The organism is Bacteroidetes bacterium GWF2_43_63 (assembly GCA_001769275.1).
In the GTDB taxonomy this organism is placed as follows: domain Bacteria; phylum Bacteroidota; class Bacteroidia; order Bacteroidales; family DTU049; genus GWF2-43-63.
Genome location: MEOQ01000012.1, coordinates 57672 through 115342, shown reverse-complemented (window position 1 = coordinate 115342; position 57671 = coordinate 57672). Strand labels below are relative to the sequence as shown.

Genomic DNA, 57671 nt, shown 5'->3' with positions numbered 1-57671 from the left:
AAAGATAAATCGATTCAGGTAATCCGCAAAACACCGGAAGCCTTTGCTGCTGCTGGTTGGAATGTGGTTTACATTGTCGCCCGCGATTACAGCAAAGCCGGAAATTACTATTATGAGAAGGAAATAAATCCGGAAGGAATCGAAGTGATTCGTTTTCCGATGCCACTATCGTGGTTCCGGAATAATATCCGCTGGCATTTTTTACAGACGCTGTTTTCGCAACTGGCGGGCTGGCTAACTATTTTCAGACTCGCCCGCAGAGCGCGTAAATACATGAAAAATGCGAATGCGAAATTCGATGTTATTTATGGCTACGAAGTCCATGGTGTGTGTGCTGTGGCCTGGCTGGGTTTCTGGGGACGGCTTGGAAATATTAAAGTCATTTCGCGCTTTCAGGGCACATGGATGGCGAAGTACATTCGTGAAAAAAACTGGTTGAAGCGATTACTGAATATCGATGATGTGATTGCGCTAAAAAGCAGAGCCGATCTGTGCATTATGACCAACGACGGCACTGAAGGCGATTTTGCAATGAAGAAACTTCGCAGCAGAGCGCTTCACAATCTTAAATTCTGGATCAACGGAGTCGATGAGCAGAAGTTGTCTGCAGAGCATTTTGCCGACCTGAAAAACAAGTACAATCCCGATGGCAGCAAAAGGGTTGTACTGTCGGTAAGCCGCATGGAACAATGGAAAAGAGTCGATCGGATTATTGATGTAATTTCTTATCTTGTCAAAGAACTCGGTTACATGGATATTCTGTACATTGGAGTAGGAGAGGGCGCTTTACTGAAGCAATATCAGCAGGAAGTCCTGACCAGCGGCATGGAAAAGTTTATTGTGTTTACAGGTGGTGTTCCGAATTCTGAAGTGAACAAATATCTCAATCTGGCCGATGTTTTTATTTCGACCTATGATCTTTCGAATGTCGGAAACCCGCTTTTGGAGGCAATCCGCGCTAATAAAATTATTTTCACACTCAACAACGGCACTACCAAAGAATGGATTGAACACGGCCGAAACGGTTTTATTTACAACGTTGATAACCACCTGATCGAAAACATGGCGAAGGATATGCTGCGTGTTTGTAATGATGCGGATATCCGAAAGCATATCCTGAGCGAGATTGCAGCAACAGAACACGAAAAACTTTGGTCATGGGAGCAGCGCTTCGCTGCAGAACTCGATGCCGTGGAAAAATTATTTGTAACAAATGAACAGTAAACAGAAAATTGCTGCGTGGGTCATTTTCACAGCTGTTATAGGCCTCGGCATTAGCTATGGGCCGCTGTATCTGTTTCATATTGCCGCACTTTTATTTTCAGTTGTTTTAATTTTTGATTTTGCATCCTCCTCATTTTTTTTGCGGAAAGACTTGATGAAGAAACACACGCGTGTGGACTTCGGAAATATTTTCGTGGTGATGTTGGTCTGGTATACGGTCACCCTCGTCTGGTGCGCCAACAGAGAAATGGCGCTGTATTATCTGTTCTACATTGCCAATGGAATAATCATAATTATGGCTTTCAGCTATGCTGTAAAAAGTGTAGCAGACCTGAATAAAATATTACAGATTGTTGGCGTTATTTTTCTTTGCGAGATGTTGCTGGCACTCTTCGAAGGTTTTACCGGCATTCAATGGCCCATCTCGCCCTATTCGGAATGGGTTGTGTTTTTCAGGCGCGAAGTAGGGTACAATATAAATCTGTCACCCGATATTATTAATGCTATTTCTCATACACCGACAGGGTTTCGCTGGAACCCGAACGATCTCTCGGCCGCCATGCTTGTGGTGCTGCCATTTTTCATGTTTTATCGACGGATATTTATTTGCATAGCGGGATCAATTGCTGCGGTGATGATAATTTTTCTCACCGGCTCACGTGGTGCCTTGATTGGGCTGGCATTGATGGCTGTTGTATTTGTGTTTTTGTATCTAAAGCGCAGGCATGTTTTATGGGTTTTGAGTGGAGTCGCTGTTGTCTCTATTGCATTTGTACTGAGCCTGCCGTCAATTCAGAAACATTATACGGTGAAATATACCGAAGTATCAACCACCACCGATGCACTGGGTAAATATTTGTTCACCGACCACGAGCAGGTGAACGATACGTCATCGATTGCCATCCGGCAGAATCTCGTCTCCAACGGAATCGAAGCGCTGCAAGAAAGCTATGGACTTGGCGTTGGAGCTGGTAATTCAAAGGTTGTTCAGATGAAAAACAACAACACCCACAACGTCTACAGCATGCACAATTTCTGGGTAGAAATTCTGGTTGAGGCCGGTGTATTGTTTTTTATTTTATGGTGCGTTTGGTACTTTCTCCTTACCCGGCGTCTGTATCTGATATTTAGAAGCACTGATTCTCCCGGAATCAGGTATTTTTCAAAAGCCTCCAGTCTTTCACTTATCGGAATGACCATTGGTATGATAAGCATGAGCTCAGCTATTTATTTCTTCCCGATGTACGTATTATTCGGCGTTTGCTTTGTCACCATTCAATTATCCCGGCCAAATACTATCCTTCGAAGGGATTTGAACACTTCGAGGGATTTTTAACCGGCCGGAACGGTGGAATGTCGTAACAAGAGCCCCATAATAAATAAGAGAGCAGACAATTCAAAAACACATAACAGCCATTGTATTCAAACATGATTTTTGAGTTCAGGCACATATGTATTACTTTTGCAACATGAAGATATTCATCATCGGTTATATGGCTTCGGGGAAATCGAAATTCGGCAGGCGACTTGCAAGTGCGCTTGGGAAGCCATTTATAGATCTTGATCAGGTGATTTTCGATCGGACCCAACGCACTTCCGGTGATTGGATTCGTGAGTTTGGCGAAGATAAATTCAGGCAGACAGAGTTGCTGTGCTTGTTGCATTGTCTGGAGCAGGACGATTTTGTTATGGCTACCGGGGGTGGCACTCCATGCTTTTTCGACAATATGGATCGTCTAAACAAAGAAGGAGTAACGATCTGGCTCAATACTCCTTTTGGCAGAATTCTTCACCGACTCAGAAACAGAAAAGGCGACCGGCCATTGGTAGCAATGTTTGACGGGAATATTGACCGGGATGCGCTAGAGCAACATTATTCAGGTCGGTTACCATTTTATTCCAAAGCAAAAATCGAAGTAATAGATGTCGATATGCCTGCTGTCATTGCAGAAATCAGCAAGTTTTAAACTTTGTCCGTTTCCGTATCCTCAGTATTTACCATTTCCCGGAATCTCAATCCTCTGATTAAAAGGAATATTATAATCCCTGAAGACATGGTATTGAAAATGACGCGGGACACTGGATAAATTGATACTCCGAGAAAGTGTGAAAATGTAATCAGAATATAGAGTAAAATGAAAAACAGAACAAAATAGGTTATTCCTGAAAGATTCATTTGTTCGTTGAGCGAATAACGGTTTTCAATCTGGCGTCTGCACCTTCGCAACTCGAATAGTAACAATATGAAATACACAACGAACTGGGCATGAATAACTGTATAAACACCAATCCGATAAACTAAACGGATAAAATTCAGTAGTGGTAAATCGGACAAGTCATGCAGATTTCCTGTTGTATAATCATATTGTACTGAAGCTGGTTCAAACCAAAACATCATTAACATCCAGAAAAAAATTACGGCTGGCGCGTAATGAACGAGCTTATGAACTGAATGATTTTTTGAACGCCCGGTTATCGAAGTCAGATAAATATAAAAGGAGGGCAGTATCGAAAGAGTAACTGGTAATGAAAGAACATACAAAACCGGGATAATCTGATGGAGCCCGCTGTTGAAAAGCATCGACATCAGATAGAATGAAGAAAGAAAAACAAAAAATATACTCAGCTGAACGTGCTGTTTCTCTTTGCTGCTACGGTACAACCACAAAAATAACACTGCAGAGAAAATACTTTCAGCAACCGGAATCAGACTGAATATATAATCGATTATGCTCATCGGTTTATTTACGGCAGCAAAGATATTACAAAGAATTTCTCTGTCAAATTTTTGAATAGTCCGTGTGGATGTCTCAAAACGACAGCTTCTGCAAACATAATATTCCATCGTCCGATGGCGACGAAGGAGGCAGAGGATATGGAATCGTTATGTTTGCAGCAAAACCGACAGCTGGTCCGCCCTCTGGCGGAATTCCATGTTCTACGATGCTCTCCGGTAGTTTATCACACTATGGAGTGAATAGAATAACGGTTTTGCTTTTTTGTTGATTGCTAAATGATTTTCAGCTTAAAGCGCCTGTTCATAGGCCCCTTGAAAAAATCCTGCGCTGGATTTCACAGACTGATGGCAATGTTTTTTTTCAAAATGTTTCCCCATTAATTTTTTATCACTCACGTAAAAGCGTAATGCAATTTTCAAATCCGATGATATTTCTAATGATCTATGGGATAATGCTTTGAACGCAACCGGATGCATGAACGAGCCAGTGGTCACCATTTTGGCGCTTGCATATGTAGTGGCAGGGTACAAACCTTTACCAGCTATTTCTTTGGTAGTTATATTTGTTCCGGTAAGAATTTCCGGCTTCACAACAAAACATAAAACAGAAATTGTTGTAACCGAAAACAAAACAGGCCATATTAAATTCCGCATTCGTCGCATTAGTAATATTTACTTTCGTTGTTCAATGACAAAAGTACCTTTAATTGCTTATTAAAATCGATATACGGCAATACTGTAAGCTTGTTAGTGGTGTAATAATTTGGTTGTTCGAGTATTTGCTTTTGTAACTGTATGAAAAACAAATAAATATCCAATCTTTTTTTGCAAAGCAGACACATTTATTTGTGACGAATGGGGTAGATTATGGACGAATAAACAAGTAAAATATAGTGTTTCCCTTTTTACTACAATAATTCGAAAATCGTTAAAATAAAGGATATCAAACAGTTATGATTTATGCCTGATTTGTCTTTGAATTTTAAAATTCAGTATTTTTACAAAAAAAATATGCGTCTGCTTTTTACTTCCTTTATTTGTTTGCTATCACTTTTGAGTAGCGCTCAAAACAAATACTGGGTTTATCTCACCGACAAAGACACAACAGGTTACGACCCTCTTGAATTTTTTGATTCCAAAGCTATTGAACGTCGGGTCGTGAATGAAATTCCAGTCTGGGATTACTCCGATATTCCTGTTAATCAGCAATATGTGGCGGTTTTAGCTCAAATGACCGATAGTGTCAGGTATTCCTCGCGGTGGTTCAACGCCGTTTGTTTGTATGCAACCGATAATCAGATTGATAACATTCGGACATTGTCGTTTGTCAAAAAAATTGAACCCGCCGGAAATGGGCATTTTGTCGCAGCAGAAGACTCTCCAACAACTGTTATTTACGGTGGAGCGCCTGGCTTACAGGGCAAACAGCTCAGTTTGATGGGGACTGAAATTTTCCGCGAAGCGGGAATCACCGGCAAGGGAATCCGGGTTGCCATATTCGACGGAGGTTTTCCAAACGTTGATGTTTTGCCTTGTTTCAAACACGTTCGCGACAACAACCGAATCATCAAAACATGGGATTTTACTCGTAATAAGGAAAATGTGTATGGCTTTAGCTCGCACGGAACCACGGTTATGTGCTGCATTGCGGGAATTGATACTGCTGGCGATCCTTTTGGAATGGCGACTGATGCTGAATTTCTGCTCGCCCGAACCGAGGTCAATGCTGAGCCCTTTTCCGAAGAAGAAAACTGGGTGGCTGCGCTTGAATGGGCCGACCAGAACGGGGCCGATGTTGTAAACAGCAGCCTCGGCTATACTTTTCACCGTTATTTCCCTTATGAAATGGATGGTCAGACATCGTTTGTTACTCGCGGGGCCAATATGGCTGCTTCGAAAGGAATACTGGTGGTGAATGCAGCCGGCAATGAGGGCGATGGCGACTGGAAATACATTGGGGCGCCTGCCGACGCCGATAGTATTTTATCGGTTGGTGGTGTAGATCCTTACTCTGGCTATCACATCAACTTTAGTTCCTTTGGCCCTACTGCCGACGGACGTCTGAAACCCAATGTCTGTGCGGCCGGACAAGTATATGCCTACGGCAAAAAAGGTACGGGTGTGCATTACGGAACTTCATTTGCGTCGCCACTGACAGCGGGATTCGCAGCTTGTGCTATGCAGGCAAAGCCCGGTGTGAAAGCTTATGACATGTTTCTTGAAATTCAGAAATCGGGACATCTTTACCCATATTACGATTACGCGCACGGCTATGGAATTCCGCAGGCATCGTATTTTATGAATATTGAGGTGGAATCACTGGCCGACATTGACATTTTGCTTGCTGACACGTCTGTAATCGTTTCTGTGGTAAAAGATCCGACCGACAGCACTGAAAATAATTACTGTTATGTGCATTGCAGCAAACCTGATGGAAAATTGATTTGGTACAAGGTTATTTCTGTATCTGATTATGAAGTGCTGCGCATGAACCGGAGCGACTTTCAGCCCGGCGATATTCTGAGAGTACATTATAGCGGATTGAACGAATCCTATAAATTCTAAAAACATTGTCATGAAAAAAATATCATTTTCTTTTTTGTTTCTTTTGATTGTTTTAGCCTCTATGGCTCAGTACCCTGTTGTTGACGAAACGGTCACTCCTTACGACACTTTGCGTCCGGACAATGGCCCGAATGGAAAACGTTTTTTCAACTCCTTCGTAGGCTGGCACTTTGCCATTCCAACTGAAACCAATGATGCTGCTACCGTGCAGCCTTTTTCATCCTCAGGTGTTCGAGTCGGCTGGATGTGGAAACATCGCGTAAGCAACTTTTTTTCCGTTGGATATCTGCTGGATTTTGACACGTACAATTATTCATATGCGCAGAATGATACCAAGACGTTCCCGGATTCACTAAAGCATAAATCTCAGAGTATTAGTGTTATGACATTAGGAACCGGGTTGTACTTCCGTTTTAATTTCGACACAAAACGGGGCAATTATATTGGCCATTATCTCGATGCAGGAGGTTATGCTGACTGGAATTTCAATCGCACTCTGGCGACGAAAGATGAAATTGATTTTAATCAGATCGAACGCAACAGAATAAGCCGCCTGCATTATGTCGAGAAATACCAGTATGGCTTGTATGCTGCCATTGGCATTAACAAATTCACCATTTTCGGCCGATACAGAATGAGTGATATTATCAAACAGCCCTTCCATTCAGCCGAACTACCGCGGCTTACCGTTGGTATCGGGCTGTGTCTGTTTTAAAACAATCAGGTTTTAATGAGTCAAAAGCTTAGTGTGTGATATCAGTCTTTGAGAAAGAATCTTGCACTGGCTGCTGGTCTCGTTTCTCCGTTAAGTGTGAACAAAACGTTTTCCAGATAAATTTTTTTCAGTGATGCGTTTTTAAGCGCACTCAACATTCCATCGTTCAGACGGTTGCTTTTTGTTGCAATGGTAATCAGATCTCCGTCGGAATTCATATAAGTAAACTCAAAGGATTCAACCTCAAATAATTCAACCGATTGTGAAACACCGATCACGGCCACAACCGGATTAGCTGCAATTTCCTGTCGTGAAATGGTATCGGTTGTCTGCCCAGCAAGTGAGATTTTGTAGGTGTTCTGAGCATTGAGGTTCAGTGAAGACATTGTGGCAAATGCTGCGACGAAAAACATGAATAGTTTCATAATGTTGAGTTATTTTGAGACAAATATAAATAAAAATATTTACAATTCCTCGAAGGGTTACCCTTCGAGGAATTAAATAAATCTACCGGTCAAACGATAATCTTTTATTGTAAAGAATTTTATCGTCGGCAACCAGCTTCAGGTAATACACCGGATCGGAATAGACTTCGGCATCATACTCGAAATTGAGCGTCTGGTGACCTTCAACGGGGCCGTTATACATTTCGCGAAGCAGAATGCCATCTTCGCTGTAAAGTGCCCAGACAACCATTATTTTGTGCTTCATATTGAATTCAACTTCACCGCCAACAGTCACTTTGTGCGGCTTTACCTGATAATCGTATAAATATGACTCATCGGCGGGGATTTCCTCGATTTTTTTTCCGGTAAGCTCGGATAAATATTTCTGCAAAATGGCTGCCTGAGAGGTGTCGAGCGATGAAACCCCATAGAGCGGTTCATCGTCGATGAGTGTCCACATGGCTTGTTGTCCGGCGGGAGACCAGAATTTGTTTTTCTCGATAAACTGAGCAAGTTTTACAATTTTATCAGCTGCCATTTTATCGGGATTGTAATGACAGGTTCCGCTGGGCGCATGATCGCTTTGTTCCATGCACATGCCGCGCAGGTTTATCTGTTTCGTTTGTCCTGGCTGCAGCGTGGCGACTATGGATTCAGTGATTACAATATTCTGATAGGACGAATCCGTTGCAACGAAAACAAATCCGGCCGGAATCTTCACATCGAGCTTTGTTTTAGCAGCATTCACGAGGCGAATAGCCAATGGCAGCGCGTAATGCACACTCGAATCATTGCCAATGGTATAGCATTTTATGCTACCGGATTTTTGCAGTTCCGAAATCATTTGTGCATGCGAAACAAAGGCTGCAAGCAGTATTACTGCGAAGATGATGGTTCTCATGGCTTAGGGTTTTTGTGAATAAATGGCTCAATAGAATATCAACGGGAAATCTGGTTGAAATATTTTATTTATCCCGAATCCAAATTTTCCGGAAGCTGCAGATTTGCCTGAACCGAATATTTGTTTCACCCGGTTTTCAAATTGTTGCTATTTTTGAGCATTATTTAAACTGCTATGGGAATTACAGAAAAAATTGCGTTGTGGGCAACTGCCTTTATTGCTTCAACAGGATATGTTGGCATTTTTATTTTGATGGTGATGGAAAGCATGGTGCTTCCAATACCCAGTGAGGCCGTGATGCCTTTTGCAGGTTTCAATATTGTGGATGGCAATTTGACCTGGGCAGGAGTTATTATTGCTTCAACACTTGGAAGTATTGTTGGTTCTATGATTTCCTATTACATCGGCTATTATGGCGGAAAGCCATTCATAGCGCGCTTTGGAAAATATTTGTTGCTGAATCAGCACCATCTGGAAATGTCGGAAAAATTCTTTGCGAAACGTGGAGAAATCACCATTTTGATTGCCCGTTTTATTCCAATTGTTCGACATCTTATTTCAATCCCGGCCGGATTCGGGAAAATGAATATTCCAAAATTCATACTCTTCACTACTATTGGTGCGGGTATATGGAATACATTTCTCACCTGGGTTGGGTTTATCCTTCGCGAAAACTGGGAAGAGGTGATGAAGTATTCGCACGTGATTGATATCGTTGTGCTGGCTGTACTGGGCGGAGCGGCTTTATTTTATCTGTACAAGATTATTAAAAGCAGAAGAAGCTCAAAAAATCTGGCGGAATAACCAAAAACATTTTTTACGATGAAAATCAGCATCGACATTTCATATTACCCGCTGACAGAGGAATTCAAAGTACCAATAAAAAAATTTATTGCGCAATTGAATTCTTACAGCGAAATCTCAGTGAAATCAAACGGCATGAGCACCCAGGTGTTTGGTGAATATGGCGATGTGATGCGCATTATCACTGCCGAAATCGAAAAAGCAATGGAACTGCCACACAGTATTTTCATTTTAAAGATGGCCAATGCTACCCTTGACGAGGATTATGTTGCGCAATAAATGAACGAAATTCTGAACTATATAATCACCAACTGGTTTGAGCTTGCTGCAGCTGCACTTGGCATCATTGCTGTTTTTCTGCAGATACGCATCAATTCGTTTTTTTGGATTATTAGTATTCTGAATGTAACCATGTACATCTGGGTGTACGCCTCGCAGCGCTTATATGCTCTCATGATTCTGATGGTTTATTATGTTGGCATGAGTGCCTATGGCTGGTATACCTGGCGTTTTGGCGATAAGCGCGGCAACAAAGCATATAAGCTCAGAATTTCACATACAAAATTGCGAACATGGATTTATACAGTTATTTCCGTCTTTGTTTTGTTCATGCTAATTGCTCTGCTACTGTATAATTTTACCGATTCAACAACTCCACTACTCGATGGCCTTGTTACGGCACTCAGCTTTTCTGCCACATGGATGCTGGCCCGCAAGAAAATTGAAAACTGGCTTATATGGCTGGTTGTAGATGTGATTTCATGCTATCTGTATTTTTCGCAAGAGATGTATCCAACACTGGTTTTGTATATTTTTCTTTGTGTAATGGCTGTGGTCGGTTATTTTTCATGGCGAAAAAAGATGAAGCATGTTGATGCATGATGCCATTCGTATTGCTGTGACAGGCCCTGAAAGCACTGGTAAATCAACCCTTGCGGAATATTTGGCTGCAAAATTTGGTGGAGTATCTGTTCCGGAATACGCCCGTGAATATCTTGAAAAACTCGGACGTGAGTATAATTTTGACGACATTCTGAAAATTGCACAGCAGCAGATTCTGAATGAAGACAATGCAGCCATTGAAAACAAACTTGTATTTTGTGATACGGAATTGCTCGTAACCAAAATCTGGTGCGATGATAAGTTTGGTCATTGTCACTCCTGGATTATTGATGAGTTGAATAAAAGGAAATACGATCTTGTTCTTTTGTGCAATATCGATTTACCGTGGGAACCCGATCCACAGCGCGAAGATCCTCACCGTCGCGAACATCTGATGACGCTTTATCAAGAGCAGGTAGTGGAATATTATGGCAATGTAGCAGAGGTCATTGGAGAAGGAGAGGACCGCCTGCAATTTGCCAGCAAGATTGTTGAAGAATTATTGCGAAACAAATCCTGTTTATGAAAACAACCAATGTAAGTCTTTTCCTGATTGTCTCAGTTTTATTATTATTCTCATCATGCGGTGGTAAGCAGCGTGCAGGAAGCAGTGATGCCGATGATTCGCTGTCCGCAAAAAATGAATGTGTGAAAGAAACTTCACTTACGCTGTTTGTTGACAAAAAAGGATTGAAAGAGAACAAGGGATTTATTACTGGCGATAGTGTATTTGCCATTAATAAACAGAAATTTATTTTCACGAATGATTCTGTTGCGGAAATTTATTTGGATGGGATCGTGAAATTGGCTTCAGGAGCGGAGGATAAGGTAAGTATAGCCATATCCCTGTATACAAAAAATGGGATTAAAATAAATCCCGGGATCTACAAAAACATGGATTTCGATAATGATTATTTTGCCAAGGTCAGCTTGCAAACCGAGGCCGGAACAATCTGGTTCAACTGGGCCAGCGGTATGCCCGATCCCGGCGCAATAACAATTAATCAGATCGACAGAAATACTGTTTGTGGTTCCGTTCACCTCAATGTCGACAAGCCCGACAACAATTCAATCGGAATTGTAAAGCTCAACGGGAACTTTTATATTGAGAAATAGAACTTACGAAGGCGAAAAACAATTCAGCCTATTTTGTCGCAGCTTTGTTTTCGAAATCATTCATCTGCAAAGATTCAATTTTATCATCGAAGCGCAGTGTCTGGATTTGCCAGATTTTATCGGGTTTGTACAGAATGAATGTGAAGAAAAGTGGCTGTCGTTTATATCTGACCATGTAGGTGCCAATTGCCATTGAAGGGCCCAGTTCTTTTACAACAACGGGATCGAATCCGTAATAATCACCAATGACCGCAACCGCAGTTGCAAGTTTTAATTTAATAGCGGTTACCTGCTCAGAATTGGGCTCAAGATAGGGATTGGTAGAGAATATGTAGTCAATCGCTTTCTCCGGTCCGTCGCCTTTGTAAATCGAAAAGAATTTATCAATGACACCCTGATAGGTAGATTCCTGCGCAGTCAGTTGTATGATCGGTGCCAGCAAAAGCAAAGCAATGATTAGTTTTTTCATTTAGGTCAGTTTTAAAATTTCTTTATCATCTGGTTTTTTCTTTTTCCAGCGTTTGTGCGACCAAAGCCAGCGCGAAGGCTGTTGTCTGATAGTCTCTTCGAGCAATTGCGCGTAGCGTGCGGTTATTTGTCCTTCCGGAAGATCTTTGCCACTCTCTGTTATAGGGATAAGTTCCACCTCGTAATAACCGCGCTTTGTCTTTATTACTTTAGTAAAAACCACAGCCAGTCCGAATTTGCGTGCATAAATCTCAGGCCCGTGCAGGAATCCTGTGGTCTGGTGCAGAAATTCCAGCCAATACGCTTTGTCAAGCTGAACAGGCGACTGATCCGAAGCCATTATAAAGGCACATGGCTGCTGAGCCATATTGCGAAACATGAGCCCCGTGTTTTTTAGTGGAACAACATGATAGCTGTTGCGTTCCCGCGATTTGCGGATAAACGCATCAATCCTCGTGTTCCGCATGGGTTTATAAATGGCAAAAACTTTATGCGGAAATACTTCTCCGAAAACACCGGTGGTCCATTCCCAGTTATTGAAATGTGCCATATTGAGAATGACGCTTTTTCCCTCTTTGTAGTATTGCTCCATCAGTTCCGGATTCAATACCTTATAGCGTTTTTCAAGTTTTCGGCGCGTCATTTTGTAACCTTTCCCAGCTTCGAAAAGCATGTCGGCAAAATAACGATAGAATTGTCTGATAAGCTTCCGGATTTCTTTTTCATCTTTTTCCGGAAAAGCAGTCTGGAAATTCCGCATTACTACTTTGCGGCGATAGCGGATAACGCGATGAAGCAGAAAAGCGTTTATATTGCAGAGTCCGTACATCAGCCAGAATGGCATAATCCGGATCAGCGTCTGCATGAAAATGAAAACAACATACTGAAACATGACGCTAAAGTACCATTTTTTTCAAAGAAATTATTAACCCCGCATGAATACATGGAATAATTTGTATATTCGTGACTTCAACAATTTTGAGAAGTGCAGGCAAGTTGGATTAATGAAAAAGACCAGAACTTTTATGAAGGTTAGTTGCATTATGTTATTCGTGGCACTGATTATTAGCCCCCTACAGCGGATTTTTAGTCAGGAAATGTGGGGAGTTGTCAATAGCAATTATGCGGGCATCAACTCCAATTTGATTAATCCTGCCGGCATGGTAGATTCAAAATACTGGCTCGATATAAACATTGTCACGCTCGATGCATTTGGCGAAAACAACAGTCTGTATGTACCGCACGAAGAGCTTTACTTTCTTGAAATTTTGTCGCCAGCGGTTGATTTTGGCGAGGAATCACCGATACTGAAAGACACTTACGATAAAGAGCGAAAACTGCACGCAAACTTCAGTACTCGCATTGAATTGCCTTCATTCATGCTGTGCAAAGGCGACCAGGCTTTTGGGTTCCAGCTGTCGGTGCGCGGCGCCGGCAGCACCCGGGGAATTGAACATCATACCTCGAAATTTATTTATGAAGGAATTGATTTCGAACCACAGCATGATGAATTTTACGAATTGCGAAAAATGAAGACAGCGGCCTTGTCGTGGGGCGAAATTGCCCTTAGCTATTCAAAAGCATTTACAACTTTTTCTTCGACTTATATGGCCATCGGTGGCACGCTAAAGAAAACAATGGGGCTGGGAGGTTCCTTCTTCAATGTTCCTTATGCGAATTATATCATTTATGATGATTCTACGCTATCGGTCGAGGAGCTTGATGCGCAATACGCTTCGTCGATGCCCATGGATTATTCAAATAATGAATACACCACCGATCATGGGCTCACGCTGGGTGGCGGTTGGGCTGCCGATCTGGGTTTTGTATTTCAGAAAAAACGCGATGGAAATGGATTTATGCGGGTGCGTCAGTTGTGTGCCCAGAAGTGGAGTTCATACAAATACAAAATCGGTATCAGCATTCTTGATCTTGGATATGTCAAATTTCGCGACAATGCATTCGTTTATTCGTTCGATAATGCGCAGACTTATTGGCCTGGTTTTGATCGTTTCGATCCTCAAAATGTAGATGGCTTTACATCCGGATTCAATACTCATTTTGCACACACCGCTGAAGCTGATGAAAGAGAGTTCACCATTGGTTTGCCAACTGCTGTATCGCTGCAATATGAGTGGCATCCGGCAGGATACTGGTTTTTCAATACTTCGTTTGTTTATCCAACGCCGGTGTTTAAGAATTCAGTAATACGACCCACGCAACTCAGCTTTACGCCGCGATTCGAAAAACGCAGGTTTGAACTCAGCATCCCTTTGTCTGTTTACGAGTGGAACCGGCTGCGTGCTGGACTTGCCGTAAGGATTTGGAACCTGACCATTGGTACAGATTATTTCTCTTCCTGGACCGGCTGGTTCGATTTTTACGGATCCGACATTTATGTAAGCTGGAAAATGAGTTTTGCCAAAGGACATTGTAAGAAAGGACGCTCAGACTTCCACAAAGGCAAACGCTATTACAAAGATGCCTGCCCGGATTTCTGATTACTTCGTGGGTTCAAAAACCTCAAGAGATAGCTGATCCACCAGCACTGATCCTCCAGCCATGTTCCACACAAATGTCCTGAAAATATCACTCTTGTTTCTTACTTCAGGCGTCAGGTAATCAAATTTCACTTCGTTCCATACACCTGGCTTCAATTCCATGCGTGGACTCTCAATAGTTCTGTATTGATAGGGAAATCCTTTATGCGAAAAGTGTAAAACCAAGGCTACCTTGAGCGAATCGGGTGGGGTAACGGGAAATATTTTAGCACGAACTCTCAGCCATGCATGATCTTTCTTCGTTAGTTCGGAATATGGAATCTCAATAACCGGAGTGTATGGAGATGCTGAATCAATCAGGCAATAGCGCTGGCCGTCAGCCGGAATAACCGAATCAATAATTGTGTCATCCTCAAAACTGAGTTGTTTATTCAGGGTGCTTTTATACTCCTGTTCGTTGTCGAAATTGTTGATTTCATATCTGCGTCGGTCGATGAGCAGGAGCTCTTTTTCTTTATCACTTACTGAAGTCGATAAAAAAGTACTGAAATAATATTCTCTGGTCATGCGGTCTCCATCCAGTATTCCGACATGAAACTGCCATATCTGAAATATGTTGAGGAAAACCAAAAAGACAATTACCAGCGAAATTGCAGACTTTAAAATTATTTTTCTTCCAGCCACCCATGTGAGAAAGAACCCCAGCGGAATGCTCATCACTGCTAATGCCGGCACCAGCGAGCGTTGACTGTACGATTGTGCATACCACCACGTAGACCAGCACGAAACCAGATACAGATTGAAAATTGAGTAAGCCAGCAGAGCCCAGAATATTTTTCTGTTTTTATTAAACAGTACAATGAATCCTGAGAAGGCAAGAATCATGATGGGTGTGTAAATCAACCACCCTTTTCTGAAACTAAACAAAACTTCGGTGATGTAGGGTGAAAAAAACTCCATTCCCTCACCTGGATTGGATCCATAACTGTAATACAAAAAGTGACCGGTGTGCAATTTCCAGTACAGCAGCTGGCAGAAGCCCAGCGCCAGCACAATGAAGCCGAACACCGCCATCTGTCCAAAATGATTAAATATAGTTTTGAATTTTTCCTGCAATGCTTTCCACGAATCAACACTCCATAAGGCAGGAATGGCAAGTATTACAATTTCTGTCGGGCGGCTAAGTATTGCAAGCCCGCATACCAGGCCAAGAAAGACGATAAATTTCAGTCGGAATGTTTCGTGCCATCTTACAGTGAACCACAAAGCCATACAATAGAGGGCAAACAAATAATTGTGCGACATCGCATTTTGCCCGTACATGCCTATGTGTGGCAGAAAATTCGTAGCAATGACAATCAATAGCAGCGTGATTGCAGTAATTCTGTCGCTCAGATATTTCAAAAGCACTTTCCCTAAAAACCAGAGTCCTGCAATGGAATAAAGAATTCCTCCGATCAATAAAGAAAACTGATAGGGGAAAGAATAGCCATCAGCAGCGTAGCCGAGATATGGAGCCAGAAAGTGCGCAATAAAGAAAAATGGAGAAAACAAGATGGCCATTCCCATGGAGTACTTCATCACATAAGTGCCATCCTCCAGCATCGATGCCTGATAGAATGTTGAGCTGTTGCCGTATTGCTGCAATAATGAATTTACCTGGTCAAAATTATGAATGCTCAGATCGTTATAAATAAAAGTCTGCGGAAGGTAAAGATAGTATCCGTAAACATCATAGCAGATAATCTGGTTGGGAAAAAACATCAAGTTGCTGATGACTAAATATGCGGCTAAAAGCAAAAATAAAAAAAGTGAAACCGGCGAATTATTTTGTTTCATTGGGATAATTCTTTGAATGCAAATGTAGATTATTTGTGCAAATTATCAATAAACATGTACATTTGAAGTCCAAAACGTTAGTAATATGATCATTTCGATTGTCATCCCGGCTTATAATGAAGCAAAGACAATTCATCTGATTCTTGACCGAATCATGGATGTGAAACTCATCAGTAATCTTGAAAAAGAAATCATTATTGTAAATGATTTTTCAAAAGACAATACGATTGAAGTTCTCGAAAAATATGCTTCAGCAAATCCCGATGCCGGTATAAAAATATTTTCGCAGCCGAAAAACATGGGAAAAGGTGCGGCATTGCATCGTGGAATTAAGGAAGCAACCGGAGATTTTATTATCATCCAGGATGCGGACCTTGAATATGATCCGCGCGAATACAACGATTTGCTGAAACCCATTGTTGAAGGCAACGCAGATGTGGTTTATGGTTCGCGCTTCATTGGCGGGAACCCGCACCGGATCCTGTTCTTCTGGCATTCTATCGGTAACCGGTTTTTAACGCGACTCTCCAACATGTTCACAAATCTGAATCTGACAGATATGGAAACATGCTACAAACTTTTCAAAGCTGACATTATCAAAAGTCTGAATCTGCGCGAGAGGCGATTTGGCTTTGAGCCCGAGGTGACTGCAAAAGTTTCAAGAATTAAAAATGTGCGCATTTACGAGGTTGGCATTTCATATTATGGACGCACCTACGATGAAGGAAAGAAAATCAAAGCAAAAGACGGTTTCAGAGCCATCTGGTGCATTTTGAAATACAATATTTTCTGTCGGAAGTAAATTAAAATCGGGTGACAAATCCGAAATGCACTTTGCCGTTTTTCAGCGAGAATGCGCCGGGATTTTGTTTCCCTAAAGCGTAAAATATATTGAATATTCCTGCTTTTGTATTGAATGATAGTCCTGTTCCGGTCGAAAAATAATACCGGTCTTTGAGCACTGTATTAACCATTTGATTCACTATTCCATAATCAGCAAAAAGAGCCAGATAACTGTACTTTTCAAAGAAAAATCTAAGCTCGGTCGTTGAAACAGAATACATGGAAACCGGCATGCTTTTTTCGTCAAAGCCACGCAACACGCGCAATCCGCCAATAAGATACAAATCGTTTTCAAAAAGTTTTGGTGCATCAATCATTCCGAAACGGGTTTCTCCCATAAAATGGAGTGCACCTGCAACCGGCATGTAGAGCGATATTTCGCCAGTTCCGGCAATGACAATGGTCTCCAGATCGATACTATCATAAAGCCCATCCGCAGCATTGGAACTTTTAATAATTTTCTTTTTTCCAGCCGACGATTCGAAGCTGAGAATAAATCCTTTGTGGGGTACAATCAAGTTGTCAACAGAAGGCACAAAAATGCGCAATCCGCCTGCCGTTGTGCGGCTGTCAGCCCATGCCGGGAGCGTTGTGGCAGTTTCAAAAATAGTCTGATCAATTACCCTTGTTTCTGTGTTCTCTGCAAAAAATTCTATTTCACTTGCAATCCCTGAGTAAAAGTTCACGCCATAATGCTGCTTTGTTTTCACGTACAGCGTGTCTCTTTTGTAAATATCCAGGCTTGCATTAATACCAACCGGAAGATTGATGAGGTAGGGTACAGAAGCTTTAATATTTACTTCCTGCGATTTATTGGCACTGCTTTTCCATTTAAGGGCTATAATATCACCGTGGTTAAAAGAATTCGCGAGTTTGAGATTTACATCGCCGTTGAACACTATTTTTGCGGGATTATCCCTGTCGGGCGAAAAACCGAGAATGCCATCAAAGGAATTTGATTTTTTCTTTTTCAGAAAAAAATACAATTTGGCTTTTCCGTTGGTGAAGTGAACTTGCATGGGTCTTTCCTCATCAACAAGGTCGCTCATTTTTAGTTTTCGCTGGTATGCAATAATTTTTCTTTCATCATATGCTTTACCCTTTTCAATATTCAGCCAGCTCGACATATACCCAATGGAAGGCTTGTATTTTCCTTTTTGAACAATACTGTCGAAAAGCACAACAGGACCGGGTTGTACGACCCATGAAGCGTTGACGGAATCATTTTTAACAGAGTCGATTTTGAATGAAACAGAGGCAAATGGGAATCCATTATTTTCGTAATAACTAACAATTTTATTTTCCCATTCAAGAATCCGCTCCGGATCAGGTATTTGCCATTTATTTATTTTTCTTTCATTGAATCCGATGCTGCGTAGAACCGCTCCATCAGCGTTTCCGGGAGCGATTTGCTTTAATGCAGTTTTTTCATTTAGTGAAATGAACACGTATGGTTTTTCTGATGACCAGGGTTGCTGATAATTGTAAGTCGCGTATAAAAAGCCATCAGCAAAATGTTGACGGAGCAATTTCTGAATGTAGGATTCCAGTTCAACTGAGTCAGCAAAAGAAATTAATTCGGTGTTTTCATCGCTGTCGGTTGCAATAACAACATGTTTCTGACTCATCAAAGTCAGTGATAGCATCAGCAGGAGTGATATCAATATTGCCTTATTCACAAACGCCAGTCGATTGGTTCAATATTTTTACTGATCAGATATTCGTTTGTTTTTGAAAAGTGCCGGCAGCCGAAGAAGCCTCTGGAAGCCGATAATGGCGAAGGATGTGCGGCAGATAATATGCAATGTTTTGAAGTGTCTATAAGCTGTGTTTTCACTTTGGCATTGTTGCCCCACAGAATAAAAACCACGTGTTCTTTTTTTTCGGAAATATGCTGGATGACACTATCGGTAAATTTCTCCCATCCTTTGTTTTTATGCGATTCCGGTGTGTTTTCGCGAACAGTCAGGACCGTGTTGATAAGCAATACTCCCTGAGTAGCCCAGGCGCTGAGTTCTCCTGTGGCAGGCGGTATTATTCCCAAATCAGATTTGAGTTCCTTTAAAATGTTCCCAAGTGAGGGAGGAAAAGCGATGCCCGGATTAACCGAAAAGCAGAGTCCATGGGCCTGGCCGCGGCCATGATAGGGATCTTGACCAAGAATTACAACTTTCACTTTATCGAAAGGGGTCAGATTAAAAGCGTTGAAGATCTTGTCTCCTGGCGGAAACACAGCATATTTCAGTTTTTCCGCCATCAGGAAATTTTTCAATTCGTTGAAGTATGGCTTATGAAATTCATCGGCCAGCAGCTTTTTCCAGGAAGATTCTATTTTTGGCTCGATACTTGTCATGCAATTTTTCTTTGCGTAAAAACGTTAATTTGAATGAAGTGAGTGTAAAATTACGCAAAATTATTTCCTAGTCTCGAAGAATTTATTAATTTTGAACGTTCAAAAAATCAAACTCTTATGAAAAAACTAATTGCTATAGCGTTTGTTGTTTCTTTAATGGTTGTAATGTTTGCCGGCTGTCGTTCACAGCACTCATGCCCGGCATATCATAACGGCAGCGTTGAAAAAGCTGCTCCAGCCGAAGATACAAGAGTATAAGTGTATCCGGCCAGTGCCGGTTTGCTGCGTAATATGAGACTTTTAAAAGTATCGGTCATATTTTTAGTCAGCTTTTTTTCGGTTATTACGTCCCGCGCTCAGATTGCCGGCCAAACCGGAAATGAGCCGGGTTTTATTTTGAAAAGAGAGTACTCTTTTCATTTAATTGCCCACAGCGAAGGAATGGGGCTGGGTTACCGCTGGGGACAGCGAAACACAGTAAACTCCGGCCGTTTTATCGATTTTGATATTGTAAACATGAAGCATCCCAAGGAAATCAAGATGGGGAATGTGTATATGTTTGACGAAGCCCGCAAATTTGTTTATGGCAAGCAAAATTATATTTATCTCAGCAGGATTGGGCTCGGGAGTCTTAAAGTCATGAATGAAAAACCCTATTGGGGTGGAGTTGATGTTCGCAGGTTTTATTGCTTCGGCGCCAGCATTGCCATGGCAAAACCTACCTATCTGTATATCCTCGACAATTCAACATCGTCCTATTATTACGACCTGATCCTGCAGCGCTACAATTCAGAGGAACACAATCTTTCGAATATTTACGGACGAGGCCCTTTCCTCGAAGGCTTTAGCGAAAGCAAGTTCTACCCGGGAGCATATTTCAAGGCAGGAGTAAGTTTTGAGTATGGTCCGGAAAAAAGCACATTAAGATATGTTGAAGCCGGCATTACTGCTGACGTTTTCGCAAAGAAAATTCCCATCATGGCCTTCAACGAAAACAAAAACTTTTTCATCACTTTCTATATTTCTGCAAATTTTGGAAAGCGATATAATCCCTGATATTTTTCAATGATACAAAACGAATCAAACAGACCCAAAGCCATAAAACCAAAATGGCTTAAAAGTCGTCTTCCATCAGCCGATGTTTATTCAAAAATGAAATCAGCGTTGTCTGAAGGCTGCCTGCATACAATTTGCGAAAGCGGAAAATGTCCGAACATCGGCGAATGCTGGGCTGCGGGCGCAGCAACATTTATGATTCTCGGCAATTCCTGTACTCGAAATTGTCGTTTTTGCGCAGTAGACCACACCAGGCCGCTGGCACCCGACAATACCGAACCGGAAAACCTGGCTACTACAGTAGCGCATTTCAAACTTCGTCATTGCGTCATAACATCGGTTACGCGCGACGATCTGAAAGATGAAGGTGCTCAGCATTGGGCCGACTGCATTGCTGCTGTACGCACCAAGAATCCCACTGTTTCAATCGAAGTGCTTGTCCCGGATTTCCATGCAAAACATGAGCTTATAAAAATCATAGCCGATGCAAAACCGGATATATTCAGCCACAACATAGAAACGGTCAGGAGGCTTACGCCACAGATCAGGTCGGTAGCTCAATACGACAGAAGTCTTGAAGTGTTACGCATTGCCTTATCGATGGGATTACGTGTAAAGAGTGGAATAATGACCGGGTTGGGGGAATCGATGGAAGAGATTGCGGAAACAATAAAGGATATTAGGGCAACAGGTTGTAGTATTTTGACTGTTGGCCAGTATTTGCAGCCACGCCATGAAAATCATGTCGTTGAAAAATATTACACGCCGGAAGAATTTGCATATATCCGAAAGCTGGCTCTGGAGCTTGGGTTCAGCCATGTTGAGAGTGGTCCATTGGTGCGATCATCCTATCATTCGGCCGAAGCTTTATAGTGTAATATTATAAGGTATAAGTGGAAATGAGTGTAGTTTAGGCAAAAGGGCGGTTGATTAATCATTTAAAATTCAATGATTTAAATAATAATCCAAAAAAAGTTCAAAAAAATTATTCAGGTAAAGAATAATGCGTAATTTTGCACTCCCGTTTGGAACGCAAACGGACCGTTCACTGAGAAGCCGCAAAAAAAATTGAAAAAAAATCCAAAAAAAGTTGTTGGGAATAAAAAAAGGTTTACCTTTGCACTCCCGTTGAAACAACGGATCGTTGGAAGAGAAAAAAGCCGGGCCAAAAAAAATTAAAAAAAAGTTGGCAGTTATAAAAAAAGGTTTACCTTTGCACTCCCGTTTAAACAACGGACCGGAACGAGAGAGATTGAGATGTTGAAAACTTTTTTTCAAAAAAAGTTGCGGGATTAAAAAAAAGAATTAATTTTGCACTCCCAAATCGAAAGAAGCGGGGCAAAAAAAATAGAACAAACGTTCTTTGAAATATTGAAGCATAGACAAGATAGTGCGTATCTCAAAGTTGAGAACTTTGAAGGATAGATCCGAGACATTCAAGATCAAATTTACTATGGAGAGTTTGATCCTGGCTCAGGATGAACGCTAGCGGCAGGCTTAATACATGCAAGTCGAGGGGCAGCACGGGTAGCAATACCTGGTGGCGACCGGCGCACGGGTGCGTAACGCGTATGTAATCTACCATTAACCGGGGAATAGCCCAGAGAAATCTGGATTAATGCCCCATAGTATTATCGAAAGGCATCTTTTGATAATTAAAGCTCAGGCGGTTTTTGATGAACATGCGTGTCATTAGTTTGTTGGTGAGGTAACGGCTCACCAAGACTACGATGACTAGGGGGTCTGAGAGGATGATCCCCCACACTGGTACTGAGACACGGACCAGACTCCTACGGGAGGCAGCAGTAAGGAATATTGGGCAATGGAGGCAACTCTGACCCAGCCATGCCGCGTGAAGGATTGACGGCCCTCTGGGTTGTAAACTTCTTTTGTACGGGAATAACCCTCCGAACGTGTTCGGAGCTGAAGGTACCGTAAGAATAAGGATCGGCTAACTCCGTGCCAGCAGCCGCGGTAATACGGAGGATCCAAGCGTTATCCGGATTTACTGGGTTTAAAGGGTGCGTAGGCGGATTGATAAGTCAGTGGTGAAAGCCTGCAGCTTAACTGCAGAACTGCCATTGATACTGCCAGTCTGGAGTATGGTTGAGGTAGCTGGAATGTGTCATGTAGCGGTGAAATGCTTAGAGATGACACAGAACACCGACGGCGAAGGCAGGTTACCAACCCATTACTGACGCTGAGGCACGAAAGCGTGGGGATCAAACAGGATTAGATACCCTGGTAGTCCACGCCGTAAACTATGATTACTAGTTGTTGGCGATACATTGCCAGTGACTGAGCGAAAGCATTAAGTAATCCACCTGGGGAGTACGTTCGCAAGAATGAAACTCAAAGGAATTGACGGGGGCCCGCACAAGCGGAGGAGCATGTGGTTTAATTCGATGATACGCGAGGAACCTTACCTGGGCTCGAACGTATAGGGAATTATGCCGAAAGGTATAAGCCAGCAATGGCCGTATACGAGGTGCTGCATGGTTGTCGTCAGCTCGTGCCGTGAGGTGTTAGGTTAAGTCCTGCAACGAGCGCAACCCTTACCTTTAGTTGCCAGCATGTAATGATGGGGACTCTAAAGGAACTGCCTACGCAAGTAGTGAGGAAGGTGGGGATGACGTCAAATCAGCACGGCCCTTATGTCCAGGGCGACACACGTGCTACAATGGCCGATACAAAGGGCAGCTACCAGGTGACTGGATGCGAATCTTTAAAATCGGTCTCAGTTCGGATCGGAGTCTGCAACTCGACTCCGTGAAGTCGGATTCGCTAGTAATCGCGCATCAGCCATGGCGCGGTGAATACGTTCCCGGGCCTTGTACACACCGCCCGTCAAGCCATGGAAGTTGGGGGTGCCTAAAGTTCGTGACCGCAAGGAGCGACCTAGGGTAAAACCAATGACTGGGGCTAAGTCGTAACAAGGTAGCCGTACCGGAAGGTGCGGCTGGAATACCTCCTTTCTGGAGTGATTTATCTGCTGAATGCAAATTCAGTGATACGTACTGTCTTCTATGTCTTCATATTCTGTTATATCCCAATTACGAGCTCAGTGGATATTGTGCTCATTGAGCTACCTAAGTGGAAAAACAACATTTAGTCCCGTAGCTCAGTTGGTTAGAGCACTACACTGATAATGTAGGGGTCCGCAGTTCAAATCTGCGCGGGACTACAAATCGTAAAAGGGGGATTAGCTCAGCTGGCTAGAGCACCTGCTTTGCAAGCAGGGGGTCAACGGTTCGAATCCGTTATTCTCCACATTTTCTGAACGAAAAATAACAGAAACAGTTCTTTGACATATTGAGAAGGCAATTAAAAGAAAAAGAGTCTGTCCTTTAAGGACAATAAGAAAGTAATTAAGGGCGTACGGTGGATGCCTTGGCTCTCATAGGCGATGAAGGACGTGGCAAGCTGCGATAAGCTTCGGGGAGGTGCAAACTACCTTTGATCCGGAGATTTCCGAATGGGGAAACCTATTCCAAGTTAATATTGGAATGCCGTTATGGCGCTAACCCGGTGAACTGAAACATCTAAGTAACCGGAGGAAGAGAAAACAATAGTGATTCCCTAAGTAGTGGCGAGCGAACAGGGAAGAGCCCAAACCATTTTTGTTAAGGCAAAAATGGGGTTGTAGGACTGCAATATGGACTACAAATTCGTAGTGGAAGATTTCTGGAAAGTTATATCATAGAGGGTGATAGTCCCGTACACGAAACGAATTTGTTACCTAGCAGTATCCTGAGTACCACGGGACCGGAGAAATCCTGTGGGAATCTGCCAGCACCATCTGGTAAGGCTAAATACTCATGAGAGACCGATAGCGAACAAGTACTGTGAAGGAAAGGTGAAAAGAACCGTGAACAACGGAGTGAAATAGTCCCTGAAACCGTGCGCCTACAAGCGGTCGGAGCCCATTTATGGGTGACGGCGTGCCTTTTGCATAATGAGCCTACGAGTTGCTACTTACTAGCAAGGTTAATTCAATTGATTGAAGGAGCCGAAGCGAAAGCGAGTCTGAATAGGGCGCTTAGTTAGTAGGTGCAGACGCGAAACTTTGTGATCTACCCATGACCAGGTTGAAGTTGCAGTAACATGTAATGGAGGACCGAACCAGTTGACGTTGAAAAGTCTTTGGATGAGTTGTGGGTAGGGGTGAAAGGCTAATCAAACTGAGAGATAGCTCGTACTCCCCGAAATGTTTTTAGGAACAGCCTCGAGGTCGAGTGTCATAGAGGTAGAGCTACTGATTGGACTAGGGGGCTTCACCGCCTACCAAATCCTGACAAACTCCGAATGCTATGACATATACTCGGGAGTGAGGGCGCGGGTGCTAAGGTCCGTGTCCGAGAGGGAAAGAACCCAGATCATCGGTTAAGGTCCCAAAATATATGCTAAGTTGAATTAACGAAGTGCGATTGCATTGACAGCTAGGATGTTGGCTTGGAAGCAGCCATTCATTTAAAGAGTGCGTAACAGCTCACTAGTCGAGCGATTGTGCGTGGATAATAATCGGGCATTAAGCATATTACCGAAACTGTGACATTAATTTATTAATGGGTAGGGGAGCATTCCAGTTGCACAGAAGGTGAATCGTGAGGTTTGCTGGAGCGGCTGGAAAAGCAAATGTAGGCATGAGTAACGATAATGCAGGTGAAAAACCTGCACACCGAAAGACCAAGGTTTCCTGATCAACGTTAATCGGATCAGGGTTAGTCGGGTCCTAAGGATAACCACGTAAACGTGGGAGGCCGATGGCAAGTTGGTTAATATTCCAACACCGGTGTTACTGCGATGAGGTGACGAAGGAGTGAAAGATCTGCGTACCGACGGATGTGTACGTTGAAGGGTGTAGACTTATCCTGGTTGGCAAATCCGCCAGGTTATCGAACCTGATAGTACCGTGAGTCTTCGGACAAGCGGATAATGATCCTAATCATACTTCCAAGAAAAACCTCTAAGCTTCAGGTAACTACCGCCCGTACCGTAAACCGACACAGGTGGTCGAGGAGAGTATCCAAAGGTGCTCGAGTGATCCATGGCTAAGGAACTAGGCAAATTAACCCTGTAACTTCGGGAGAAAGGGTCCCCCGCGAGGGGGCGCAGAGAAATGGCCCAGGCGACTGTTTATCAAAAACACATGGCTATGCTAAATCGCAAGATGATGTATATGGCCTGACACCTGCCCGGTGCTGGAAGGTTAAGAGGAGATGTCATTCGCAAGAAGAAGCATTGAATCGAAGCCCCAGTAAACGGCGGCCGTAACTATAACGGTCCTAAGGTAGCGAAATTCCTTGTCGGGTAAATTCCGACCTGCACGAATGGTGTAACGATCTGGGCACTGTCTCAGCCATGAGCTCGGTGAAATTGAAGTAACGGTGAAGATGCCGTTTACCCGCCACGGGACGGAAAGACCCCGTGAACCTTCACTACAACTTAACATTGATATTGGATATGAGATGTGTAGGATAGGTGGGAGACTTTGAAGCGGGGGCGCTAGCCCTCGTGGAGTCAACCTTGAAATACCACCCTTCTTATATTTGGTGTCTAATCCGCCCTCGGCGGAAACATTGTTTGGTGGGTAGTTTGACTGGGGTGGTCGCCTCCAAAAGAGTAACGGAGGCTTTCAAAGGTACCCTCAGCACGCTTGGTAACCGTGCGTAGAGTGCAATGGCATAAGGGTGCTTGACTGTGAGACCAACAAGTCGATCAGGTACGAAAGTAGGACATAGTGATCCGGTGGTTCCATATGGAAGGGCCATCGCTCAAAGGATAAAAGGTACTCCGGGGATAACAGGCTGATCACTCCCAAGAGCTCACATCGACGGAGTGGTTTGGCACCTCGATGTCGGCTCGTCACATCCTGGGGCTGGAGTAGGTCCCAAGGGTTCGGCTGTTCGCCGATTAAAGTGGCACGCGAGCTGGGTTCAGAACGTCGCGAGACAGTTCGGTCCCTATCTGTGGTGGGCGTTGGAATTTTGAGAAGCGCTGTCTTTAGTACGAGAGGACCGAGATGGACATACCTCTAGTGTACCTGTTATGGCGCCAGCTGTATCGCAGGGTAGCTACGTATGGAATGGATAAGTGCTGAAAGCATCTAAGCACGAAGCCTGCTTCAAGATGAGAATTCCTTTAAGGGTCGTTGTAGACTACGACGTTGATAGGCTGCAGGTCTAAAGCCAGTAATGGCAAAGCCGAGCAGTACTAATTACCCGTAGCTTTCTATTTCCGGATAGCCTCTTTTTCTTGCCTTTCTCTTTATTGTCTTATCGCATTTAAAACCTTTTGGTGACTATTGCGAAGGTGCTCACCTCTTCCCTTTCCGAACAGAGTCGTTAAGCCCTTCTGCGCAGATGGTACTACGCAAGTGGGAGAGTATGTCGTCGCCAATCTTTACTATATAACCCTGAAAGTTCTTTCAGGGTTTTTTTTTGCCCTTTACTCTCCTTTTTCTTTATAATTTTGCGCTATGAAAAAGGTCCTCTTTATTCAGACCGCTTCGCTCGGTGACGTGATACTTGCTACTGCTACTGCTCACTCTGTCAGGGCTTTGTTTCCTGACGCGCTCATTTTTTTCCTCGTGAAAGAATCCTGCGCTGATGTTCTGAATAACTGTCCGGTTATTGACCAAGTGTTGGTTTGGAACAAAAAAGATCATAAATACAGAAATCTTTTATCCATCTTAAAAGAAATCAGACGTGAAAAGTTTGATGCGGTTATCAATTTTCAGCGTTTTTTTTCTTCAGGCTTTATTACTGCTTTTTCTGGAGGCAAGATAAAAGCCGGCTTTACAAGTAACCCATTGTCGTTGTTCTTCAATCGAAAAGCGCGGCATGAACAAAACGGAACGCACGAAATTGTTCGCAATTTGACACTGGGCAGACAGTGTTTTCCTGGCCTACAGAAAGCAAACCCAGTGATTGCTGTTGAAAAACCAGCTGATCAAGCTCTGCTTGCTATTGCGCAGTCGAAGTATATAACAATTTTCCCGGGCTCTTTATGGGCAACAAAACAATATCCAGTGAAGCAATGGATTGATTTTGTCAGTGAAATTCCTTCAGAGCTGAAGGTAATAATTGCCGGATCAAATGCCGACGTAAAAATGGCGAATGACTTATCCGCTGCCAGGCCTATGAACACCTGGAACCTCTGCGGGAAGTTGAGTATTCTTGAGTCGGCCTGGATTATGAAGTATGCCGCAATGAATTTCACCAACGACAGTGCCCCGACTCATTTGGCTTCAGCTGTAAATGCATCGGTCGCCACAATCTTCTGCAGCACAATACCTGCATTTGGCTTCACGCCCTTGAGTGACAATTCAAAAATCATTGAATACCTTGCACCTTTAAAATGTCGTCCGTGTGGAATTCATGGACACAAATCCTGCCCGCAGAAACACTTTGATTGCGGAAATAAAATTGAAACAAAACAACTTACTGAACTTTTATAAAATCATGTCAGCTGAATATTCCGAGGAAGTAAAAAAATGTATCGAGGTCATGAAAAATCATGGAGTGATTCTTTATCCGACCGATACCATATGGGGTCTTGGGTGCGATGCGACTCAGCCTAAAGCAGTACAGCGTGTTTTCGATATCAAAAAACGAGATGAGGCAAAAACGCTCATTGTTCTTCTTGAAGATGTGTCGAAACTGTCATACTACGTGGATGACATTCCGCCAATTGCTTATGATCTTATAAAACAGGTGGATACGCCCCTCACAATTATTTATCCCAAAGCCAGAAATCTTGCACCGCATTGTATTGCCCCCGATGGACATGTGGCCATCAGAATTGTCAGGAATGAATTCTGCAACGACCTGATCAGGGAGTTTGGAAAACCAATTGTTTCAACTTCAGCAAACATTTCGGGTGAAGCTGCCCCAATGATTTTTCAGGAAATCAGTCCGGAAATTGTTGACCAGGTTGATTATGCCGTCATGTACCGCAGAAATGTTCTTTCAGCGCTGAGACCATCCACCATCATTCGCCTTACGGGAGAATGGGAATATGAAGTTGTGAGATCCTGATTTTAAAGACAAAAGATAAAAGATAAAAGTAAAAAGATAAAAGTAAAAAGCTCTGTCCTGAGCCTGTCGAAGGGATAAAAGGAAAAAGACAAAGGGAAATTATTGTTTCACATCCTGAAACACTCAAAACCCAGCGCCGACTCTAGCGAATTCATTGCATTGATAAAATATATTCTTTCATATTCGGAAATGTCTTCAGCCTTAATTGCTTTCTCAGTAACTTTTCCGGTTGTCAATAGAAATTGACGCATGGTTCCATTGAGCAGAAATGTGTCAGGAGTATAAAATACGCCATCTTTTTCGAATACGATGTTGGCTTTCGAGGTATCTGTCACCATCCCGTTTTTCACAATCACAATTTCATCGGCTCCTGGTGTGGATTGCAGCAGTTTATTCAAATAGCTGCGATCTGTACATTTAAATGAATAATCAAAATCGGGGTTACACTCCACCAACGCGATTTTTTTTATGATCGCAGGAATATATTCTGAAAAACGAATCTCCATCTCAGTCTTGTTGTACCAGATATTGAGTTTCATTATTCCCTTTTCAGGAAGCTCCAAATGATCAAGTACTTTTTCAAAATGAAATTCATTGAAATTACTAATACATGTTTTTCGCATCCGCTCATGATGAAAATCCGCATGCTGGATAACTCCATTCACAACCCGAATGGTTTCGAAAAAGGGAAATATTTGTGGATCAATTGTTTTCATACATTCGACTTTTCAAAGGTAGTCAAATTCGATTTATTAACTTTCAGATTTGATTATCAGTTGTTTTAGTATTGTTGATAAGCAAATGACAGCTTTATTTTGGCATACAATCAAGTTTGTCATTTTCGCATTATGTTAGCTAGTGACAAAAAAACATTCCCGTTGACGTAAAACGCTGTCAGAAATTATTGACTTTGCATTATTTTCACTTACTTTGATTAATCGAAAATTATTGAGCTCCATGAAGACATTCATAATTATGTTTTATTGCACACTGTTGTCCCTCTCTGTTGTTTCGCAGAATGCTGAAACCAACATTATTCCTCAGCCTCAACAGGTTAAGTATGGTCCGGGGTCTTTCCGTTTTGACCAATCTGTACGCGTTTTATGTGAAACGGCGCCCGGAGTTCTATATTCTGCCCGGATGTTTACAGATATGATGAAAATTTCGACGGGTGTTGAGCTCCAATTCGATTCGGTCCGACGTAAAAACACCCAATACATTTCAATTTTCCGCGATGATAGTGCCAAATGGTGTGGCCCCGAAGGTTATCATTTGGTAATCTCTGGTAATGGAATCGAAATTGTGGCTCTAACCGAGGCAGGCATTTTTTATGCGTTGCAGACTTTAAGGCAGTTGATGCCTCCGGAGTTTAGTCAAAATAAAAAAATTGACATCGCTACTATTGAAATTCCCTGCATGACGATTTCTGACAAACCTCGTTTCACCTGGCGGGGAATGAATTTCGACTGTGGCCGTCATTTCATGGAGGTTGATTTTATCAAACGCTACATCGATTTGCTTGCTTTCCACAAAATGAATGTTCTTCACTGGCATCTGACCGAAGATCAGGGCTGGAGAATTGAAATTAAAAAGTATCCGAAGCTTACGAAAGTGGGTGCCTGGCGCAAAGAAGACGATGGCAGCATGTATGGCGGTTTTTACACGCAGGACCAGATACGTGAGGTAGTGGCCTATGCTGCGGAACGCTATATTACCGTGGTTCCTGAAATCGAAATGCCGGGGCATGTTGTGGCGGCACTTGCTTCTTATCCGCAGTTATCATGTGCCGGCGGGCCTTTTGAAGTTGAAAAACGCTGGGGCGTTTTCAATGATATTTATTGTGCGGGCAACGATTCTGTTTTTATTTTCCTGCAGGATGTTCTTACAGAGGTCATGGATTTGTTTCCATCAAAATACATTCATATCGGCGGCGACGAAGCGCCGAAAGTGCGCTGGGAGGCTTGTCCAAAATGTCAGGAGCGCATGAAGTCCGAAAATTTGAAATCGGAAGAAGAGCTGCAAAGCTATTTTATCCGCAGGATTGAAAAATTCCTAAATGCGAATAACCGTCAACTGATAGGCTGGGACGAAATTCTTGAAGGTGGTCTCGCTCCATCGGCGACAGTGCAGTCGTGGCGCGGCATGGAAGGTGGTTTAGAAGCTGCTTCGCAGGGACACGATGCCATTATGTCGCCAACCAGTCATTGCTATTTTGATTATAGTACAACAAATATTAACCTCGAGCAGGTATATTCTTTTGAACCAATACCGGCCGACTTGCCTGCTGACAAACATCATCATATACTTGGCAGCGAAGCTTGTATGTGGACAGAAGTAGCACCTCAGGCGCTCATTGACAGCAGAATGTTTCCGCGTTTGTGTGCTCTCAGCGAGGTTGTTTGGTCAAGCCCGCAAGGTCGCTCGTTTACTGAGTTTCAGAAAAGAATGCAGTTTCATTACAAACGTTTGAACAATCTTGGTGTTCAGTATGGATATGAGCGCGATCCAATAAAACTCACCACCAGGTTTGATAAAAATAAAAATGCTTTTGTCGCTGTTGTTGAGCATGGACAACCGAATTTGACTATGTATTACACGACAGATGGTTCAGAACCGGGTGTCAATTCCGCTAAATACTCAGAGCCTGTCATTATCAATACCAGCGCTGAGATTAAGGTGGCAGCCATCCGACCTGGCTCAGGAAAAACAGCAGTTGAATCACGGAAAGTTTGCTGGCATAAAGCCCTTGGTAAAGAATACACCATCACGTATCCGTACCATAAAAAATATATTGCAGGTGGCGACAGCAACATGACCGATGGTTTGCGCGGCACAAATTCCTATCGCGATAATCTCTGGCAGGGCTACGAAGGACTCGATTTTGAAGCCATCGTTAACCTTGGTGATAAAATGAAAATAAGCAAAGTCAGTATCGGCACGCTACAAAGTTCGCTCGCATGGATTTATCATCCGCTGAAATTGGAAGTGTTTGTTTCGACCGACGCTGCTGATTGGAAGAAAGTTGGCGAAGTTGAAAATAAAATTTCCCAAACCGATGCAGCCACTTCGGTTCAGGATCTAACCGTATGCTTTAAATCGCAGAAAGTGAAATTTGTAAAAGTATATTGCAGTGCAATGCATCAAAACCCTGACTGGCACCCGGGTGCAGGCGGTAAGGCCTGGCTGTTTATTGATGAGATTATTGTTGAATAAACAAACGATATGAAGAAAATATTTTTATTTGTCTTGGTTTGGGGAATCATAGCTGGCTCTGCCTCTTTGTTTTCGCAGGTATTAATGCAAGATCGTGTTGCTTATGACAACATGAATAATTTATTCAGCGAGCGAAAAAGCGCATTTGGAGAGAGAATTCCGGAGATGTTTTCACTGATTGAAAAAACTGAATCTCCTGAACTGGTGGAAGCCATTAAATTTCTGATTGCCTATGCGCCTTTGAGCGATCTTGCCAATCTGGAGCCCGCGTATTTTCAAAACATGGCGGCACTGGCCCTTCGCACCCGAAGCGAGTTTTCGTGGGGGAAGAGTATTCCTGTCGAAGAATTTATGCATTTTGTTTTGCCTTTTCGTGTGAATAATGAAAATCCAGATGAAGCGCGGGCTGTGTTTCTGCCTGAGTTAAAAGAACGTGTACAAGGAATGAGTATGTATGATGCTGCGCTCGAAGTGAATCACTGGTGTCATGAAAAAGTGGCGTATCGTTCCACGGATGAGCGCACATCGTCGCCACTGGCTACTGTCAAAACCGCTTATGGACGCTGCGGCGAAGAAAGTACATTCACAGTTGCAGCCATGCGTAGTGTCGGAATTCCAGCCCGGCAGGTGTACACGCCGCGCTGGGCACACACCGACGACAATCACGCGTGGGTCGAAGTCTGGATCGATGGCAAATGGTATTTCATGGGTGCCTGCGAACCCGATCCGGAATTGAATATGGGCTGGTTCTCGGGACCCGCTACCAGAGCCATTATGGTGCATACCAACACCTTCGGACGATACAATGGTTCCGAAAAAACATTGGTGCAGAAACCGTTGTTTTCGAAACTCAATTTATTGTCGAACTATGCACCGGTGAAAAACGCGGAGGTGAAAGTTGTAGATACTGACGGAAAGCCCATAGAAGGCATCATGGTGGATTATCAGGTGTATAACTATTCCGAATTTTTTACTTTCGCTTCGCTGAAAACGGACAAGGACGGCCGCTGCAGCATTGAAACTGCTTTTGGCGATTTGATGATCTGGGTGAATGATGGAAAAAACTACACATGGAAAATGTTCCCGGCTGAGCAGGAATCTGTACTCGAAATTGTTTTCGATCCTTACGCAATTCAAAAGGACAGTTCGGTGTTTGCGTTTCAGATTTTACCGCCTTCATTGGGGAAAACGGTAACACCAACAACTTCAAAAAAAGAAGAAAACGATCGGCGTCTGAAAGAAGAGGACTCTATCAGAGCCACTTATGAAAATACATTTCCGGACACGGCAAGTTTACGCGAACAATATAAAAACGATCAGTTCAGCGAGGCGATTGTGAATTTCATTTTGAAAAGCCGAGGCAATTATTCCGAGATAGCATCGTTTTATGAGCAGGCAGAAGAAAAAGTTTATGCAATAGATTTGCTTACTGTCATCTCGGAAAAGGATTTGCGTGACACTCCAGCCAGTATCTTACTTGATCATTTGAGAGGTTCTGTGAAATTTCCGCGCAACAAATGCCCAGAAGAGTTTTTTACACAATACGTCCTGAGTCCACGCATTGGGCGCGAGCTGCTGAGTTCATGGTGCAGTGAGCTTCAAAATAGTTTCAGTAAAAAGGAAATAAAATCGTTCAGGAAAAGTCCGGAAAATCTTGTGGCGTGGATAAACAGCAACATTAAACCGGATGAGGAAAATAATTATTATGGTGTAACCCTGTTTCCTGGTAGTGTTATGAAATTGCGAACTGCAGACGAGTATTCGCGAAATGTGTTTTTTGTGGCTTGCTGTCGCAGCTTCGGAATTCCTGCACGATTGGAACCGGCGACATACATTCCGCAGTACTACTGGCATGGCAAATGGATTTCTGTTTTCAAAAGTCAGACTGAGTCTGCAGTGGAAAAAGTTCCGGTGCAATTATATAATGTAGACTTTACTCCAAAATATTACACCAGCTACACCATTGCACGCCTGATTGATGGCCGTTTCCAAACGCTGGATTATGAATATGACGAAAGCATGAATGAATTTCCGGTTAATATGCAGCTTGAACCCGGGACTTACAGAATCATGACAGGAAATCGGCAGTCCGACGGAAGTGTGTTGTCAAATTGGCATTATTTGAATATTCCTTCAGGCAGTGACACATCCAGAATTGCGCTTAAACAGCAAGGTTCAGCAGTTTTCCCAGAGCCGATATTTGATTTTAACGGAGATTTTGAAATGAAATATTTGGCTGGTGACTCGATTGTTTCTTTCCGAAAGATTCAAAATGACTTCAATATTATTTCGTTGATCGATCCTTCAACAGAGCCTGGAAAACATTTTCTGAACGAATTGACTCAAAGTGCAGATGAATTCAACAAGCTGAATCGCATTATTTATCTGGTACTGCCGAAAGATAAATCGGCCAACAGCTTTGATGCGAAATCGTGGCCTGGATTGCCTGAGTCTGTTGTCTGGCTCATGGATTCACAAGGAAAGTTTGCAGATCAATTAAAAACAGCATCAGGAAAAGAACTTTTATTTCCCGAAGTTTTATTTATTTCAGACAATTCAGTATTTTATCAGTTTAGCGGCTATCACATAAATACAGCAGCGATGTTGCTGAATGCATATAACAGGAAAATATATTAATCATGAATGAAAAAATTTTGGAAGTAGTTGCAACATCGCTCGAATCGCTCGAAGCAGCGATTGAGGGTGGGGCAGACCGGATTGAGCTTTGCAGCAATTTATTTTGTGGTGGAACTACGCCGTCTGCAGGATTGATTCAAGGTGCCATAAGCGAAAGCAGTGTGCCTGTGTATGTGTTGATTCGGCCGCGACCGGGTGATTTTGTTTATAGCAAGGCGGAGATGAATGAGATTTGCCGCGACATTGAATTCGCCAAGCAGAGTGGTGCAGTCGGCATTGTGTGCGGATTTCTGCTGCCTGATGGGAATATTGACAAAGAAATTACGCATTTAATCGTTGAACTGGCTTCACCACTAAATGTCACCTTTCATCGTGCTTTCGATGTGTGCCGTGATCCGCTTCAGGGACTCGAAGATATCATTGAAGCCGGCTGTCAGCGCCTGCTTACAAGTGGTCAGAAAAACACAGCCGTTGAAGGACGAGTGCTGATTGCAGAGTTGATCAAGCAAGCCGGAGACCGCATCATCATTATGCCCGGAAGTGGAGTAAATGCAGAAAATATTTCATTGCTGAAAGAATCCGGAGCTGTGGAATTTCATATGAGTGGCTCAGTCAACCGCGATTCAGCAAGCATGTACAACAACGACAAAGTGTTATTAAGTGACAATCCAATTCGCGACAGTATGATTCAAATGACTTCGAAAGAGAAGGTGGCTGCGGTGAAAATAAACTTATTGTAGTAGGTACGGTTTTTTGCGGATGCAATAATTTCATTTTGTAAAACAAAATTGCATTTCGATTTTGGTGCAAACTTGGAACAGATTCGAAAATAAGTCGGCGCCTACAGGATGCTGGAGTAAAAAACAAAGATGTGGGAAGCCGATTTATTATAAAGTAGTGGAGTACGGCTTAACTTTAATGAACGACAGCAAATCTTTCAGAAATCATCGTTGAGCCTATTTCAAGCTGAAGCACATACATACCCTGCTCAAAACATGATGTTTCAAAGTGGTGAGTTGTCAGACCCTGCTGAACAATAAACGCATATGTTTTAACTGTTTCTCCGTTGGCGTTTAGGATTTTTGCTTTACAGAGCTCTTCATCTGAATAGCTGATTTCGCATGTCAGTACTTCGTCGGCGGGATTAGGGACTATATTCAGAGCGGTATTTCCTGAATTTTCCTTTTCAATTCCAACGCCGGTAGCGACAATTGTATTACAGATTTTGTTGTTGGTTGTATCTTCATCTGAAAGCAAGGAAATAGCTGCACAAATATCGTATGTGTTTAGAGGCCCGGGGAAAGTAGTTGTAAACTGATATTCAATTGAATCGGAACTGTTCAGTGTTCCGGTCCATGTTTCATTTGCTTGAAGCACGCCATCCAGAGAATATGAAACCGGAATTGAATATAATGTGTTTAATCCAGCATTCAACAGCACTATTTTTACAAAAACAGGCATATTACATGCAGTGGAGGAAACAGGTTCAGCAATGCGAACAATGACCGGGTCTGTCTGTGCTATGATTTCATCCGCTCCAATGTCAGGCGTACTCAAATTCCGCATTTCATAATCAATATCTGTACTGACTCCAACGTTTAGTCCTTTGTTATTCACAACAAAATCGGTGACATGCAGGTCTGTATCACTACAAAACTGAGGTGATGACACGAATGAATGCAGCTCGGTTTGATAGTTTGTCTGCCAGTAGGACAAAGAGTAATTATTATTTAGGTAATGAATGATTAAAGAACCATTGTTTTTGAAAACATTGTAATCTGAAGTGTTGAGTAGGAAGGGACTCTTGAGCAAAACAGAGTAATCATAGTTACTACTATAAATATTATTTGCAAAATTTGAATATTGCAATTCATTTGCCGAAAGAGCAACATTGAGTGAAGTGCTATTCGAGTAAGTGTGCAGTGTGTTGTGATAGACATTCCAATATTCGGATGTATCCATGGCTAGCGCAATCGTAGTTCCGGAGCCACCTATGGAAACAAAATTATTTGCAATAAGGCCTGGTTGAGCTGCACTGCACTGACTGTTTTTTACAACGATTCCCTGGCCGGCTGATAGTGATATTTTATTTTTTTCGACAATCACGCTATGGATATTATTCAGATAGATTGATGCTTGCGACGTACTTAAAGAATCATTGTCAAAAAGATTTTCACTAATCGTAAGATCTTTTTCTGATGAGGAAAACAATCCAAATTGTCTGAAATTGTGAAAAATGTTTTTGCTTATTATATTATTTTTTATACCAGCAATACTGCTGTTCCCTCTGAACAATATTGCGGTCGAGCCCGATTCGATCTGATTTTCGTCAATAACAATATGAGTGCAGCTACTGTTATTATAAATCAGCGCAGTTTGTTCTGTATTTCCTGCAAGCGGGTTTCCGCATATGCGATTTCCTTTCAGTCTGATGTAATTGGTATTTGTGCCGAAATCAAAGCAGCGCCCATAGCTGGTTCCCGACGCATTAAAAGTCAGATTATGAAATTCAGTAAACGATGTTTCATTGAGTCTGATAATATAATTATCTGATGCTCCGACAGCAGAATGACTGATAGTGACTGAATCCGGATTATTGGCTAAGGAACAAAAAATTACGTGTGCAGAATCACATGCACCTGGAATTGGGAAATCGATATTCAGTAAAGTGTCGTATACACCTGATGAAATCTCAAATATGGTTGTGTCAGATATCCCACAGGTTTTTAATTCATTTAAAACTTCAGCAAAGTGGCTGAAATTTACACCTGCAGTAGCTGATAATGGATCAATCGTGTATGTTCCGGCAAGGTACTGATCGCAAACCTGATATTCTGATTGCAGTGTATCATTCACCGGAATGTGATCGGATGAATCATTGGGCATGGAGGTCCAGACGCGGACTGTATGTAAACCGCTTACCGGAAATGTAACCTGACCAATAGTCACCTCGGAGGATACAGAGTCTGGCAAAACACTCCCAGTCCAGTTATACACTCCCTGAAGTGTGCCATCCACTGCAAAATATACCGATGCTTTATTCAGTGTGTCGGCTGCATAGTTGTTCAGCCTGATTTTTAAATCGATTGGAATTCCAGTTAGTGGGCGAGGTGTATGTACAGGTGAAGTTATAATTTCAACACCAGCATCCTGCTGAAAAGGATTGTACTCGTCGGCACCAATGTCAGGGTGATTCAGATCGCGCAATTCATTATCCATATCGGTTGGTATTCCAACTGGTGCTCCCAGATCATTCAGGGAAAGATCGTACATGTGCAGGTCTGAATTGCTGACAAAATTGGGATTTTCGCTAACCGAGTGCAGGTCCTGCGATGAAGAGTTCTGCCAGGTTGATAAAGTGGATACTGTATAATTATTGTTTACCAGACCGATTCCGTTTGTGTACAGATTGTTGTAATCGGATACCAGATTCGCAACTGATATTGCCAATGCTACACCATCACCGGTGCTTGCAAAAATGTTATTCTTGATGATTAATTCAGAACAGTTATACACATCAAACACTCTTCCGGTGCCGGTATTTAATATGCTGTTGTGATAAAAATCGCTAAACCAGCTGCATTCAACCCTGAAAGCAATTCCTCTGGAGTTAGTTATACAATTATTGCTTATGAGATTGTGTAATGAGGTGCTTCCTTGACAGCCCGTATAAAAAATTCCACAATCCTGATTGCCGTAAATAGTATTGGCATTAAACAAACTGTTTCGGCAATTTGAAAGCCACATGCCACTACTGCTATTTAGTGTTGATGCTGAATAAACTTCATTACCACTCAGGTCCATCCGATATTGATTGACGCAGAGAATTCCATAACGTAAATAGTTATAAACCTTGTTATCACGGATAATATTTCCTGTTTCCAATGACGGACCTGAAAAAAGAATTCCGTAAGCGCCATTGTATATTGAATTCCCCGTTACTGAAATATAGTTTACTAGAGAATTGTCCGGATTATGAATCAACGAGGCACTCCACTCTGTATTTGTAGTTACATCACCGATCATAATATTACCGGTACATGCAATATGCTCAGCTCCATTCAGAAAGGCGACAGCACAATCATTATCGCCAAATACAGAACTGATGGGTGTGATTTTCAAATATTTTATTTCGATATATCTTGTGTCCATAAATCCGATCACAAAATTGCGTGTGCTCGAACATAAATGGCGGAAGGTGACATCGGATGGATTGCCCGTTGCAGACTGAAATACCACCCATGAATCGGACGCAGTGCCATCAATGGGATAATCGAAAACCAGTATAGTATCGTATAGCCCCGGGTTAATATAAAACACGGTGGAATCACTGATCCCGCAGGTGCTTAGCTGTTGATGCACTTCGTTGAAATACCTGAAGTTTGTTGCCGATGACGGCTGTGTTGAATTAATGGTATATGGCCCGGCCAGCACTCTGTCACAAACTTTATACTGCTGAAAAAGCGTATCGTTGTCAGGCATGATATCTACCGAGTCATTTGGCAGCGATGTCCAGACTTTAATGCTATGTATTCCGGCAGAACCAAACAATACAGTATCGAGGGTAATATTAGTGCTTACAGAATCAGTAACTATGAGGCCTGCCCAGGGTTGCGATGTTTGTGTAACTCCATCAATTTCGTAATGCAACATTACTTTTTTAAGAGTGTCATTTCCATTATTGATGATTTTTATAACAAGAGGATATGACTGACCTGCCAATGAATGCGGAACAGGTACAGGGGACTCTATATTGAAAATGCCGGCATCTGTTATTAATGGTGTGAATTCATCAGCACCAATATCCGGAAGAAGCGAATCACGTATTTCACCATCAATGTCAATCATGATTCCAACGGGCGTTCCGATATTATTCACGGATTCGTGAAATACATGCAGATTGGATTCACTCATATATTGGGGATCCAGGTTGTATGAATGGAATTCCATATTATAAGTGGTCTGTAATGAACTGAATGAGCCATAGTTCGAAAATGTTGGACCAGTAGTGTAAAGAATGTTGTAGTCAGAATTGAATCCGTTGTAATAATTAAACACATATCCACCACCATAGTTTGCCAGAATATTGTTGCGGATTATTGCTTGTGTATAACTACTGTTGCTGAATACTTTTCCCGCACCGCGCTGCAGCAGGCTGTTGTGATAAAAAAGTATATTCTCCCCATAAATAAAATGAATAGAGCTTCCGTTGCTTGAAAGGGTGGAAATGAAATTATTTACAATTGATGCCGGATTGGAGCTTAAAGCCTGCACCCGGTCGAGATACATTCCATACTGAAATGGTCCGCAAATATTGTTTCTTTCAGCAATCAGCTGTTTGACTTCGCTCATATAAATGCCATTGGATGTGGAATTGGCGTTGATGGAAGAAATTTTATTTCCGTTGACTTGCAGGTTGTTTTGTCGTGTCAGTTGAATGCCTGCGTAATAAAAGTCTTCGATGGTATTATTCTCTATGAGATTGTTGTAAGCCTGAGAGCCTAATCCTAATCCGGTTAATTGAATTGAATAAGCTCCATTGCGTAGCAGGTTGTTTGTGATTTCTATATTTGAAGCCAAACCGACAACATCGTTACGGATATTCACCAACCTATTAGTGTACAATGGCACAGTGTCGACCCCTAATAAAATATTGTGGTCTATTTTTATATTCGTACAACTATCCATTAAATTCACACAGCATCCATATTCCGATGAATTGTACACCGCTTGCAAGGTCAGGTGTTTAACCTCGATATAGTGACTTTTATTGAAATTGATGACTGCGTTGGTTGCCGAAATGCATGAGTGCCTGAGCGTAACGTCCTGCGCATTATTGCTGGCTGACGTAAAGACCACCCAGGCTGAGTCTGAGATTCCGGGAATGCTAAAATCGAAGGTCAGCAGCGTATCATATGTGCCATTTTGAATACTGAAAACAGTTGTGTCTTTTACGCCACAGGTTTTCAGATAATACAAAGCATCTTTAAAACTTCCAAAATTTAAAACTCCGGTCGGGGCAGCCGGATCAACCGAAAACTGTGTATGAGATGCTGATTCGCATAAATACCAGGTTTGCATTAATGTATCGTTATATACATATGCATCCTGCAATCCGTTAGGGTTGCTGGTGTAGGCTGTCAGATCTGTATAGCCTATTCCGGAAAAGGTGTAATTACCCAGCGTTATTTCATTTGAGATGGAGTCATGAGGCAGTACACCAGTCCAGTCAATCGGCGTCTGCGGCACACCATTTACCAACCAATGAATAGTGGCCGATTCCAGCGTGTCGGTTCCATAGTTTCGGATTTTTACTTTTATATAATAAGGACTGTCGGATTGCAGAATGGATCCTGCTGGTTCTGTTATTTCAATCAATTGAACATCATGAGTATATACTGGCTGAAAAGCTAATTTTATATTTGGCCTTTCGGTTGTGAAACTCCCATTTGAATTTGGAAATACATAGGAATAAATGCTATGGCTGAATTCTTTTGCAAGGTTTGATGCGCCCGCTGTGTATCTGAAATTGACAAAAGATGCTGATGAAGGGCCTTTCTTATTCTGGTAATAAACTACAAGGCTTCCATTTCCGGAATAATAAAAATGATGCGATAAAGGAATTTTTTTCCAGCCGGGGCTTGAAAATGCCAGAGATCCTTCAAATACCGTAATCATTTGAGATGTATCAGGCTTGTAAGTATCAGCAAAAACAATGTCCGGAATTTCAGCCAACATGATTTTTTGGTTGGTCTGTACATTAGGGCTGTTGTTACTGCCCACATAATAATAAATCGAATCAATACAACCGGAATAATTGATCTCACTTGCTTGGTATATGCAGGCACTCCAACTGTAATAAGAAGTTGCAGTTGTCGGTAGGTCATAAGTTTGTGTCGTTCCGTTTCCTATAGTAACATAATTTGCTGTTTGGGCTGACAGCTGTTCCGAAAGAAAACAAACAGATAACACTAAAATCAGCACGAGCGGTTTCATATTTACATTTTTAATATACAAATCTACATTTTTTTCAAATTATTGTATATTTGATGCAAACATTTTTAAAATGAAGATTTCATTTTTTATTGTAGTTCTCATTTTTTTCTCATTACACATGTCTGCACAAATTCAATGGATGCAGTATGGCAACGAAATGACCGGTGAAGGAAACGAAGAATGGTTTGGAGCTTCATTATGCATGAGTGCCGATGGAACAACATTTATTTCGGGAGCTTATTTGAATGATGCACTGGCCTTCAACGGAGGGCGCGTCAGTGTGTATCAGTACAACGGGTCCAGCTGGCAGAAACACGGTCAGGATATTTTTGGCAGCGTTGCGAACGATAATGTTGGATGGGCGGTTTCGACAAACGCAAATGGCACTATTATAGCGGTTGGCATTACTGGCAGCGATATCAATGGCACCAATTCCGGCAAAGTGGATGTTTATCAAAATATTTCCGGTGCCTGGGTGCAGAAAGGCAATTCAATTGCAGGCGACTCTCCGGGTGACTTATGCGGCAATGCCATTTCGATGAGTGCCGATGGCTTAACCCTTATCGTTGGATCGCAATATGATGCAACTTACGGAACCAGTACAGGTAATGCCCGTGTTTTCAGATTTATCGGAGCCTCATGGACTCAACTGGGCAGCACTTTTTGTGGTTCAGCTGCCTACGATTTTTTTGGGTGTTCAGTTAGCATCAATGCCGATGGATCTATTGTTGCCATCGGTGCAAAAAACGCCGACCCATGGGGCAGTAATTCGGGGCAGGTCAAGGTTTTTCAATATCAATCGGGTGGCTATTGGACACAAATGGGTATTCCGGTACATGGTGACACAACTAATAATGGTGCTGGTAATGGTGTCAGCCTTGATGCTTCGGGTTTGGTCCTGGCGGTCGGAAGCCCTGGAAACAGCGTGGCCGGCACTTCTGCCGGGCAGGTAAAAGTGTATGAATATGTGGCCAGTCAGTGGCAGCTGAAAGGAAACCCGATGTATGGAGATGTCGCACAAGACCGTTTTGGTGAATCCATTAAATTAAGTTATGATGGCAATTCTCTGATTGCCGGAGCAGTCAATAATGACTTTTTGGGAACCAATGCTGGTCATGCAAAAGTTTATAATTTCAATTCGGGCGTATGGGAATTGATGGGTAGTGCTATATGCGGAGAGGGAGATGGTGATATGGCCGGAATTTCTGTCGGAATGAATTACGATGCATCGCTGGTGGCTGTCGGTGCACGCGCAAATGATAATCTGTTTACCGATGCCGGCCATGTACGAGCCTTTTATCAATGTCACACGTCTTTTGGCGCCGATACAATAAATACCTGTAATTTTTCATATACATGGATAAACGGAATCACTTATTTTGATGATATTGATACCGCTATATATATCATGCAGAATGCAGCCGGCTGCGATTCGGTTGTAACACTGCACCTGAGAATAAACGCTAATTCATCAACTGACGTCCGTTCAGCATGCGATTCTATCACGTGGATTGACGGCCTCACATATAAAGAAAGTACATCTACACCGCAATTCACGCTGACTAATGTTGCCGGCTGTGATTCGCTGGTGACCCTTCATCTGACAATTCTTAAAGACTCGGTTACCGATGTCCAGTCTGCCTGTGATTCTTTTACATGGATTGATGGAGTCACGTACACACAAAGTACCAGTGCACCACAGATGACACTGATTAATTCCGCAGGTTGTGATTCAGTTATAACTCTGAATCTCACAATAAATAATAGTGAGACCAATGTCGATAGCCAGACGGTCTGTGATTCGTTGATTTGGGTTGATGGTATACATTATTATGCCAGCACTTCAACACCTTCATTTATGCTTACAACGGCTCATGGGTGCGACTCTCTGGTTACACTCAATCTGACAGTAAAAAACAGCACTGATTATACGGATAATCACTCATCCTGTGATTCATTTTCATGGATTGATGGAAACACTTACTTCGAAGATACTGATACGGCAAGATTTTTCCTGACCAATGCTGCCGGCTGTGATTCTGTCATTACTTTAAATCTCGAAATTTTATCGGATCATGTTACTGATATTGTTTCAGACTGTGATTCCTTTACATGGATTGATGGGATCACCTATACAGCAAGCAATAATACTGCGGTTTATCAGATTACAAATCTTGCAGGATGCGATTCATTGGTGTCACTTGACCTGACATTAAACCACAGTTCTGCAGTTGAGGATGTGCATTTCTCTTGTGAGCCATTTACATGGATTGATGGAAATACGTATGCCAGCAGTAATAATACGGCGGTGTACATCATTCCAACAGCTGCTGGTTGCGATTCAGTGATAACACTGGACCTGACGCTTCATCCTGCCGACATTATTCAGCACCCTGTAAATCAATATGTGACGATAGACTCTGCGGCCCAGTTTGTTGTGACCACTTTAGCATCGCCGGCGTTTTTTCAATGGCAGGGCGATTTGGGTTTTGGATTTATTGATTTGACCGAAGGAGGCCAGTATACAGGCACATTCAACGATACATTGATTGTTTCAAATGTCAGCATGGCCAATGATAATCAGAATTTTCGGTGCATTGTGCATTCGCTTACATGCAGCGACACATCGTTGGCTGCAGCACTCAATGCAAGTGGAGTCGGTATTTCTGAAAACACGGACTACAAAGCAATCAGAATTTATCCGAATCCTGCTTCGGATGAATTAAGAATCCAGGTGCCTTCAAACCTTTGCGGAACTTTGTATTCAGTTACGGATGAAAAGGGCATAGTGGTTATCAGTGGCGTAGTCCCGAATGAATATTTCCAGATCAATCTGGATAGACTCAAAGAAGGATTGTATTTCTTCCGAGTCTATGGCTGCAAAGGAAAATCGTTTAGTGTTATTCAAAAATAGTTTTCAATGAACTTAAAAACAATCTACGGCGTGTTATGCTTCTGTATGATATTTATCACCGCAGTCAGCATTTCACAGGCTCAGGTTCAGTGGACGCAAATGGGGACGACAATTAACGGAGCTTTTGCCCAAGCTGCTTTGGGGAAAGCTGTAGCAATAAGTAGTAACGGAATGGTGGTCGCTGCGGGAGGGCCATATAATGACAGCTTTGACAACGAACGGGGGCATGTTTGTGTATATGAATTTCAAAACGGCAACTGGCAGCAGAAAGGCGGATACCTGAATGGCGAAGCACCTGAGGATGAGTTTGGATGCTCGGTCAGCATTAATGATAATGGGTCTATTGTGGCTGTAGGTGCGAGGGATAACGAAGCGCATGGCCCAGAAACGGGAGAAGTAAAGGTTTATCAATATAATGGTGGAAGTTGGATTCAAATGGGTGCAGACATAGATGGTGAAGCATCCGGCGACCAGTTTGGAAGTTCTGTGAGTTTAAGTGCCGACGGGCTTACGCTGGCCGTAGGTGCACCAAATAATGACGGAGTATCTTTCCATGGCATTGGAGAAGTAAAAATTTTCCGTTACATCTCTGGTGCCTGGACTCAGATAGGATCAGACATTACCGGTTCCGATTACTATTCGATTTATTTAGGAACTTCTGTTGATCTCGATTCCACGGGAACGATTGTGGCAATAGGCGCCATCGAAGGCGTTTATTCAGCGTATGAACGTGTGTACATGTTCAATGGATCGGATTGGGTTCAGATGGGAGGGAACATTAATGCCGGTGCAAATGTATATGGAGCAGGAACCTCAGTAAGTCTTAATTATGACGGTACAATACTGGCGGTTGGTTGTCCATACAATTACGGTACAGTGGCAAATTCCGGAATTGTCTGTGTTTATCAGTATTCCGGTGGTGTGTGGACACAGATAGGAACCGATATTCCTGGAGAAGGCGATTCTGACAAGTTCGGATATTCTGTTGATGTTTGTGCCGATGGGCTTACACTGGTCGTTGGTGCTTATAACAACGATGGCTCGGGAGCTTATGCAGGTCATGCGAGAGTATATAAATATGTCGGTGGTTCGTGGATACAGGTGGGTGCCGATATTGACGGTGGATTAGCCTATGATTCGTTTGGTTATTCGGTAAGTATTAGCGGTCAGGGCGAAACCTTTGTGGCGGGGCTGGCAAACAGTGATGGTATTGCCAGTTTCAGTGGTCAGGCGAAAGTGTATACTTCATGTTTGCCAAGTACAGGCATTGATACCGTTGATGGTTGTGAAAGTTTCACATGGATTGATGGAAACACTTATTTTGCCGACAACAATACAGCCACCTGTACCATTACAAATTCTGCCGGATGCGATTCTATTGTAACATTGAACCTGACAATGTACAATGTTGATATTACACATAATCCGCTGAGCGAAATCCTGCATCCGGGAGATACAGCATATTTCCACGCCGAAACATCCGGTTTGCAGCCATCTTATCAGTGGCAAAGCGACATTGGTAGCGGTTTTGTAAATTTGAGCAACTCAGGACAATACACTGGAGTGCATACCGACTCCTTAAAAGTGTCGAATATTTCGATGACAAACAATAATCAACTTTTCAGATGTCTGATTACGGTGAATCAATGCACTGATTCGACATCGGCTGCAATACTGGAGGTCATTGATAATACCGGACTTGGCAAAAACAGCTCAGATAAAATATTGATATTCCCAAACCCGGCAACAAACTTAATCTGCATAAAAACACCGGCAGAATTTCATGCAGATCATTACAGTATTGTCGATAAAGCTGGGAAGGAAGTTTTACAGGGAAGATGGCACGATGCATCATATTGTATTGATATTAGTGCATTTACAGATGGTTCATATGTATTGAACATTGATGGTTCTGGAAAAGTTGTCAAAAGCGTATTTTTTAAAATTAAAGAATAAAAGACACCATGAAAATCAGGTTTGTTTTTATTATTTGTTTTTTGCTGATTGCTTGTTCCGGATTTGCTCAGTCACCTGAATATGTTATTATCGGGCAGGATAGTGCTGCCGAGATGAACTGTCCTGTTGGGGCTATCAGTGGCTACAGCTGGAGTTCAATCCTTTTTACCAGAGATGAAATTAACCGAAGCGGCGAAATTGATTCAATTTTTTTTCAGGTCAGAAACTCGATCGTTCATACGATGAACAACCAGAAGGTATATATGATGGAAACAGATGACACCGTATTTACATCAGCCGCTATCCCTGATTCAACGCAGATGTTTGAAGTACTGAACGGAACTGTTGTCTGGCAAGGCCTGCAGTGGAGTAAAGTTGTATTGGATCTTCCGTTTTATTATTCCGGAAACAAGAATTTACTGATATTCTGGAAGAACCTGCATGGCACGGGAGTTATTCCTTATCCTGAATTCCTGTACACGAGGACTGAACCTAAGTATCAGGTTGTGGCGAAGCGCAATTCGAATTATTCAAGCCTTTTCCCTGTGTCATATGGTACACTGGACTATAATCGCCCAAACATAAAGCTGGCCATGCATTCGCCGTGGGCAAACAATGATGCGGCATTACACAGTATTGCAACGCCGCAGTATTCTCCATATCAGGTAGCAGGAGATTCATTGCCGGTAAGTGTAGTTTTTCGGAATGCGGGATTATACAATATTCATACAGTCGAAATCCACATGGAAGTAGATGGTGTCGCTCAGCCTCCGTTTCAGTGGTATGGAAATCTGGCGCCGGACTCATTATCGCCTGAATTGTCCATTGGCAACATAATCTTTCCAACCGCTGGAAATCATGTTTTGAAGGTGTATGTCCGCAACCCGAATTATCTTCAGGATGAAGATTTGAATAATGACACCATTGAAAAAACATACAAAGTATGCGATAAGGTTTTATCGGGAACATACACGATTGATTCCTTGCAACCTACCGGTGGTACAAATTTCCGCTACTTTGCCGAGCCGCTGGCCATTCTTAAAGAATGTGGAATTCGGAATTCAACGGTTTTTAATGTTGCACCCGGTAGTTATGATACCGTACTTGTTTTCAACTATCTGATCAATGGCGCTGATAATGACAACCGAATTACATTCCAGTCTATGACCGGTCACCCAGAAGACGTCATAATTCAACATGACGCTTTTGGTAGTTCCGATAATTTCATTGTTGTCTTTAATGGATCCAGATTTGTGGATTTCAAAAACCTAACATTAAAGTCATTAGATACAACTTATTCTACATGCCTGATTTTAACTGGTGGAGGAAGTGATCACTCATTTGAAAATGTCATTTTTGAAGGTCCTTCATCTCATACCTATACCAGTACGACCGTGCTGGTTTTGGACGGAGAAGCATCAAAAGAACATAACATCAACTTTTATGGGAACCGCTTTATAAATGGTGGTTTTTCTATTCTGGCGCCCAATAACAGCAGCAACAAGGAACAGGGATGGATTTTTGAAAACAACCGTTTTATCAATTATTATATTTCAGGAATCAACTTGGAGTATTTTGACAGCGCAATTATCCGTAATAATATTTTTTCTACGACAAGTATGTATGGTGGAAGTATTGGTGCTGATCTGAGCCATTGTTATTACCCTGTTGTTGAAAACAACAAATTCGAGCAGCCACTGAGCAGGGCTTTGTATATGTTTACATGCGATGCGAGCCAGACCAAACGCGGGAAAGTGGTGAACAATATCGTTACCATTGGTGGTGGTGCTACAAGCAGTGGCATTTTTATTAATGACTCGTATTACATCGATGTTTTTCATAATACAGTATTGTTTAGCAGTCCTGATTCATCGAATGGAACGGCTTTTTATTGCATAGCGTGTAATTATTCCGACATGAGAAATAATGTTTTCATTAATGATGGGGATGGTTATGCTTACCACAACCGGGCTTCTAACAATTTTACTTCGGATTATAACATACTGTACACCACTGGTTCGGTGCTGATATATTCAGATTATACAAATTTTGCCACGCTTGCAGCCTGGCAAACAGCAACCAGCCGCGATCAGCATTCCTTTACAATGCATCCTGATTTTGTTTCAACAACTGATTTGCACATACAAAACGCATGGCTGAATAATCTGGGCGCATACACCGGTGTTGAAAGAGATTTTGACCACCAGCTCCGCAATTTGGCGACGCCTGCTTTAGGGGCAGATGAATTTATTGCTTTCAGCGATGATGTGTGTGTTTCAGCGATTATTGATACGGCAGGACTCAGTATGCCGGGTGCTCTTGTCAATATTAAAACCCGGATTAAAAATACCGGAACATCAACCCTTGACAGCATTCCAATTAATTATCAGATTGACGGAGTTACAATAGCCAATGATCTTTGGACTGGCACGCTGTATTGTTCCGATTCAACCGAGTTTTCTTTCATTCAGCAACTGACTGTACCGGCTAATGACTTTACACTTTGTGTGAGATCCAATCTGATATCAGACAGTAATCTATCAAATAATGAATATTGTCTGAACGTGGTAACTGGAATTGAAACAATCAGCAGCGATGACTATCTTTCATTGAAGAGTTTTCCGAATCCAGCCAATAATAGCACTCAGATTCAATTCAATCTTCAACAAGCCGGAAACTGCAATGCGGTTATTTTCAATGCTTATGGCGATATTGTTTACTCGCGCAGCATTGCGGCTGATTCAGGTGTGAATACGTTTTCGGTTGATACTTCTGTAATGCCGGATGGCGTTTATTTTATTTCTGTTGATGATGGAAAGGATCGGAGTACACTGCGAATTGTAGTCATTCACGGATGATTTTAGGGCGGCTCACTGACCCGGATTTGTTTCTTATTTGAAAGTTGTAAGAAACTTTAATTGGGCTCCACCACTGATCCTTCCTGCGTTATAAACATCCTCATTTTTCCATCGGTGCTTTTCAATGTGGCTTCGAAAGTGTTATTTGAAGCAGCAATTCGGAGGTTGTATTTTTTATTATCGTATAGTGATTTGATATCATTGCCAAGTTTACCAAGTTTGTCTGTGTATGATTTATTTTTTTCAAAATAAACAGACTCTCTGTAAAACACAGCCCAGAGCACGTTTTTCAGCTTTTCGTTTTCAGAAAGGACAAAGGTTTCTCTTTCTGTGCCGGCTATTTTATCAGAAAACTTCAGGTATCCGTAGCGTTCGGGCATATGCATGCTGATGGCGCCCACGGGCGACCATACCCAATTGTGCTCCGGAAGCGGCTTCCCATCGGAGTTTGTGAGTTTTATATATTTCCCGTTCTCCCATTTCACGTCCCATTCAACGCGCGAAAAATTTATGCGCCAGGGTTTATCGACATTTGGTTTCCCGCTGTCAAGGCCGAAAGACAAATCGGTGAAGGGAATAGCGAGTTCTATGGTCCATTTCAAATCCTTGTCTGATCCGTCATTCAGCGTTCCATCAATTTTTATTGCTTGTTTAATTCCTTTGAAATCCCAGTTGTGGAGCGCGTATGAAGAATGACGATACGGGTGGGGAAGAAACAGATCGAAGACCGTTCCTTTTGCGTTTACTTCGTATTCGAAATAATTTTTTGCATCGTTGTCGGGATCAATAAATATTTCGAAATCGTTGTCGAAGTAAACCACTTCATCGTGTTTATCCAGATAAGCCCAGATATTTTCTTCTTCAAGTTCTGCCAGAATGTAGAGATAATCATTGTCCCAGAGCATTTTTACCTGCGTGTTCTGTGCAGGTTTTGATTTCAGGTCACCTTCGATATCGATAAATAAATCCGTCCATTCCGCTTTGCTCCATGCTTGTTCAGCCGGCATTCCGTCTATGTTTACGGGTTCACTGGTGCGATAGCAAACATAACTTTTTGGTTCCTGCATCAGCGGCTTCAGATCATCCTGGAGTGGTTTCATGTCTTTTGTTTCATTGATTTTGCTGCAGGAAAGCAGGATCCCTGCGATGAGTATGACAAGATTGAAGAATATTCTGTTCATATATTTTCCTGTTTTTTTTATGCGATTCTCACTCTGAACACTGCTGTCATCCTGAGTGTCCGCCTCGAGGCGGACGTATCGAAGGAGGCAGCAGGATAAGACATTATTCCTCTCTTTTCACAAATCCGTCATCACTATGATCGCGCAAATTGCTGCGCAGCGCCGCAATCATTTCTCGCAGATTTTTTATTCCGCCGATGGTAAACCAGATGGTCACGATGATTGATACTCCAAGGAAAATGTACGTATAGATTTTCCAGAACTGAAGCCACTGGCTATTTTCGATGGGCTGAACAATAAAATTGTATAACGTGCCTACAACGAAAACCAGCACCCAGAGCAGTGTCCAGCCAATAGTGACGGCATAGATGATTTTATCGCCGCGTGTAAATTCTTTAGTCCAGGCCAATACTTTCCAGCCTTTGGCAGGTTGCTCATTTCTGGATTTTGAATCTGCATGATCGGAAAAAGCGCCTCGGTGCAGCAGTTTATCCATGTCCACTTTTGGTTTTGGCGTAAGAAGCGATACAAGTGTGTATACCACCGAAGCCGCTATCATGGCCATAAACCAGCCCCACTGGCCGTTGATCGGGTAACCTTCAACAACCGCTTTCAGCATAATATTTGCCGACGCAGTAAGTGCACCAGTGATCATAGCGGCCCAGGCAGCTGCTGTTGTACCGCGTTTCCAGTATAGTCCGCCAATGATTACAGCACCTGATCCGCCCACGAAAATAGCGCCTGATACATTCAAAAATAAAAATACTTTATCGGGCTGCTGAAATAAAATACTCAGAAAGAAAATTGCAATGCCAACGCCTAAAATAGACAGCTTTAAATACTTCAAATGCTGTTTTGGCTCGAATGGTTTTTTGCGCAGCGGCATGATGCAATCCTGAATAAAAATGCTTCCCCACGAGTGCATGTATGTGTTGTGACATGTAACGGCTGCAGCCAGCATAATGGCTACAAATGCGCCTTTCAGCCCAACGGGCAACAAATAATTCAGCGCCATCGGAACGCGAAGCTGGCTTTGTTCGGCTACAGTACCGACACTCGAAAGTGTATTGTTGATGGAAGCTGCAACACTGTTGAAGTCGCCGTGATGAAATAAAGTATAAGCAACCACAGGTACAAAAACCAGAAACAATCCCCATTGCGGTACAAGTCGCCAGTTGGTGAGTACATCAGCCATTCGCGCTTCGTGTGCGCTTTTTGCTGCAATGTTGAACGATGAATTTCCCTGCCACGACAGCTTGGTATAAATCAATCCGAACATACCGATGAAAAAATACCAGGGATTGAAATCCTGTACTTTGTCCGCATCGAACGGATTGATGAGCGACTGTCCCGGAGGTGCCGCAGTGACTGCATCCGAAATCTGTGACCAGTCAACCTGCACCAGCAGCAGGATTACGACAACCACAAAAACAATGTTTACAAAAACGCCCTGAATAAAATCAGTAAACATGACCGCGATGTGACCGCCTGTAAATATGAAATAGAGGGGAATTAGAACCATCGCACCGGTAACGGCAATGAATGTAAGTGAAATTCCGAATACTTCACCAATCTCCGGAATGCCGCAGAAATAGATGAAAAAGCGTGCACTCACGGATGGGAAAATTACCATATTGAATACGCCGGAAAGAAATGCAAGAAATCCGGAAAACACACGAAACGAGCGACTGTAGCGCATTTCGAAAAATTGCGCCATGGTCAATGCTTTGGTTCGACGGAAGCGATAGACTACCCATCCTGTAACGCTGATTGCAACAAGGATTACAGCAGTCGGCATTTCCCACCAGCGCGAATTGAATCCTGCGCTGTAATTCTGTTCAAGCGCACCAATTACAGTAATGGCGCCCAAAGCAGCTGTTCCGTGAAACATTGAAATAATGTAGCGCCCACCAGTGCGACCTGTTGCAAGGAAATCCGAAACGCTTTTCACAAGATTCTTGCTGAACAGCACCATTGCAATCATCAATGCCAGAAAAACAAGTACAATTGACCAGTCAAAAGTTGATAAATTCATACACGATTATTGCTTCGTCAGTTCAAGTAATTCATTGATTGATGTGTTGGCAAGCCCGACTGATGTATCGGCTGCACCATAATATACATACACTTCGCTTTCAGGTTTTGCAAATCCTTCAGCATCAAATTCCTTTACAATCATGCCGCTCGGGAACACTACATTTGGTACTTGTCCTGTGAGTTCATACATTTCGCGCGGTTCCAGAATATTGCACCAGCTGCGTGACAGCACTTTTGAAGGATCCTGCAAATCTAGCAGCATCACGCCGGCCTGATAAATATTGGAACTTCCAAAATGTCCGGCTACACCATGATATATATGTAGCCAACCCTGACGCGTTTTCACCGGCGGTGGGCCTGAGCCAATGAATTCGTCCCAGTAATGAAAGCGGCCTTCAATCAGCGTTGCAACGGGTTCCCAGTTTAAAAGGTCGTCAGATTGTGACAGCCAGATTGTGCTTCCAGATGTTGTTCCGTTGCTGTGGCGCGCTTTGTTCGGACGATCCATGCGCATGAATTTCCCATTTATTTTTTCAGGAAATAATACGCCGTTGCGGATGTCTTCGTTTGAAGCGATTCCAAGAAAGTCAAACTCTTTAAAATCTTTGGTTGTACCAAGACCAAGCTGGCAGCCATTGTCCATGTCCATCGCAAACATGATGTAGTATTGTCCATCGATGTTTGAAATGCGCGCATCGTAGATGTGATAAATTTTTTCATTGACGGTTTCGATGCCTTTGAAATGGACAATTTTATTTTCAACACTGAAATGAATTCCGTCATTACTTTCGGCCATTACCATAAAGGTTTCACGCGAGCGGCTCTGGGCGCGGAGCATGAGCAGGTACTTGTCCTCAAATAAAATTGCTCCGGGATTGAAAACGGACGTAGCATCAACCAGCTGCGGATGAATATCCGGAATGTCATTTCGTGTGAGAATCGGATTCTGAGAATATCTTTTCATATTATCCCATAATTACTTTTACCGTACAAATCTCGCTTTTGCTGACTGGAAGCACGTTTTCATCTATGCGTTTGCCATCAACAAAAATTTCCTTCACCCCTTTTTCAACATGCTGCGGATTCTCGACAATGATGTTGTATTTTGTTCCGCGATATTTCCTGCTTGCTGAAAATGTGTCCCAGTGCGAAGGAATAACCGGATCAATTAAAAGCCCTTTGTATGTTGGTCGAATGCCAAGTACATAATCAAAACTCACACGGAACATCCATGCTGCGGAGCCGGTTTGCCAGGAGTGGCTTGCTCGGCCGGGCTCGGAGTGTTCGTTGCTGGTGATGTATTGTGAAAACACATAGGGTTCAGCAACAAAAATATCGCTGTCGATGCGATCCGGCAACATTTTCTTTAAATATTCATATGCCTGATTGCCACGCTGCAACATGGTTTCAGCCTGAATCACCCACGATGTCGGGTGACAAAAGACGGCGCCATTTTCTTTTTTACCCCACACGCAACGCGTTACCAACCCGATGTTTGGATCGATTTCTTTCCAGGCCGGGGTGCATTTTTTTGGTCCCTCGGGCGAATCGAGGTGTTTCTTTACACTGTCCATGGCCATGATGAGTCGGTTGTGATTTTTGAATCCGGCCAGCACCGGCCATATCTGAGTATTGAGAAATATTTTTCCGTAGGTATTTTCCTTCGAGCCGACTTTATTGCCTTTTCCGCCAAAGGCACGAATGTACCATTCGCCGTCCCAGCAATGTTCTTCGATGGCAGCCATCAGTTTTTTGCGGACAAACGAAACTTCTTCGCGCTCTTTGGTCATCCTGATATGTTCAAGTAAGTCCATGAATAATTTCAGCATGGCAGCGTAAAACATGCCGCCCCAAACGCTTTCTCCGCCTTCGTCTCCTCCAATGTAATCGAGTGTATCGTTCCAGTCTCCGCGACCGAAAATGGGCAGGCCATGAGCGCCGAGATTATTTTTTGCGTAGTGTACAACAGCAAACATATGATCGAGCACAATACCTTCTTTTTCCTCATCAATAAAGGGCTGCACATTTTCAAGAATAGTAAAGTCACCTGTTTCTTTGAGGTATTCTGTCACGGCAAGCATGTACCAGAGGGGATCATCGCAATGCTGCGTAAATTCTCCATCACCGTCGCCGTGAAAATGATGATAGACTTTCCCGTCAGTCCGCATCTGGCGCGTGAGAAGCAATATGCGTTCTTTTGCTTTTTCTGCATCTGAAATTGTAACAGCAATGGTATCCTGCGCTGTGTCGCGAAAACCGAATCCTCGTCCGATCCCCCAATAGTAGAAACTGGCCACACGACCTACGTTAAACGCAGTAATGGCCTGATAAGGCATCCAGTATTTCAGAAAAACATTCAGATTTTTATCGGGCGTTTCGGCCGACGTGTGTTCGAAATATCTTTTCCACGATTCGTTGAGTTGTTCAAAAGCATCATCAACAGCCGAAACATCGTGATATTGTTCGGAACGTTGCTTTTTATGTTCTTCGAATTTTGTTTTTTCAATTACACCCAAAGTAAAAATGAGATCTTTTGATTCGCCCGGCTGGAGCGTGATATCTACTTTTAATGCGTTTACTATGTTTCCGAAATCGGTATCGCGACACGACAAATTTTCTTGTTCAAGCGCAACTGGATTATTTTCATTGCGATACAATCCGATAAAGCGTTCTCGTACTGTTTCATAACTTGCTGCCGGGTGATTTACCGTGAAAAACGTGTGCTGATCCCATTCTTTATTTTCCTGTTGCTGCGTGCCTTTTGATTGTGTGACCCAGTAGGTTTTTGTAGAGAAAATAGAATTCAGCTTTTTATCGAAATAGGAGCGGTTGAAATGCTGATCGTCGCATTGATTGATTAAATCGACCAAAGCGTGTCCCAGCGCCAGCTCACAATAGCCATATACCGAAAGATTGCGCGGTTTGTCCGAGGTATTTTTTAAAATGGTTTTCCAGATTTCCTGATCATCTTCAAGTGGAACGAAAAATAAAACCGAAGATTCAATGTCATTTACCAACGCTTCGGATCGCGTATAACCAAACCCATGCGCCAGTCTGTAACACTCAAGATGTTTGCTCACCGGCTGCCAGGTTAGGCTCCAGATTTCGCCGCTGTCGTTATCACGAATGTAGATATATTTTCCGGGGCGGTCGTGCGGCACTTCATTTATGCGATAGCGGGTCACGCGGCCGTGTAGCGGGCTTTTGAAGTAGCTCATTCCGCCGCCGTTGTTCGAAATGCTGGTAAAATAACGCCCGTTATTCAGGTAATTAATCCACGGGCTGGGAGTGTCCATCCGCGTGATGATATATTCTTTACCGTCGTCAGAAAAATGTCCGTAGTTCATTGGATTATATGAGGGTGATGAAATGTCGTTTCAGGAACGATGCAAAAATAGTTTTTTTTGAGCCATCAAAGTGTCAGGCGGGCACAATTTCCACGAGCGGTCGCGTTTTGTTGCGAATAGGCAAGCTATGTGAAGCATATGCTTCGCATAGCGGAGCTATAACAAAAAACCCCGGCCGCAGCCAGGGTTCTGAATATTCGCTAATGCAATATTAATTGCGCTTTGGAGCTGAAGTGTTGGTTTCGGTTTCAGTTTTTTCGTTAGATACCGGCTTATTCAGGTCTTCTTTAGCATTGTTGATGCGGGTCTGTTCTTCTTTCACCTGTTGTTCGGCTTCGATGGTGATTTGCTCAGCTTCGTCAATGCGTGCATTGTTTGCATCGTATTCTTTGCGTGTAATTTTACCTTCGCTGAGTTTCTGCTCGTTGTTTTTACGTGCCTGATCAACATTCTGATGCATAACATCAACGCGGCTCTGCTGTTCGGTTATCACTTTTTCCGACTCGTCAAGTTTTGTCTTCACCTTATTTTTTGCTTCTTCCGAACGCATCTGTCCGAATTCACGTCCGGTCATTTCACCTTTGTTGCGACCATACGCGTGTCCGTTACCCTGACCTGGATTTTCTTTTACTGCGTCTGGTTTTTCAGCTTTTTCAGGCTTGTTTTTATCCTCAGGCTTGCCTTTGTCAACATTACCGCGATCAGGATTGCCTTTCTCGTTCTGGTTTACGCTCTCTGAGTTGCCCTGCTTGTCGCCCTGACCCTGCTGCTGCTGGTTTCCGTGGCTCACTTGCTGAGTATTGGTGTTTTTCTTATCCTGGCCATTGCCTTGGCCTTTACCGTTTCCCTGCGCCATTACAGCGATTGAAATGGTTGCAAATGCAACGGCAAGCATGAATGAAAATAGTTTTTTCATGGTTTCCTTTTTTAAATTCCTTTGAGTAATTCATTTACCTTGGCCTCTTTGGCACTAACACTGTCTACAACAGTAGTCACTGATGAATCAATGGCTTTTACTTCTTCTGTTGCAAACTGGGTTTCTTCCTCCGGAGTCATAGCTTTGTCGCTTTTGCCACCGCATGATGCGAGAGCGAGAGCAAGCCCTGTGATTAAAAGTAGTTTTTTCATTTTGATTTATTTTAATTGGTCAGTAAAGGTACATCGGATTTTCCAAAAACGCCTGTATTCCCAGAAATTTAACCGTTTCTTAGACCAAATCTTAGGCAATCTGCGCCCATGCCTGATGCAAATATTCTATCAGGTCTCCGGCATGCATGGCTTCCTGTGTAAGATCTTTGGCTGCAAAATCACCGGCCAGCCCATGAAGGTAAACCCCTGTTAAAGCCGCCTGCAGTGCAGGGATTCCACGTGCAAGCAAACCTCCTATCAATCCCGTTAGCACATCACCCGAACCTCCTTTGGCCATGCCTGGGTTACCCGTGCAATTGAAAAATGCCTGCCCTTTCGATGAAATTATGGCTGTGAATGCACCTTTCAGAACAATCACACTTTTGAATTTTACTGCCATATCAATGGCTTTCTGCAATCGCTCGAAATCATTTTTACTTTCTCCGAATAGTCGTCCGAATTCACCCGGATGGGGCGTCAGTATTGTGTTTTCAGGTAAAAATGCCAACCAGGTTTTATTGGCTGCAAGTATGTTCAATCCGTCGGCATCTACGACAAGCGGCACTTTAGATTCCTGAATGAGCATTTTCAGCGCAGCAGCAGTCGCTTTTTCCTGACCGCATCCAGGGCCGAAAGCAATTGATGAAAATGGTGAAAGATCCGGAATTTCTGATAGGCACTCCGGGTTTTTATCAATAGAAGACATGGCTTCCGGAGCCGCGATCTGAAGGATGTTGAGTGAATCCGACGGACAATGAATTGTTGTTAATCCGCACCCAGAGCGAAGACATGCGCGTACAGCCAGTACAGCCGCACCGGTTTTTCCTTTGCTGCCAGCCATAATCAAAGCGTGACCATAAGTCCCTTTATGCGAAAAAGTTTTTCTTGCAGGAATGGTTCCTTCGAAATCTTCAG

The 57671-nt window shown here is 42.8% G+C and carries 42 protein-coding genes, 2 tRNA genes and 3 rRNA genes (2 of these 47 cut by a window edge); 28 read left to right on the top strand and 19 right to left on the bottom strand.

Annotated elements, in window-relative coordinates; genetic code table 11:
- From A2W93_01580 to A2W93_01570, 3 genes are all read left to right on the top strand, one after another.
- Nucleotides 1-1224 carry the 3' portion of a hypothetical protein gene (locus tag A2W93_01580; GenBank protein OFY55759.1) on the top strand. Its footprint begins 57 nt before the window's first position, so only the last 1224 of its 1281 coding nucleotides appear in the window; its start codon lies off the left edge, out of view; its stop codon occupies nt 1222-1224.
- The gene (locus A2W93_01575) at nt 1214-2560 is read left to right on the top strand and encodes a hypothetical protein (protein OFY55758.1); all 1347 of its coding nucleotides are present in this window, start codon (nt 1214-1216) and stop codon (nt 2558-2560) included. Before A2W93_01580 ends, A2W93_01575 begins: the two co-directional genes overlap by 11 nt.
- 115 nt (nt 2561-2675) lie before the next feature.
- The gene (locus tag A2W93_01570) at nt 2676-3191 is read left to right on the top strand and encodes a hypothetical protein (protein ID OFY55757.1); all 516 of its coding nucleotides are present in this window, start codon (nt 2676-2678) and stop codon (nt 3189-3191) included.
- Here A2W93_01570 and A2W93_01565 read toward each other — a convergent pair.
- Nucleotides 3188-3961 (bottom strand): hypothetical protein, encoded by a 774-nt coding sequence (locus tag A2W93_01565; protein OFY55756.1) that lies wholly within the window; start codon nt 3959-3961, stop codon nt 3188-3190. The genes A2W93_01570 and A2W93_01565 overlap by 4 nt on opposite strands.
- A gap of 68 nt (nt 3962-4029) precedes the next feature.
- Here A2W93_01565 and A2W93_01560 point away from each other — a divergent pair, with 68 nt between their 5' ends.
- On the top strand, nt 4030-4230 hold the full coding sequence (locus A2W93_01560) for a hypothetical protein (GenBank protein ID OFY55755.1): 201 nt from the start codon (nt 4030-4032) through the stop codon (nt 4228-4230).
- Between the two features lie 19 nt (nt 4231-4249).
- Here the strand turns inward: A2W93_01560 and A2W93_01555 are convergent, their stop codons facing one another.
- The gene (locus tag A2W93_01555; GenBank protein OFY55754.1) at nt 4250-4624 is read right to left on the bottom strand and encodes a hypothetical protein; all 375 of its coding nucleotides are present in this window, start codon (nt 4622-4624) and stop codon (nt 4250-4252) included.
- 312 nt (nt 4625-4936) lie between these two features.
- On the opposite strand from A2W93_01555, the gene A2W93_01550 reads away from it, so the two are divergent.
- Complete coding sequence (locus A2W93_01550; GenBank protein OFY55753.1) at nt 4937-6526, top strand: hypothetical protein; 1590 nt, start codon at nt 4937-4939, stop codon at nt 6524-6526.
- Nucleotides 6527-6536: 10 nt separating this feature from the next.
- Nucleotides 6537-7241 carry a hypothetical protein gene (locus A2W93_01545; GenBank protein OFY55752.1) on the top strand — a complete coding sequence of 235 codons (705 nt, stop codon included), beginning with the start codon at nt 6537-6539 and terminating at the stop codon, nt 7239-7241.
- Between the two features lie 41 nt (nt 7242-7282).
- Here the strand turns inward: A2W93_01545 and A2W93_01540 are convergent, their stop codons facing one another.
- The gene (locus A2W93_01540; protein OFY55751.1) at nt 7283-7666 is read right to left on the bottom strand and encodes a hypothetical protein; all 384 of its coding nucleotides are present in this window, start codon (nt 7664-7666) and stop codon (nt 7283-7285) included.
- An 82-nt stretch (nt 7667-7748) separates the two neighbouring features.
- Entirely contained in the window at nt 7749-8588 is an 840-nt protein-coding gene (locus tag A2W93_01535) for a hypothetical protein (GenBank protein ID OFY55750.1), read from the bottom strand.
- Nucleotides 8589-8762: 174 nt separating this feature from the next.
- Between A2W93_01535 and A2W93_01530 the strand changes: the two genes are divergently transcribed.
- From A2W93_01530 to A2W93_01510, 5 genes are read left to right on the top strand one after another with little or no spacing between them, the layout of a single operon-like run.
- Entirely contained in the window at nt 8763-9392 is a 630-nt protein-coding gene (locus A2W93_01530; GenBank protein OFY55749.1) for a hypothetical protein, read from the top strand.
- Between the two features lie 18 nt (nt 9393-9410).
- Nucleotides 9411-9671, top strand: coding sequence for a hypothetical protein (locus A2W93_01525; protein ID OFY55748.1), 261 nt, complete (start codon nt 9411-9413; stop codon nt 9669-9671).
- Between the two features lie 24 nt (nt 9672-9695).
- Entirely contained in the window at nt 9696-10274 is a 579-nt protein-coding gene (locus A2W93_01520; protein ID OFY55868.1) for a hypothetical protein, read from the top strand.
- Nucleotides 10267-10800: a hypothetical protein gene (locus A2W93_01515; GenBank protein ID OFY55867.1), complete on the top strand. Its 534-nt coding sequence runs from the start codon at nt 10267-10269 to the stop codon at nt 10798-10800. The genes A2W93_01520 and A2W93_01515 overlap by 8 nt, the downstream gene beginning before the upstream one ends.
- Nucleotides 10797-11390 (top strand): hypothetical protein, encoded by a 594-nt coding sequence (locus A2W93_01510; protein ID OFY55747.1) that lies wholly within the window; start codon nt 10797-10799, stop codon nt 11388-11390. Before A2W93_01515 ends, A2W93_01510 begins: the two co-directional genes overlap by 4 nt.
- A 28-nt stretch (nt 11391-11418) precedes the next feature.
- On the opposite strand, the gene A2W93_01505 is transcribed toward A2W93_01510, so the two are convergent.
- Both A2W93_01505 and A2W93_01500 read right to left on the bottom strand, forming a co-directional pair.
- Entirely contained in the window at nt 11419-11859 is a 441-nt protein-coding gene (locus tag A2W93_01505; protein OFY55746.1) for a hypothetical protein, read from the bottom strand.
- The gene (locus A2W93_01500) at nt 11860-12750 is read right to left on the bottom strand and encodes a hypothetical protein (GenBank protein OFY55745.1); all 891 of its coding nucleotides are present in this window, start codon (nt 12748-12750) and stop codon (nt 11860-11862) included.
- Nucleotides 12751-12793: 43 nt separating this feature from the next.
- Here A2W93_01500 and A2W93_01495 point away from each other — a divergent pair, with 43 nt between their 5' ends.
- On the top strand, nt 12794-14359 hold the full coding sequence (locus tag A2W93_01495) for a hypothetical protein (protein ID OFY55744.1): 1566 nt from the start codon (nt 12794-12796) through the stop codon (nt 14357-14359).
- Here the strand turns inward: A2W93_01495 and A2W93_01490 are convergent, their stop codons facing one another.
- A complete protein-coding gene (locus A2W93_01490) occupies nt 14360-16198 on the bottom strand; it encodes a hypothetical protein (GenBank protein OFY55743.1) in 1839 nt (612 codons plus the stop codon).
- An 85-nt stretch (nt 16199-16283) separates the two neighbouring features.
- Between A2W93_01490 and A2W93_01485 the strand changes: the two genes are divergently transcribed.
- Nucleotides 16284-17000, top strand: a complete 717-nt coding sequence (locus tag A2W93_01485; GenBank protein OFY55742.1) for a glycosyl transferase — start codon at nt 16284-16286, stop codon at nt 16998-17000.
- A gap of 1 nt (nt 17001) precedes the next feature.
- Here the strand turns inward: A2W93_01485 and A2W93_01480 are convergent, their stop codons facing one another.
- Together A2W93_01480 and A2W93_01475 are read right to left on the bottom strand one after the other, a co-directional pair.
- Nucleotides 17002-18687 (bottom strand): hypothetical protein, encoded by a 1686-nt coding sequence (locus tag A2W93_01480; protein OFY55741.1) that lies wholly within the window; start codon nt 18685-18687, stop codon nt 17002-17004.
- A gap of 29 nt (nt 18688-18716) precedes the next feature.
- Nucleotides 18717-19394 carry a uracil-DNA glycosylase gene (locus tag A2W93_01475; protein ID OFY55740.1) on the bottom strand — a complete coding sequence of 226 codons (678 nt, stop codon included), beginning with the start codon at nt 19392-19394 and terminating at the stop codon, nt 18717-18719.
- A 258-nt stretch (nt 19395-19652) separates the two neighbouring features.
- Here A2W93_01475 and A2W93_01470 point away from each other — a divergent pair, with 258 nt between their 5' ends.
- Together A2W93_01470 and A2W93_01465 are read left to right on the top strand one after the other, a co-directional pair.
- Complete coding sequence (locus A2W93_01470; protein ID OFY55739.1) at nt 19653-20450, top strand: hypothetical protein; 798 nt, start codon at nt 19653-19655, stop codon at nt 20448-20450.
- Nucleotides 20451-20459: 9 nt separating this feature from the next.
- Nucleotides 20460-21323: a lipoyl synthase gene (locus A2W93_01465; protein OFY55738.1), complete on the top strand. Its 864-nt coding sequence runs from the start codon at nt 20460-20462 to the stop codon at nt 21321-21323.
- 72 nt (nt 21324-21395) lie between these two features.
- Here A2W93_01465 and A2W93_01460 read toward each other — a convergent pair whose 3' ends face one another.
- Nucleotides 21396-21728 carry a hypothetical protein gene (locus tag A2W93_01460; GenBank protein OFY55737.1) on the bottom strand — a complete coding sequence of 111 codons (333 nt, stop codon included), beginning with the start codon at nt 21726-21728 and terminating at the stop codon, nt 21396-21398.
- Nucleotides 21729-21897: 169 nt separating this feature from the next.
- Between A2W93_01460 and A2W93_01455 the strand changes: the two genes are divergently transcribed.
- The 7 genes from A2W93_01455 to A2W93_01425 all read left to right on the top strand — a co-directional run bounded on the left by A2W93_01455 (nt 21898) and on the right by A2W93_01425 (nt 28489).
- Nucleotides 21898-23431, top strand: a 16S ribosomal RNA gene (locus A2W93_01455).
- 129 nt (nt 23432-23560) lie between these two features.
- A tRNA-Ile gene (locus tag A2W93_01450) sits at nt 23561-23637 on the top strand.
- A 9-nt stretch (nt 23638-23646) separates the two neighbouring features.
- Nucleotides 23647-23720 (top strand) — tRNA-Ala (locus A2W93_01445).
- Nucleotides 23721-23803: 83 nt separating this feature from the next.
- Nucleotides 23804-26686: ribosomal RNA gene (locus A2W93_01440) — 23S ribosomal RNA — on the top strand.
- A 57-nt stretch (nt 26687-26743) separates the two neighbouring features.
- Nucleotides 26744-26851, top strand: a 5S ribosomal RNA gene (gene rrf, locus A2W93_01435).
- Together the 16S, 23S and 5S rRNA genes with 2 tRNA genes alongside form the textbook arrangement of a ribosomal RNA operon.
- Nucleotides 26852-26928: 77 nt before the next feature.
- The gene (locus A2W93_01430) at nt 26929-27909 is read left to right on the top strand and encodes a hypothetical protein (protein OFY55736.1); all 981 of its coding nucleotides are present in this window, start codon (nt 26929-26931) and stop codon (nt 27907-27909) included.
- A 4-nt stretch (nt 27910-27913) separates the two neighbouring features.
- Nucleotides 27914-28489: a threonylcarbamoyl-AMP synthase gene (locus A2W93_01425; GenBank protein ID OFY55866.1), complete on the top strand. Its 576-nt coding sequence runs from the start codon at nt 27914-27916 to the stop codon at nt 28487-28489.
- A gap of 107 nt (nt 28490-28596) precedes the next feature.
- On the opposite strand, the gene A2W93_01420 is transcribed toward A2W93_01425, so the two are convergent.
- Nucleotides 28597-29205 (bottom strand): hypothetical protein, encoded by a 609-nt coding sequence (locus A2W93_01420; GenBank protein ID OFY55735.1) that lies wholly within the window; start codon nt 29203-29205, stop codon nt 28597-28599.
- A 241-nt stretch (nt 29206-29446) separates the two neighbouring features.
- Between A2W93_01420 and A2W93_01415 the strand changes: the two genes are divergently transcribed.
- From A2W93_01415 to A2W93_01405, 3 genes are read left to right on the top strand one after another with little or no spacing between them, the layout of a single operon-like run.
- Nucleotides 29447-31702 carry a hypothetical protein gene (locus A2W93_01415; GenBank protein OFY55734.1) on the top strand — a complete coding sequence of 752 codons (2256 nt, stop codon included), beginning with the start codon at nt 29447-29449 and terminating at the stop codon, nt 31700-31702.
- 9 nt (nt 31703-31711) lie between these two features.
- The gene (locus tag A2W93_01410) at nt 31712-34339 is read left to right on the top strand and encodes a hypothetical protein (GenBank protein ID OFY55733.1); all 2628 of its coding nucleotides are present in this window, start codon (nt 31712-31714) and stop codon (nt 34337-34339) included.
- Between the two features lie 2 nt (nt 34340-34341).
- Entirely contained in the window at nt 34342-35079 is a 738-nt protein-coding gene (locus tag A2W93_01405; protein ID OFY55732.1) for a hypothetical protein, read from the top strand.
- Between the two features lie 175 nt (nt 35080-35254).
- On the opposite strand, the gene A2W93_01400 is transcribed toward A2W93_01405, so the two are convergent.
- On the bottom strand, nt 35255-41335 hold the full coding sequence (locus A2W93_01400; protein OFY55731.1) for a hypothetical protein: 6081 nt from the start codon (nt 41333-41335) through the stop codon (nt 35255-35257).
- Between the two features lie 70 nt (nt 41336-41405).
- On the opposite strand from A2W93_01400, the gene A2W93_01395 reads away from it, so the two are divergent.
- Genes A2W93_01395 through A2W93_01385 form a run of 3 tightly spaced genes read left to right on the top strand, consistent with a single transcriptional unit; the run spans nt 41406 to nt 49063 of the window.
- A complete protein-coding gene (locus tag A2W93_01395; GenBank protein ID OFY55730.1) occupies nt 41406-44249 on the top strand; it encodes a hypothetical protein in 2844 nt (947 codons plus the stop codon).
- A gap of 6 nt (nt 44250-44255) precedes the next feature.
- Complete coding sequence (locus A2W93_01390; protein OFY55729.1) at nt 44256-46205, top strand: hypothetical protein; 1950 nt, start codon at nt 44256-44258, stop codon at nt 46203-46205.
- Nucleotides 46206-46213: 8 nt separating this feature from the next.
- A complete protein-coding gene (locus A2W93_01385; GenBank protein ID OFY55728.1) occupies nt 46214-49063 on the top strand; it encodes a hypothetical protein in 2850 nt (949 codons plus the stop codon).
- Between the two features lie 56 nt (nt 49064-49119).
- On the opposite strand, the gene A2W93_01380 is transcribed toward A2W93_01385, so the two are convergent.
- From A2W93_01380 to A2W93_01350, 7 genes are all read right to left on the bottom strand, one after another.
- Nucleotides 49120-50130 carry a hypothetical protein gene (locus A2W93_01380; GenBank protein OFY55865.1) on the bottom strand — a complete coding sequence of 337 codons (1011 nt, stop codon included), beginning with the start codon at nt 50128-50130 and terminating at the stop codon, nt 49120-49122.
- Between the two features lie 217 nt (nt 50131-50347).
- On the bottom strand, nt 50348-52279 hold the full coding sequence (locus A2W93_01375) for a hypothetical protein (GenBank protein OFY55727.1): 1932 nt from the start codon (nt 52277-52279) through the stop codon (nt 50348-50350).
- A 6-nt stretch (nt 52280-52285) separates the two neighbouring features.
- A complete protein-coding gene (locus tag A2W93_01370) occupies nt 52286-53245 on the bottom strand; it encodes a hypothetical protein (GenBank protein OFY55726.1) in 960 nt (319 codons plus the stop codon).
- Nucleotide 53246: 1 nt separating this feature from the next.
- Nucleotides 53247-55628 (bottom strand): hypothetical protein, encoded by a 2382-nt coding sequence (locus A2W93_01365; protein ID OFY55725.1) that lies wholly within the window; start codon nt 55626-55628, stop codon nt 53247-53249.
- 211 nt (nt 55629-55839) lie between these two features.
- Nucleotides 55840-56523 (bottom strand): hypothetical protein, encoded by a 684-nt coding sequence (locus A2W93_01360; protein ID OFY55724.1) that lies wholly within the window; start codon nt 56521-56523, stop codon nt 55840-55842.
- Between the two features lie 32 nt (nt 56524-56555).
- Nucleotides 56556-56756 (bottom strand): hypothetical protein, encoded by a 201-nt coding sequence (locus tag A2W93_01355; GenBank protein OFY55723.1) that lies wholly within the window; start codon nt 56754-56756, stop codon nt 56556-56558.
- Between the two features lie 91 nt (nt 56757-56847).
- Nucleotides 56848-57671: the 3' portion of a hypothetical protein gene (locus tag A2W93_01350; GenBank protein OFY55722.1), read on the bottom strand. The gene runs 685 nt beyond the window's last position; the window shows 824 of its 1509 coding nt (coding positions 686-1509); its start codon lies beyond the right edge, outside the window; the stop codon is at nt 56848-56850.

Bases quoted from the DNA above. Each gene is read 5' to 3' on its own strand.
- A2W93_01575 (OFY55758.1), top strand. From the start codon at position 1,214: ATGAACAGTAAACAGAAAATTGCTGCGTGGGTCATTTTCACAGCTGTT.
- A2W93_01570 (OFY55757.1), top strand. From the start codon at position 2,676: ATGTATTACTTTTGCAACATGAAGATATTCATCATCGGTTATATGGCT.
- A2W93_01565 (OFY55756.1), bottom strand. From the start codon at position 3,961: ATGAGCATAATCGATTATATATTCAGTCTGATTCCGGTTGCTGAAAGT.
- A2W93_01560 (OFY55755.1), top strand. From the start codon at position 4,030: ATGTCTCAAAACGACAGCTTCTGCAAACATAATATTCCATCGTCCGAT.
- A2W93_01555 (OFY55754.1), bottom strand. From the start codon at position 4,624: ATGCGACGAATGCGGAATTTAATATGGCCTGTTTTGTTTTCGGTTACA.
- A2W93_01545 (OFY55752.1), top strand. From the start codon at position 6,537: ATGAAAAAAATATCATTTTCTTTTTTGTTTCTTTTGATTGTTTTAGCC.
- A2W93_01540 (OFY55751.1), bottom strand. From the start codon at position 7,666: ATGAAACTATTCATGTTTTTCGTCGCAGCATTTGCCACAATGTCTTCA.
- A2W93_01535 (OFY55750.1), bottom strand. From the start codon at position 8,588: ATGAGAACCATCATCTTCGCAGTAATACTGCTTGCAGCCTTTGTTTCG.
- A2W93_01530 (OFY55749.1), top strand. From the start codon at position 8,763: ATGGGAATTACAGAAAAAATTGCGTTGTGGGCAACTGCCTTTATTGCT.
- A2W93_01525 (OFY55748.1), top strand. From the start codon at position 9,411: ATGAAAATCAGCATCGACATTTCATATTACCCGCTGACAGAGGAATTC.
- A2W93_01515 (OFY55867.1), top strand. From the start codon at position 10,267: ATGCATGATGCCATTCGTATTGCTGTGACAGGCCCTGAAAGCACTGGT.
- A2W93_01510 (OFY55747.1), top strand. From the start codon at position 10,797: ATGAAAACAACCAATGTAAGTCTTTTCCTGATTGTCTCAGTTTTATTA.
- A2W93_01505 (OFY55746.1), bottom strand. From the start codon at position 11,859: ATGAAAAAACTAATCATTGCTTTGCTTTTGCTGGCACCGATCATACAA.
- A2W93_01500 (OFY55745.1), bottom strand. From the start codon at position 12,750: ATGTTTCAGTATGTTGTTTTCATTTTCATGCAGACGCTGATCCGGATT.
- A2W93_01495 (OFY55744.1), top strand. From the start codon at position 12,794: ATGAATACATGGAATAATTTGTATATTCGTGACTTCAACAATTTTGAG.
- A2W93_01490 (OFY55743.1), bottom strand. From the start codon at position 16,198: ATGAAACAAAATAATTCGCCGGTTTCACTTTTTTTATTTTTGCTTTTA.
- A2W93_01485 (OFY55742.1), top strand. From the start codon at position 16,284: ATGATCATTTCGATTGTCATCCCGGCTTATAATGAAGCAAAGACAATT.
- A2W93_01480 (OFY55741.1), bottom strand. From the start codon at position 18,687: ATGCTATCACTGACTTTGATGAGTCAGAAACATGTTGTTATTGCAACC.
- A2W93_01475 (OFY55740.1), bottom strand. From the start codon at position 19,394: ATGACAAGTATCGAGCCAAAAATAGAATCTTCCTGGAAAAAGCTGCTG.
- A2W93_01465 (OFY55738.1), top strand. From the start codon at position 20,460: ATGATACAAAACGAATCAAACAGACCCAAAGCCATAAAACCAAAATGG.
- A2W93_01430 (OFY55736.1), top strand. From the start codon at position 26,929: ATGAAAAAGGTCCTCTTTATTCAGACCGCTTCGCTCGGTGACGTGATA.
- A2W93_01425 (OFY55866.1), top strand. From the start codon at position 27,914: ATGTCAGCTGAATATTCCGAGGAAGTAAAAAAATGTATCGAGGTCATG.
- A2W93_01420 (OFY55735.1), bottom strand. From the start codon at position 29,205: ATGAAAACAATTGATCCACAAATATTTCCCTTTTTCGAAACCATTCGG.
- A2W93_01415 (OFY55734.1), top strand. From the start codon at position 29,447: ATGAAGACATTCATAATTATGTTTTATTGCACACTGTTGTCCCTCTCT.
- A2W93_01410 (OFY55733.1), top strand. From the start codon at position 31,712: ATGAAGAAAATATTTTTATTTGTCTTGGTTTGGGGAATCATAGCTGGC.
- A2W93_01405 (OFY55732.1), top strand. From the start codon at position 34,342: ATGAATGAAAAAATTTTGGAAGTAGTTGCAACATCGCTCGAATCGCTC.
- A2W93_01400 (OFY55731.1), bottom strand. From the start codon at position 41,335: ATGAAACCGCTCGTGCTGATTTTAGTGTTATCTGTTTGTTTTCTTTCG.
- A2W93_01395 (OFY55730.1), top strand. From the start codon at position 41,406: ATGAAGATTTCATTTTTTATTGTAGTTCTCATTTTTTTCTCATTACAC.
- A2W93_01390 (OFY55729.1), top strand. From the start codon at position 44,256: ATGAACTTAAAAACAATCTACGGCGTGTTATGCTTCTGTATGATATTT.
- A2W93_01385 (OFY55728.1), top strand. From the start codon at position 46,214: ATGAAAATCAGGTTTGTTTTTATTATTTGTTTTTTGCTGATTGCTTGT.
- A2W93_01380 (OFY55865.1), bottom strand. From the start codon at position 50,130: ATGCAGGAACCAAAAAGTTATGTTTGCTATCGCACCAGTGAACCCGTA.
- A2W93_01375 (OFY55727.1), bottom strand. From the start codon at position 52,279: ATGAATTTATCAACTTTTGACTGGTCAATTGTACTTGTTTTTCTGGCA.
- A2W93_01370 (OFY55726.1), bottom strand. From the start codon at position 53,245: ATGAAAAGATATTCTCAGAATCCGATTCTCACACGAAATGACATTCCG.
- A2W93_01365 (OFY55725.1), bottom strand. From the start codon at position 55,628: ATGAACTACGGACATTTTTCTGACGACGGTAAAGAATATATCATCACG.
- A2W93_01360 (OFY55724.1), bottom strand. From the start codon at position 56,523: ATGCTTGCCGTTGCATTTGCAACCATTTCAATCGCTGTAATGGCGCAG.
- A2W93_01355 (OFY55723.1), bottom strand. From the start codon at position 56,756: ATGAAAAAACTACTTTTAATCACAGGGCTTGCTCTCGCTCTCGCATCA.